52 protein-coding genes and 1 tRNA gene (2 of these 53 running past the window's edge) are annotated in these 56,197 nt (G+C 65.2%); 33 read left to right on the forward strand and 20 right to left on the reverse strand.

The features are described 5' to 3' along the window. The 13 genes from nuoG to VCJ71_RS02005 form a co-directional block, all read left to right on the forward strand. Positions 1 to 839: the 3' portion of an NADH-quinone oxidoreductase subunit NuoG gene (nuoG, locus tag VCJ71_RS01945; protein WP_324638660.1), read on the forward strand. Its footprint begins 1,174 nt before the window's first position; only the last 839 of its 2,013 coding nucleotides appear in the window; its start codon lies off the left edge, out of view; it ends in the stop codon at positions 837 to 839. Continuing rightward, positions 836 to 1,105 carry a hypothetical protein gene (locus tag VCJ71_RS01950; protein ID WP_324638662.1) on the forward strand — a complete coding sequence of 90 codons (270 nt, stop codon included), beginning with the start codon at positions 836 to 838 and terminating at the stop codon, positions 1,103 to 1,105. The genes nuoG and VCJ71_RS01950 overlap by 4 nt, the downstream gene beginning before the upstream one ends. Beyond that, the gene (gene nuoH / locus VCJ71_RS01955) at positions 1,102 to 2,154 is read left to right on the forward strand and encodes an NADH-quinone oxidoreductase subunit NuoH (protein ID WP_324638664.1); all 1,053 of its coding nucleotides are present in this window, start codon (positions 1,102 to 1,104) and stop codon (positions 2,152 to 2,154) included. The genes VCJ71_RS01950 and nuoH overlap by 4 nt, the downstream gene beginning before the upstream one ends. After that, entirely contained in the window at positions 2,151 to 2,636 is a 486-nt protein-coding gene (gene nuoI / locus VCJ71_RS01960; RefSeq protein ID WP_290134984.1) for an NADH-quinone oxidoreductase subunit NuoI, read from the forward strand. Before nuoH ends, nuoI begins: the two co-directional genes overlap by 4 nt. A 27-nt stretch (positions 2,637 to 2,663) precedes the next feature. Next, positions 2,664 to 3,287 (forward strand): NADH-quinone oxidoreductase subunit J, encoded by a 624-nt coding sequence (locus VCJ71_RS01965; protein WP_324638666.1) that lies wholly within the window; start codon positions 2,664 to 2,666, stop codon positions 3,285 to 3,287. 91 nt (positions 3,288 to 3,378) lie between these two features. Next, entirely contained in the window at positions 3,379 to 3,684 is a 306-nt protein-coding gene (gene nuoK / locus VCJ71_RS01970; RefSeq protein ID WP_290134986.1) for an NADH-quinone oxidoreductase subunit NuoK, read from the forward strand. A gap of 6 nt (positions 3,685 to 3,690) precedes the next feature. Beyond that, positions 3,691 to 5,751, forward strand: coding sequence for an NADH-quinone oxidoreductase subunit L (gene nuoL / locus VCJ71_RS01975; RefSeq protein WP_324638668.1), 2,061 nt, complete (start codon positions 3,691 to 3,693; stop codon positions 5,749 to 5,751). Further along, positions 5,751 to 7,310, forward strand: coding sequence for an NADH-quinone oxidoreductase subunit M (locus VCJ71_RS01980; RefSeq protein WP_324638670.1), 1,560 nt, complete (start codon positions 5,751 to 5,753; stop codon positions 7,308 to 7,310). The genes nuoL and VCJ71_RS01980 overlap by 1 nt, the downstream gene beginning before the upstream one ends. Beyond that, positions 7,310 to 8,776 carry an NADH-quinone oxidoreductase subunit NuoN gene (nuoN, locus tag VCJ71_RS01985; protein ID WP_324638671.1) on the forward strand — a complete coding sequence of 489 codons (1,467 nt, stop codon included), beginning with the start codon at positions 7,310 to 7,312 and terminating at the stop codon, positions 8,774 to 8,776. The genes VCJ71_RS01980 and nuoN overlap by 1 nt, the downstream gene beginning before the upstream one ends. A 1-nt stretch (position 8,777) precedes the next feature. After that, positions 8,778 to 9,503 carry a biotin--[acetyl-CoA-carboxylase] ligase gene (locus VCJ71_RS01990; RefSeq protein ID WP_324638672.1) on the forward strand — a complete coding sequence of 242 codons (726 nt, stop codon included), beginning with the start codon at positions 8,778 to 8,780 and terminating at the stop codon, positions 9,501 to 9,503. Between the two features lie 2 nt (positions 9,504 to 9,505). Next, positions 9,506 to 10,282 carry a type III pantothenate kinase gene (locus tag VCJ71_RS01995; RefSeq protein ID WP_324638673.1) on the forward strand — a complete coding sequence of 259 codons (777 nt, stop codon included), beginning with the start codon at positions 9,506 to 9,508 and terminating at the stop codon, positions 10,280 to 10,282. After that, entirely contained in the window at positions 10,279 to 11,925 is a 1,647-nt protein-coding gene (locus VCJ71_RS02000) for a ribonuclease J (RefSeq protein ID WP_324638674.1), read from the forward strand. Before VCJ71_RS01995 ends, VCJ71_RS02000 begins: the two co-directional genes overlap by 4 nt. Positions 11,926 to 11,944: 19 nt before the next feature. Continuing rightward, positions 11,945 to 12,238 carry a DUF1467 family protein gene (locus VCJ71_RS02005; RefSeq protein ID WP_324640853.1) on the forward strand — a complete coding sequence of 98 codons (294 nt, stop codon included), beginning with the start codon at positions 11,945 to 11,947 and terminating at the stop codon, positions 12,236 to 12,238. A 6-nt stretch (positions 12,239 to 12,244) separates the two neighbouring features. Here VCJ71_RS02005 and VCJ71_RS02010 read toward each other — a convergent pair whose 3' ends face one another. After that, positions 12,245 to 14,797 (reverse strand): coiled-coil domain-containing protein, encoded by a 2,553-nt coding sequence (locus VCJ71_RS02010; RefSeq protein ID WP_324638676.1) that lies wholly within the window; start codon positions 14,795 to 14,797, stop codon positions 12,245 to 12,247. Between the two features lie 71 nt (positions 14,798 to 14,868). Between VCJ71_RS02010 and VCJ71_RS02015 the strand changes: the two genes are divergently transcribed. From VCJ71_RS02015 to VCJ71_RS02030, 4 genes are all read left to right on the forward strand, one after another. Continuing rightward, positions 14,869 to 15,171, forward strand: coding sequence for an Hpt domain-containing protein (locus VCJ71_RS02015; protein WP_290134994.1), 303 nt, complete (start codon positions 14,869 to 14,871; stop codon positions 15,169 to 15,171). A gap of 81 nt (positions 15,172 to 15,252) precedes the next feature. Further along, positions 15,253 to 16,395 carry a hypothetical protein gene (locus VCJ71_RS02020; protein WP_324638678.1) on the forward strand — a complete coding sequence of 381 codons (1,143 nt, stop codon included), beginning with the start codon at positions 15,253 to 15,255 and terminating at the stop codon, positions 16,393 to 16,395. Positions 16,396 to 16,430: 35 nt separating this feature from the next. Next, on the forward strand, positions 16,431 to 17,378 hold the full coding sequence (locus VCJ71_RS02025) for a hypothetical protein (RefSeq protein WP_324638680.1): 948 nt from the start codon (positions 16,431 to 16,433) through the stop codon (positions 17,376 to 17,378). Then, positions 17,378 to 18,760 (forward strand): sensor histidine kinase, encoded by a 1,383-nt coding sequence (locus VCJ71_RS02030; protein WP_324638682.1) that lies wholly within the window; start codon positions 17,378 to 17,380, stop codon positions 18,758 to 18,760. Before VCJ71_RS02025 ends, VCJ71_RS02030 begins: the two co-directional genes overlap by 1 nt. A gap of 6 nt (positions 18,761 to 18,766) precedes the next feature. Here the strand turns inward: VCJ71_RS02030 and VCJ71_RS02035 are convergent, their stop codons facing one another. Continuing rightward, positions 18,767 to 20,050 carry a citrate synthase gene (locus tag VCJ71_RS02035; protein ID WP_324638684.1) on the reverse strand — a complete coding sequence of 428 codons (1,284 nt, stop codon included), beginning with the start codon at positions 20,048 to 20,050 and terminating at the stop codon, positions 18,767 to 18,769. Positions 20,051 to 20,075: 25 nt separating this feature from the next. Continuing rightward, positions 20,076 to 21,509: a glutamate--tRNA ligase gene (gene gltX, locus VCJ71_RS02040; protein ID WP_324638685.1), complete on the reverse strand. Its 1,434-nt coding sequence runs from the start codon at positions 21,507 to 21,509 to the stop codon at positions 20,076 to 20,078. A 118-nt stretch (positions 21,510 to 21,627) separates the two neighbouring features. Between gltX and VCJ71_RS02045 the strand changes: the two genes are divergently transcribed. Continuing rightward, positions 21,628 to 23,730, forward strand: coding sequence for a ComEC/Rec2 family competence protein (locus VCJ71_RS02045; RefSeq protein ID WP_324638687.1), 2,103 nt, complete (start codon positions 21,628 to 21,630; stop codon positions 23,728 to 23,730). A gap of 70 nt (positions 23,731 to 23,800) precedes the next feature. Here VCJ71_RS02045 and lexA read toward each other — a convergent pair whose 3' ends face one another. The 8 genes from lexA to VCJ71_RS02085 form a co-directional block, all read right to left on the reverse strand. Beyond that, positions 23,801 to 24,490: a transcriptional repressor LexA gene (gene lexA, locus VCJ71_RS02050; RefSeq protein ID WP_290135001.1), complete on the reverse strand. Its 690-nt coding sequence runs from the start codon at positions 24,488 to 24,490 to the stop codon at positions 23,801 to 23,803. Positions 24,491 to 24,638: 148 nt separating this feature from the next. Beyond that, positions 24,639 to 25,424, reverse strand: a complete 786-nt coding sequence (gene trpC, locus VCJ71_RS02055; RefSeq protein ID WP_324638689.1) for an indole-3-glycerol phosphate synthase TrpC — start codon at positions 25,422 to 25,424, stop codon at positions 24,639 to 24,641. After that, complete coding sequence (gene trpD, locus VCJ71_RS02060) at positions 25,421 to 26,413, reverse strand: anthranilate phosphoribosyltransferase (protein WP_324638691.1); 993 nt, start codon at positions 26,411 to 26,413, stop codon at positions 25,421 to 25,423. Before trpD ends, trpC begins: the two co-directional genes overlap by 4 nt. Further along, the gene (locus VCJ71_RS02065) at positions 26,410 to 27,009 is read right to left on the reverse strand and encodes an anthranilate synthase component II (protein WP_324638693.1); all 600 of its coding nucleotides are present in this window, start codon (positions 27,007 to 27,009) and stop codon (positions 26,410 to 26,412) included. The genes trpD and VCJ71_RS02065 overlap by 4 nt, the downstream gene beginning before the upstream one ends. 49 nt (positions 27,010 to 27,058) lie before the next feature. Next, positions 27,059 to 28,018, reverse strand: a complete 960-nt coding sequence (gene pip, locus VCJ71_RS02070) for a prolyl aminopeptidase (RefSeq protein WP_324638695.1) — start codon at positions 28,016 to 28,018, stop codon at positions 27,059 to 27,061. Next, entirely contained in the window at positions 28,015 to 28,812 is a 798-nt protein-coding gene (locus VCJ71_RS02075) for a phosphodiester glycosidase family protein (RefSeq protein ID WP_324638698.1), read from the reverse strand. The genes pip and VCJ71_RS02075 overlap by 4 nt, the downstream gene beginning before the upstream one ends. Next, complete coding sequence (locus VCJ71_RS02080; protein WP_416379153.1) at positions 28,809 to 30,197, reverse strand: anthranilate synthase component I family protein; 1,389 nt, start codon at positions 30,195 to 30,197, stop codon at positions 28,809 to 28,811. The genes VCJ71_RS02075 and VCJ71_RS02080 overlap by 4 nt, the downstream gene beginning before the upstream one ends. A 122-nt stretch (positions 30,198 to 30,319) precedes the next feature. Then, positions 30,320 to 32,263 carry a peptidylprolyl isomerase gene (locus VCJ71_RS02085; protein ID WP_324638702.1) on the reverse strand — a complete coding sequence of 648 codons (1,944 nt, stop codon included), beginning with the start codon at positions 32,261 to 32,263 and terminating at the stop codon, positions 30,320 to 30,322. A gap of 225 nt (positions 32,264 to 32,488) precedes the next feature. Between VCJ71_RS02085 and tpiA the strand changes: the two genes are divergently transcribed. The 3 genes from tpiA (at position 32,489) to VCJ71_RS02100 (ending at position 35,488) form a co-directional block, all read left to right on the forward strand. Beyond that, on the forward strand, positions 32,489 to 33,250 hold the full coding sequence (tpiA, locus tag VCJ71_RS02090; protein WP_324638704.1) for a triose-phosphate isomerase: 762 nt from the start codon (positions 32,489 to 32,491) through the stop codon (positions 33,248 to 33,250). A gap of 122 nt (positions 33,251 to 33,372) precedes the next feature. After that, a complete protein-coding gene (gene secG / locus VCJ71_RS02095) occupies positions 33,373 to 33,750 on the forward strand; it encodes a preprotein translocase subunit SecG (protein WP_324638705.1) in 378 nt (125 codons plus the stop codon). A gap of 103 nt (positions 33,751 to 33,853) precedes the next feature. Next, a complete protein-coding gene (locus tag VCJ71_RS02100; protein WP_324638706.1) occupies positions 33,854 to 35,488 on the forward strand; it encodes a CTP synthase in 1,635 nt (544 codons plus the stop codon). 362 nt (positions 35,489 to 35,850) lie between these two features. Here VCJ71_RS02100 and VCJ71_RS02105 read toward each other — a convergent pair whose 3' ends face one another. Continuing rightward, positions 35,851 to 36,336: an Hsp20 family protein gene (locus VCJ71_RS02105; RefSeq protein ID WP_324638708.1), complete on the reverse strand. Its 486-nt coding sequence runs from the start codon at positions 36,334 to 36,336 to the stop codon at positions 35,851 to 35,853. Positions 36,337 to 36,519: 183 nt separating this feature from the next. On the opposite strand from VCJ71_RS02105, the gene grxC reads away from it, so the two are divergent. The 4 genes from grxC to VCJ71_RS02125 all read left to right on the forward strand — a co-directional run bounded on the left by grxC (position 36,520) and on the right by VCJ71_RS02125 (position 38,241). Then, entirely contained in the window at positions 36,520 to 36,786 is a 267-nt protein-coding gene (grxC, locus tag VCJ71_RS02110) for a glutaredoxin 3 (protein WP_324638710.1), read from the forward strand. 23 nt (positions 36,787 to 36,809) lie between these two features. Then, positions 36,810 to 37,640 carry a carbon-nitrogen hydrolase family protein gene (locus VCJ71_RS02115; protein ID WP_324638712.1) on the forward strand — a complete coding sequence of 277 codons (831 nt, stop codon included), beginning with the start codon at positions 36,810 to 36,812 and terminating at the stop codon, positions 37,638 to 37,640. After that, positions 37,637 to 38,104: a DUF1178 family protein gene (locus VCJ71_RS02120; RefSeq protein WP_324638713.1), complete on the forward strand. Its 468-nt coding sequence runs from the start codon at positions 37,637 to 37,639 to the stop codon at positions 38,102 to 38,104. Before VCJ71_RS02115 ends, VCJ71_RS02120 begins: the two co-directional genes overlap by 4 nt. A 60-nt stretch (positions 38,105 to 38,164) precedes the next feature. After that, a tRNA-Arg gene (locus VCJ71_RS02125) sits at positions 38,165 to 38,241 on the forward strand. 127 nt (positions 38,242 to 38,368) lie between these two features. Here VCJ71_RS02125 and VCJ71_RS02130 read toward each other — a convergent pair. The 3 genes from VCJ71_RS02130 to hppD form a co-directional block, all read right to left on the reverse strand. Then, entirely contained in the window at positions 38,369 to 39,571 is a 1,203-nt protein-coding gene (locus VCJ71_RS02130; protein WP_324638715.1) for an MFS transporter, read from the reverse strand. A gap of 10 nt (positions 39,572 to 39,581) precedes the next feature. After that, entirely contained in the window at positions 39,582 to 40,460 is an 879-nt protein-coding gene (locus VCJ71_RS02135; RefSeq protein ID WP_324638717.1) for a mechanosensitive ion channel family protein, read from the reverse strand. A 107-nt stretch (positions 40,461 to 40,567) separates the two neighbouring features. Continuing rightward, positions 40,568 to 41,689: a 4-hydroxyphenylpyruvate dioxygenase gene (gene hppD, locus VCJ71_RS02140; protein WP_324638718.1), complete on the reverse strand. Its 1,122-nt coding sequence runs from the start codon at positions 41,687 to 41,689 to the stop codon at positions 40,568 to 40,570. 165 nt (positions 41,690 to 41,854) lie between these two features. Here hppD and VCJ71_RS02145 point away from each other — a divergent pair, with 165 nt between their 5' ends. The 3 genes from VCJ71_RS02145 (at position 41,855) to VCJ71_RS02155 (ending at position 44,791) form a co-directional block, all read left to right on the forward strand. Next, entirely contained in the window at positions 41,855 to 42,169 is a 315-nt protein-coding gene (locus VCJ71_RS02145) for an FtsB family cell division protein (protein WP_324638719.1), read from the forward strand. A 135-nt stretch (positions 42,170 to 42,304) separates the two neighbouring features. Beyond that, the gene (gene pdhA / locus VCJ71_RS02150; protein ID WP_324638721.1) at positions 42,305 to 43,399 is read left to right on the forward strand and encodes a pyruvate dehydrogenase (acetyl-transferring) E1 component subunit alpha; all 1,095 of its coding nucleotides are present in this window, start codon (positions 42,305 to 42,307) and stop codon (positions 43,397 to 43,399) included. 3 nt (positions 43,400 to 43,402) lie between these two features. Further along, on the forward strand, positions 43,403 to 44,791 hold the full coding sequence (locus VCJ71_RS02155; protein ID WP_324638722.1) for a pyruvate dehydrogenase complex E1 component subunit beta: 1,389 nt from the start codon (positions 43,403 to 43,405) through the stop codon (positions 44,789 to 44,791). Positions 44,792 to 44,805: 14 nt separating this feature from the next. Here the strand turns inward: VCJ71_RS02155 and VCJ71_RS02160 are convergent, their stop codons facing one another. From VCJ71_RS02160 to VCJ71_RS02170, 3 genes are read right to left on the reverse strand one after another with little or no spacing between them, the layout of a single operon-like run. Then, the gene (locus VCJ71_RS02160) at positions 44,806 to 45,486 is read right to left on the reverse strand and encodes a TadE/TadG family type IV pilus assembly protein (RefSeq protein WP_324638724.1); all 681 of its coding nucleotides are present in this window, start codon (positions 45,484 to 45,486) and stop codon (positions 44,806 to 44,808) included. After that, on the reverse strand, positions 45,483 to 46,070 hold the full coding sequence (locus tag VCJ71_RS02165) for a TadE/TadG family type IV pilus assembly protein (protein ID WP_324638727.1): 588 nt from the start codon (positions 46,068 to 46,070) through the stop codon (positions 45,483 to 45,485). The genes VCJ71_RS02160 and VCJ71_RS02165 overlap by 4 nt, the downstream gene beginning before the upstream one ends. Further along, a complete protein-coding gene (locus VCJ71_RS02170) occupies positions 46,070 to 47,965 on the reverse strand; it encodes a TadE/TadG family type IV pilus assembly protein (protein WP_324638728.1) in 1,896 nt (631 codons plus the stop codon). The genes VCJ71_RS02165 and VCJ71_RS02170 overlap by 1 nt, the downstream gene beginning before the upstream one ends. 133 nt (positions 47,966 to 48,098) lie before the next feature. Between VCJ71_RS02170 and VCJ71_RS02175 the strand changes: the two genes are divergently transcribed. Both VCJ71_RS02175 and VCJ71_RS02180 read left to right on the forward strand, forming a co-directional pair. Continuing rightward, the gene (locus tag VCJ71_RS02175; protein WP_324638730.1) at positions 48,099 to 48,743 is read left to right on the forward strand and encodes a hypothetical protein; all 645 of its coding nucleotides are present in this window, start codon (positions 48,099 to 48,101) and stop codon (positions 48,741 to 48,743) included. 32 nt (positions 48,744 to 48,775) lie between these two features. Beyond that, the gene (locus VCJ71_RS02180) at positions 48,776 to 49,234 is read left to right on the forward strand and encodes an EF-hand domain-containing protein (RefSeq protein WP_324638731.1); all 459 of its coding nucleotides are present in this window, start codon (positions 48,776 to 48,778) and stop codon (positions 49,232 to 49,234) included. 3 nt (positions 49,235 to 49,237) lie between these two features. Here VCJ71_RS02180 and trmFO read toward each other — a convergent pair whose 3' ends face one another. Beyond that, positions 49,238 to 50,605, reverse strand: coding sequence for a methylenetetrahydrofolate--tRNA-(uracil(54)-C(5))-methyltransferase (FADH(2)-oxidizing) TrmFO (trmFO, locus tag VCJ71_RS02185; RefSeq protein ID WP_324638733.1), 1,368 nt, complete (start codon positions 50,603 to 50,605; stop codon positions 49,238 to 49,240). A gap of 59 nt (positions 50,606 to 50,664) precedes the next feature. On the opposite strand from trmFO, the gene VCJ71_RS02190 reads away from it, so the two are divergent. Next, positions 50,665 to 51,480, forward strand: coding sequence for an NAD(P)H-hydrate dehydratase (locus tag VCJ71_RS02190; protein WP_324638734.1), 816 nt, complete (start codon positions 50,665 to 50,667; stop codon positions 51,478 to 51,480). A gap of 48 nt (positions 51,481 to 51,528) precedes the next feature. Further along, entirely contained in the window at positions 51,529 to 52,182 is a 654-nt protein-coding gene (locus VCJ71_RS02195) for a lysoplasmalogenase family protein (RefSeq protein ID WP_324638736.1), read from the forward strand. Between the two features lie 27 nt (positions 52,183 to 52,209). Here VCJ71_RS02195 and gyrA read toward each other — a convergent pair whose 3' ends face one another. Then, positions 52,210 to 55,047 carry a DNA gyrase subunit A gene (gyrA, locus tag VCJ71_RS02200; protein WP_324638738.1) on the reverse strand — a complete coding sequence of 946 codons (2,838 nt, stop codon included), beginning with the start codon at positions 55,045 to 55,047 and terminating at the stop codon, positions 52,210 to 52,212. Between the two features lie 301 nt (positions 55,048 to 55,348). Between gyrA and VCJ71_RS02205 the strand changes: the two genes are divergently transcribed. Next, a protein-coding gene (locus tag VCJ71_RS02205; RefSeq protein ID WP_324638740.1) for a hypothetical protein crosses the window boundary here: on the forward strand, positions 55,349 to 56,197 show its 5' portion. Its footprint extends 450 nt past the window's final position; 849 of the gene's 1,299 nt are visible here — the first part of the coding sequence; its start codon is at positions 55,349 to 55,351; its stop codon lies off the right edge, out of view.

The following is a 56,197-nucleotide window of genomic DNA, read 5'->3' on the forward strand; positions in this document are numbered from 1 at the left end:
GCGGGGCGAAGGTCTTCGTGGTCGGGCCGGAGTGGGAAACGACCTACCCGGCGGAATTCCTCGGCGACGATGCGGGCGTGCTGCACGACCTGCCGGGCCACGTTGCCGATGCGATGAAGGCGGCCGAGCGGCCGGCGATCATCGTCGGCGGGGCAGGGCTCGCCAAGGGCGCGCTCGCCCCCGCGCTGGCCTTGGCCGAGACCTTTGGCGTTGTGACCGATGGCTGGAACGGCTTCAACGTGCTGCACATGGCCGCCAGCCGCATGGGCGGGCTGATGCTCGGCTATGCGCAGAAAGGCGGCATTGCCGATATCGCCAAGGCGGCGCCGACAGTGCTGCTCGCGCTGGGCGCGGACGAGGTCGACTTCGCACCGTTTGCTGACAGCCTGAAGGTCTATATCGGCCATCACGGCGACAAGGGTGCGCATGCGGCGGACATCATCCTGCCGGCGGCCTCCTACGCCGAAAAGGACGGGACCTACGTCAACACCGAAGGCCGCGTGCAATACGCGGAAAAAGCGGTGTTTGCGCCGGGCGATGCGCGCGAGGACTGGACGATCCTGCGCGCGCTGGCCGACGCGCTGGGCGTCGATGTCGGCTTCGACACGTTCGGGCAGTTGCAGTCCGCGATGATCAGGGCCGTGCCGGCGCTGGGGCAGGAAGGCCTGGCCGATTACGGCGCGCTCCCCAAGGCGGACGGCAAGGCGAAGGCTTCGGGCCAGATCGCCCACCCGATCGCCGACCACTACCTCACCAACCCGATCGCGCGGGCCAGTGCGGTGATGCAGCAGTGCAGCGCCGAGCTGCGCGGCGCCGACCTGGCGGAGGCGGCGGAATGAACTTCTATCGCGCCGTCGCGGGCAAGGCCGGAATGTTTCTGGTGTGGATCGCGCTCATCCTGTTCGTGGCCACCTTCGTCCTCGGCGTCCTCACCATGCGCGATACGGCGGCCATGAGCACGCAGTTCGGCGGGGAAAGCGGGCTGACGCCGCAATCCCTGATCGTCACGCTGGTGCAGGCGCTCAACTCCGCAGTCTGGCCGCTGGTCGGCGTGGGCATCATCTTCGCCCTCGAAGCGCGCAGCGGCGGGAGCACGTTCGAATGACCGAGACTTTCATCTCCTGGGGCATGGACCCGAACTGGGCGTGGTTCGTCGCGACCATTGCGGGCATCCTGCTGATCGCCTTGCCGCTGATGCTGAGCGTGGCGATGATCATCTATGTCGACCGCAAGGTCTGGGCAGCGATCAACCTGCGCCGCGGGCCCAATGTGGTCGGTCCCTTCGGCCTGCTGCAGAGTTTTGCGGACGGACTGAAGGTGTTCCTGCAGGAAACCATCATCCCGGCGGCGGCCAACAAGGGCCTGTTCCTGCTTGCGCCGATCATCACCTTTACCGTGGCCTTGCTCGCCTGGGCGGTGATCCCGTTCAATTCGGGCGCGGTGCTTGCCGATATCAACGTCGGGCTGCTCTATATCTTCGCGGTCAGTTCCCTAGGTGTTTACGGAGTCGTGATTTCCGGCTGGGCGTCGAATTCGAAATACCCGTTCTTCAGCTCGATGCGGGCAGCCGCGCAGATGATTTCCTATGAGGTCTCGATCGGTTTCATCCTGATCTGCGTCGTCCTTTACGCCGGCACGTTCAACATGAACGAGATCATCGAAAGCCAGCGCGGCCACGGCCTCGGCATCGTCAACGGCTACTGGTTCAATTTGCTGCTGTTCCCGATCTGGGTGATGTTCTTCATTTCCAGCCTCGCCGAAACCGCGCGCGTGCCGTTCGACCTGACCGAGGCGGAAAGCGAGCTCGTCGCGGGGTACCAGACCGAATATTCCTCCATGAGCTTCGCGCTGTTCTGGCTCGGCGAGTATGCCAACATCCTCCTGATGTGCTCGCTCAACACGATCCTGTTCTTCGGCGGCTGGCTGCCCCCGATTGACTGGGCGCCGCTGTACGAAGTGCCGGGCTTCATCTGGTTCCTGCTGAAGACGTTCTTCTTCTTCTTCATGTTCAGCTGGGTGATGGCGACCGTGCCGCGCTACCGCTATGACCAGCTGATGCGGCTCGGCTGGAAGGTTTTCCTGCCGATGAGCCTGATCTTCGTCGCCGTGATTTCCGGCTGGCTGATGCTTACCCGATATGGAGGTGCGGCATGACCGTCGCCCAGCTCGTCAAGTCGTTCACCCTTTGGGAGTTCGTGAAGGCGCACGCCCTCACGCTGAAGTATTTCTTCAAGCCCAAGGTTACGATCAACTACCCGTTCGAGAAGAACAAGCTGAGCCCGCGTTTCCGCGGCGAGCATGCGCTGCGCCGCTACCCGAACGGCGAGGAACGCTGCATCGCGTGCAAGCTGTGCGAAGCCGTGTGCCCCGCGCAGGCCATCACCATCGACGCCGAACCGCGCGAGGACGGCAGCCGCCGCACCACGCGCTACGACATCGACATGACCAAGTGCATCTACTGCGGTTTCTGCCAGGAAGCCTGCCCGGTCGATGCCGTGGTCGAAGGGCCCAATTTCGAATACGCGACCGAAACGCGCGAGGAACTGCTCTACGACAAGGCGAAATTGCTGGCGAACGGGGACAAGTGGGAGCGGGCGATCGCCGCGAACCTTGAAGCCGACGCGCCCTATCGCTAGGCGGCGCGCGAGACCACACGGGGCATCATGATCCAGACCTTAGCCTTCTACCTGTTCGCCTTCATGGTGATCGCGTCGGCGACGCTCGTCATCATGGCGCGCAACCCGGTGCATTCGGTCATGTGGCTGATCCTCGCCTTCTTCAACGCCGCGGGCCTGATGGTCATCGCCGGCGCGGAATTCATCGCGATGCTGCTGGTGATCGTCTACGTGGGCGCGGTCGCGGTGCTGTTCCTGTTCGTGGTGATGATGCTCGACATCGATTTCGCGGAGCTTCGCGCAGGCTTCATCCGCAACTTCCCGCTGGGCATCGCGATTGCCGCCGTGCTGCTGGCGGAACTGGTGCTGGGCATCGGTGCCTATCGCGCCGGTGCGCTTGAACTCGGCACCCCGAGCGGTGCTGCGGCCCCGCTGGCCGGGCAGAGTAATATCGAGAATGTCGGCGTGCTGCTCTACACCCGCTATCTCTTCCTGTTTGAACTGGCCGGCATCGTCCTGCTGGTGGCGATGATCGGCGCGATCGTGCTGACCCACCGGAAGCCTGCCGCCGGACGCCGCGGCCACCAGAACATCGCGAAGCAGAATGCGCGCAATCCGAACGAGGCGACCGTGATGAAGCAGCCGCAAGTGGGCGAGGGGGTCGAACTGTGATCGGCATTTTCCCAACCCCGCTCGTCCTGAGCCTGTCGAAGGACGGTTGCGCAGGATGCTTCGACAGGCTCAGCATGAGTGGAGAGAACGCATGATCGGCATCGAACATTATCTCGTCGTCAGCTCGATCCTGTTCGTGCTCGGCGTGCTCGGCATCTTCCTCAACCGGAAGAACGTTATCGTCATCCTGATGGCGATTGAGCTCATCCTGCTGAGCGTGAACATCAACCTCGTCGCCTTCAGCGCCTTCCTCGGCGACCTGACGGGCCAGGTCTTCGCCATGTTCGTACTGACCGTCGCTGCGGCCGAAGCCGCCATCGGCCTTGCCATCCTGGTCATCTATTTCCGCCGCCGCGGCACGATCGCGGTCGACGATGTCAGCCAGATGAAGGGCTAACGCGCCGTGCAATCGATCCTGATCATCGTCTTCCTGCCCCTGTTCGCGGCCATCGTCGCCGGGCTGGGCAACCGGATGCTCGGCAACACCGTCGCCAAGTCGATCACGACCGGCGCGCTGCTGGTCGCCTGCGGCCTGAGCTGGCCGATCTTCCTCGGCTTCCTTAGCGGGAGCGCGGAGGCGACTGTCGTTCCCGTGCTCCAGTGGGTGCAATCGGGCGACCTGACCTTCGACTGGGCGCTGCGCGTCGATACGCTGACCGCCGTGATGCTGGTGGTGATCACCACCGTCTCCGCATTGGTGCACGTCTACAGCTGGGGTTATATGGAGGAGGACCCGGACCAGCCGCGTTTCTTCGCCTATCTCAGCCTCTTCACCTTCGCCATGCTGATGCTGGTGACCGCCGACAACCTCGTCCAGATGTTCTTCGGCTGGGAAGGGGTGGGCCTGGCATCGTACCTCCTCATCGGATTCTGGTTCCGCAAGCCGAGCGCCAATGCCGCCGCGATCAAGGCCTTCGTGGTCAACCGCGTCGGCGACCTCGGTTTCATGCTGGGTATCTTCGGCGTGTTCTTGGTGTTCCAGACCACTTCCATAGCCGAGATCAATGCGAACGCCGCAGGCATGGCGGGCAGCACGATCGGTTTCCTCGGCTACCGCGTCGACACGCTGACGGTGCTGTGCATCCTCCTGTTCATCGGGGCGATGGGCAAATCGGCGCAGCTCGGCCTGCACACCTGGCTTCCCGACGCGATGGAGGGGCCGACGCCCGTTTCCGCGCTGATCCACGCCGCCACCATGGTTACCGCCGGCGTCTTCATGGTCTGCCGCCTGTCGCCGTTGTTCGAAACCTCGCCCATCGCGCTCGGCTTCGTGACCACCATCGGCGCGGCCACCTGCCTGTTCGCCGCCACGGTCGGGACCACGCAGTGGGACATCAAGCGGGTCATCGCCTATTCCACCTGCTCGCAGCTCGGCTACATGTTCTTTGCCGCCGGCGTTGGTGCTTACGGCGCGGCGATGTTCCACCTCTTCACCCACGCCTTCTTCAAGGCGCTGTTGTTCCTCGGCGCCGGCAGTGTGATCCACGCGATGCACCACGAACAGGACATGCGGTACTACGGCGGCCTGCGTAAGGAAATCCCGCTTACCTTCTGGGCGATGATGGCCGGTACGCTGGCGATCACCGGGGTCGGCATTTACGACCTGCACGTCGGTTTCGCAGGGTTCTGGTCCAAGGACGCGATCCTCGAGGTCGCTTACGCCCGTGGCGGCAACTTCGGCACCGGCGCGTTCTGGGTCGGCGCCTTTGCCGCCCTGCTGACCAGCTTCTACAGCTGGCGCCTGATGTTCCTTACCTTCTGGGGCAAGCCGCGCTGGGCGCAGAGCGAGCACATCCGGCACGCAGTCCATCACGGGCACGACCAGCCGGACGAGCACAATCCGCCCGTCCAGGAAGACGCCGGCCAGCTTCACGACCATCACGTGCCCGCTGCCGACCAGAAGGAAGGCACCGGCGGCTATCACCCGCACGAAAGCCCGTGGGTCATGCTCGTGCCGCTTGCCGTTCTGGCACTGGGCGCGGTGTTTGCGGGACAGGTATTTGCCGGCAACTTCCTCGACGAGGCAGGCTTCTGGAACGGCGCGATCGCCTACAACGCAGAACTGATGCACGCGATGCACGAGGTGCCGAAGTGGGTGAAATACACCGCCCTCGTCGTCATGCTGCTCGGCTTGCTGGGTGCCTGGTACGCCTACATCCGCAACACGGACGTGCCTGAGGAAACCACGCGCCAGCTCGGCCCGATCTACAACTTCGTGCACAACAAGTGGTATTTCGACGAGCTGTACGCCCTGCTGTTCGTGAAGCCGGCCTTCTGGCTCGGCCGCAAGCTGTGGATCATCGGCGACAAGGGCATCATCGACCGCTTCGGGCCCGATGGCGCGGCATGGGCCGTGTCGAAGGGTAGCGGGGTCGCCTCGCGCGTCCAGTCCGGCTCGCTCAACGCCTATGCGCTGGTGATGCTCCTCGGCCTTGTCGCCGCCGTGACTTGGGTGCTTTTCTGATGGGGGGCTTTCCGATCCTTTCCGTAATGCTCCTCGTGCCGCTCGCGGCTGCGATCGCATGCCTGTTCCTCGATGCGAAAACCGCGCGGATGACGGCGCTGGCCGCCACGCTCATCGACCTTGCGCTCGGCATTGCGCTGTGGGCCAATTACGACATCGGCGGGGCGCAGTGGCAGTTCGTGGAAAGCGCGCCGCTCTTCGCAGGCTTCTCCTACGCGCTCGGCATCGACGGGATCGCGCTGCTGCTGATCGTCCTCAGCGTGTTCCTGATGCCGATCTGCATCCTCGCCAGCTGGGACGCGATCGACAAGCGCGTCGGCGAATACATGGCCGCCTTCCTCATCATGGAAGTGCTGATGATCGGCGTTTTCGCCGCGCAGGACATCTTCCTGTTCTACATCTTCTTCGAAGCCGGCCTGATCCCGATGTACCTGATCATCGGTGTGTGGGGCGGGGTCGACAGGATCTACGCCAGCTACAAGTTCTTCCTCTACACGCTGCTCGGCTCCGTGCTGATGCTGGTGGCGATGCTGTGGATGGTGAACACGGCGGGCACCACCGACATTCCCACGCTGATGCAGTTCGATTTTGCGCCCGAAGCGCAGACGTGGCTGTGGCTCGCCTTCTTCGCCAGCTTCGCCGTGAAGATGCCGATGTGGCCGGTCCACACTTGGCTGCCCGACGCGCACGTGCAGGCGCCCACGGCGGGCTCGGTCATCCTGGCAGGCGTGCTGCTGAAGATGGGCGGCTACGGCTTCATCCGCTTCAGCCTGCCGATGTTCCCGGAAGCATCCGCGCAGTTCACGCCGCTGATCCTCGGCCTGTCGATGGTCGCGGTGGTCTACGCCAGCCTCGTCGCGCTGGTGCAGAGCGACATGAAGAAGCTTATCGCCTATTCCTCGGTCGCCCACATGGCGATCGTGACGGCGGGCCTCTTCGCCTTCAACGTCCAGGGCCTCGAAGGCGCGATGATCATGATGCTCAGCCATGGCCTCGTCTCGGGTGCGCTGTTCCTGTGCGTCGGCGTGATCTACGACCGGCTGCACACGCGCGAGATCGACCGCTACGGCGGGCTCGCGATCAACATGCCCTATTACGCGCTGTTCTTCCTGCTGTTCACCATGGCCAGCATCGGCCTGCCCGGCACCAGCGGCTTCGTCGCCGAATTCCTAAGCCTCGCGGGTGTCTACGAGGTCAGCAGCACGGCGACTTTCGTGCTGACGACCGGCATCATCCTGGGCGCCGGCTACATGCTCTACCTCTATCGCCGCGTCGCATTCGGCGGGCAGGTGAACGAGGATGCGGCCGCCATGCGCGACATGAATGCGCGCGAATGGATCATCATGGCCCCCATCGCGGCCGCCGTGCTGTGGATGGGCGTCTATCCGGAAAGCTTCCTTGCACCGATGCGCAGCGACATCGCCGCGCTGGAAGCCCGCGTCGCGCGCGCCGCGCCGCAAGGCGACGCGAAACTGACCGCGCCGGACCCGGAAGCGGTCGCGGCATTGCAGGCAAAGGCCGAAGCGGCCGCAGAGCACGGTTCTGAGGGGGACCACTGATGGAACTCAAGACCTCCCTCCTGCTGATGCTGCCCGAGCTGGTATTCAGCGTCTCGGGCCTCGTCCTGCTGCTGATGTGCGCCTGGATGGGCGACAAGGCCGCGCGCCTCATCTCGATCCTGACCGCCACCGTGCTCGGCGCCGGTTTCGTCATGGTCCTGCCGCTCGCGATCGGCGGGGCGTCGGGTCCCGACACGATCGCCTTCTTCGGCCAACTTCGCGCCGATGCCTTCGCCAGCTTCGCCAAGCTGCTGATCTACCTGTCGGGCATTGCCGCGCTGATGATCGCGCCGAAGTTCTTCGGCCGCATCGGCGCGATGCGCGGCGAATATGCGGTGCTGATCCTTTTTGCCACGCTGGGCATGAGCGTGATGGTGTCGGCGACCGACCTCGTTTCCCTCTACATCGGCCTCGAACTCAGCAGCCTTGCGGCTTACGTGATGGCGGCGTTCCTGCGCGAGGATGACCGTTCCGCCGAAGCCGGCCTGAAGTATTTTGTCCTCGGCTCGCTCGCCAGCGGCATCCTGCTGTTCGGCATGAGCCTGACGTACGGCTTCACCGGCACGACGAACTTCGCCGGCATCAGCGCGGCGATGGGGGCGGACCTGTCCACCGGCGCGCTGTTCGGCCTGATCTTCGTGCTGGCTGGCCTCGCATTCAAGATCAGCGCGGTGCCGTTCCACATGTGGACGCCCGACGTGTACGAAGGCGCGCCCACGCCGGTGACGACCTTCTTCGCGACCGCTCCCAAGGTCGCTGCCATCGCGTTGCTGACCCGCGTGTCGATCTCCGCCTTCGGCAGCGTTGCGAGCGCGTGGCAACAGGTCGTGATCTTCGCGGCGCTCGCCTCGATCGTCTGGGGCGCGCTCGGTGCGATCGGCCAGTCGAACCTCAAGCGACTGCTCGCCTATTCCTCGATCAACAACGTCGGCTTCATCCTGATCGGCCTCGCCGCGGCGACTGTTGCCGGGGTGAGCGGCGTCCTCGTCTATCTCGTCATCTATGTCGCGATGTCGATCGGCAGCTTCGTTGCCGTGCTGATGCTGCGCGATGCAGAGGGTGCGCCGCTGGAGCGTGTGTCCGACATCGCCGGTCTCAGCCGCACGCGGCCGATCCTCGCCCTATGCATTGCCGCGCTGATGTTCAGCCTGGCCGGCATCCCGCCGCTGTTCGGGTTCTGGGGCAAGTTCGTGGTGTTCCAGGCCGCGGTGGAGGCCGACATGCTCGCGCTCGCCGCCATCGGTATCGCCGCCAGCGTGATCGGGGCGTTCTATTACATCAAGATCGTGAAGGTCATGTATTTTGACGATCCCGCGGGGACCGCAACCGGCGAGGCGGAGACCTCGCAATGGGTCCTGCTCGGCCTCAGCGCGCTGTTCATCTCGCCGCTCGGCTATCTGCTGACGCCGTGGCTGGGCCAGATGGCAGACAAGGCGGCAGCCGTGCTGTTCGCAACCATCGGCTGATTTGAACCCACGTATCGAAATATTGGCGGAAACCGGCTCTACCAACGCCGACCTTGCCGCGCGCCTCGCTTCCGGCGAGCATGTCGCCGAAGGCGCGTGGCTGGTGGCCGATCGCCAGACCGCAGGGAAGGGCAGGCAGGGCCGCGCCTGGTCCGATGGCAGCGGCAATTTCATGGGTTCGACGATCGTGAGGCGCGGACCGAACGATCCTGCCGCGCCCACGCTCGCCCTGCTGGCGGGTCTCGCCCTCTACGAAACGGTCTCGCCGCTGGTCGCAGGTGCCGCCCCGCTGGCGCTGAAATGGCCCAACGACCTGATGCTCGGCGGCGCCAAGCTCGCCGGCATCCTTCTGGAAGGCGTCGGCGATGCGGTCATCGTGGGCATCGGCGTCAACCTGGCGCAGGCTCCCGACCTGCCCGACCGCAGGACCGCCGCACTGGCCGACCTCGGCCCCGCTCCCGACCGGGACCTGTTCGCCCGCGAGCTTGCGAGCATCTGGATCGTCGAGCTCGATCGCTGGCGCCAGTTCGGTCTCGACCCCGTCCTGCGCCGCTGGACAGCGCTGGCCCACGCCGCCGGCAGCAACCTCACAGTGCACGAACCCGACGGCACGACCGTATCCGGCGCATTTGCAGGGCTGGCGCAGGACGGGGCGTTGCAGCTAAGGCTGGCGGACGGAAACACCCGCATCGTCCACGCCGGCGATGTGCACTGGGAAGGACGCTGACCATGCTGCTCGCCGCCGATGTCGGAAACACCAACGTCGTCTTCGCCCTGTTCGACGGCGAAACGCTGCGCGGCCGCTGGCGGATTGCGACCGATCCGCGCCGCACGGGGGACGAATACGCCGTGTGGTTGCTCCAGCTGCTGGAAATCGAGGGCGTGGGCCGCGACGCGATCACGCAGATCGTCTTCGCATCCGTGGTCCCGCGCGCCGATCACAACCTGACCGTGCTGTCGGAAAAATATTTCGGCATCACGCCCATCTTCGCAGGGCAGGGCGATGCGGCCTGGCGGTTCCAGATCGATGTCGACCAGCCCAGCTCGCTCGGCGCGGACCGCGCGCTCAACATCCTTGCCGCGCACCAGAAATACGGCGGCGACCTGATCGTGATCGACTTCGGCACCGCGACGAAATTCGAGGCGATCGATTTCACCGGCGCCTACAAGGGCGGCAGCATCGCTCCCGGGATCAACCTCTCGCTCGATGCATTGGTGGGCAAGACGGCCAAGCTTCCCCGCATCGCCATCCGTGCCCCCGAAAGCGATTCCGTGATCGGAAAGAACACCGAAGAACAGATGCTTATCGGGGTATTTTGGGGCTACGTGGCAATGATGGAAGGCATCGTTGCGCGAATGAAGGCGGAAATCGGCCGGCCTGCGAAAGTGGTCGCCACGGGCGGCCTCGCCATCCTGTTCGACGAGGCGACCGATATTTTCGACCACGTCGACGCCGACCTCACCATCGAAGGGCTGCGCATCGTGGCCCGGCAAGCGAGTTCATGAAAACAGATTACACGCCCGAAAACGAACTCCTCTTCCTCGCGCTGGGCGGGTCGGGCGAGATCGGCATGAACGTCAACCTGTACGGCTGCGACGGCAAGTGGCTGATGGTCGACTGCGGGATGACTTTCAGCGGAGGCGAATATCCCGGCGTCGATCTCGTGTTCGCCGAAATGGACTTCATCGAGGACCGGCGCGACGACCTGCTCGGCATCGTCCTTACCCACGCGCACGAGGACCATATCGGGGCGCTCCCGTACTTTGCGGACGAGCTCGGCGTGCCTCTCTATGCCACCCCCTTCACCGCCGACCTGATCGAACGCAAGCTGCAGGAAGCCGGCATCGCGGGCGATATCGAGCTCAACATCATCCCCGACGATCACGGCGATTTCGACCTGGGCCCGTTCAGCATCACCTATATCCCGCTTGCCCACTCGATCGCGGAAGGCAACGCGCTGCTGATCGATACGCCTTACGGCCGCATCTTCCACACGGGCGACTGGAAGCTGGACGAGGAGCCGGTGATCGGCGAGCCGGCGACGGAAGAGGAACTGCAGGACATCGGCGACGAAGGCGTGCTGGCGCTGGTGTGCGATTCCACCAACGTCTTCAACCCGAACCCTTCGGGCAGCGAAGGCGCGGTCTATCGCGGCCTGCTGGACGAGGTGCGCAAGCATTCCGGCAAGCGCGTGCTCGTCACGACCTTTGCTTCCAACGTGGCGCGGTTGCAGACGCTCGGCGCGGTGGCGGAGGAAACGGGGCGTAAGCTTGTCGTCGCCGGGCGCTCGCTCGACCGGATGATCGATGCGGCGCAGAACAACGGCTATCTCGAAGACCTGCCCGACATCGTCGATTTCGACACCGCGATGTCCCTGCCGCGCGGCGAGGTCATGATCATCGCGACCGGCGGACAGGGCGAACCGCGCGCCGCCCTGTCGCGGATTGCTGAGGAGAACCACCCGCTCGAGCTGACGCGCGGCGACGTGGTGCTGTTTTCCAGCCGCCAGATCCCGGGGAACGAGATTTCCATCGGCAAGGTGCAGAACCGGCTTGCCGAGCGCGGGATCGTGATGATCACCGACCGGCAGAGCATGATCCACGTGTCCGGCCATCCCGGCCGGCCCGAGCTGGAAGCGCTCTATTCCTGGCTTGGGCCCGACATCCTGGTGCCCGTCCATGGCGAGCGGCGGCACATGGAGGAACAGGCGCGGCTGGGCGCTGCATCGGGCATCGAGCACAATGTCGTGCAATCCAACGGCGATATCGTACGCCTCGCACCGGGCCGGCCGGGCCGGATCGGGCAGATCGAGACCGGGCGCCTCGTGCTGGATGGCGACATGATCGTGCCGGCCAACGGCGAAGCGATCACCATGCGCCGCCGGATGGCAGGCGATGGCGTGCTGCTGGTTGCCTTGTTCAACCACGGCCCGCAGATTGAGGGCATCGGCCTCCCGCTAGACGAGGATTACGATGCTTTCATCGACGAGGCGAAGGCGGACGTGACCAAGGCGCTCGCCAAGCTGAAAGGCGCAGCCCGCCGGGACCGTGACCAGATCAGCGAAACGGCACGCCTCGCCGCCCGCCGCTGCGCCCAGCGGTGGACCGGCAAGAAGCCCCAGACGCGCGTGATGCTGCCGGAGGGGTAGGGCGATGGGATGGATTTCGATGCAGTGGACTTCGGTCCTCGCGATCTACGTCCTCTTCTGGGCGCTGACCGCTTTCGTCCTGCTGCCCTTCGGCATTCGCGCGGCCTCCGACCAAGGGGTCGATCCCGAAGACCGCATTCCCGGCCAGGCGGACAGCGCACCGGTCAACTTCCGCCCGGGCAGGCTTGTCCTTCGCGCGACCATCATCGCGGCGATCCTGTGCGCGCTCTATATCGCGAATTACGAGGCGGGCTGGATCACCGCCAGCGATCTCGACATGACGCAATACCTCCTGCCGGAAGGCAAGCGCTAGGCCGCATCAATCGCGCAGGCGGTCGATGGCCTGGGCCAGCGCGACGTAGAGCTTGCCCATGTCGGACGAGAGCATCGTGACCGACAGCGCGTTGCCGTCCCGCGTCGACAGAAGGATGCGCAGCATCGCTTCGAAGTCGTGGATGTAGCGGCTCACATGCTCGCGGAAATCCCCGTCTTCCTCGTAGATGTCGGCGATCGCGCGGGTTTCCTGGCTGTCCAGCAGGCGCACCGCGCGCCGGGTGAAGATACCGCGGTCGCCCTTGAGATAGGCGGCCCAGGCCGTGTCGCTGACTTCGTTCGAAAGCGCTTTCGACAGGTCAATAGCGTTCGAATTGAGGCTCTCGGTGATAAGCGCAACGCGGCGCGAAAAATCGTGGTCGACCTGCTCTTCCGCCCGGTCGCGCGCGTCAGCCACGCGGCGTTCGAGGTTGCCGGTCAGCTCGTTCACCATCGCAAGCTGGTCGCGTAGCTGGGCTGCCGCCTCGCGCCCGCGTTCGGCCGCTGCGGCGGCTGCCGCATCGAGCGAGGCGATGGCCGCGCCGCTGCTGTCCTGCATCGCGCGTTCGATCGCCTCTGCGCTGCGTTCGCCAATCTTGCCAGCGTATGAGGCGACGGCATCTTCGCCGCCTTCGCGCAGGTGGGCGATGCTGTTCCTGACCGCCTCGTCGAGTTCTTCGAGAGCCGTGGCAATCCGCTCGCGCGCCGCTTCGCCCTCGGCCACGCTTTCGCCCAGCCGCTCGCGCAGGAGCAATAGCTGCTCGCCGGTCTTCTCCGTCTCCCCGCGCGCGTTGATGACATAGTCGCTGATGCTGGACCCGGTCCGTTCGACTTCGGCCATCTCGCCTTTCAAGGCTTCGCTTTCGCCGCGCAGGGCCTGAAGGCGCTCTTCTGCCACGGAGATCGCCTTGGGCAGGATCACCTGCGAATGCTCCGACCCCGCCTGGATCAGCTCGAGCAGGCGCACGCTGGCATCGGTGAGCTGCTCCACCGAAATGCCGGTGCTTTCAAGCATTTCGCGACTGCTGGTGAGCCGCGCGACCAGCGCATCGCTGGAAGAAGACAGCTTGGCCGCTACCGCATCGTCCTCGCTGCGAAGCGCGGTGAGGCGCCTGTCCAGTTCCTCGATCCGGTCGGTCAACAATTCGCCCTGGGCGGTGAGCGATTCGATCCGGCCGAGATGCGCCGCCTGCCGCGTTTCCAGCGCACCGTCGAGCGCGGCCAACTTCTCCGCAAGCGTATCGCTCGCTTCGTCGGCCGAAGTGGCCATGCGCTGGCGCCGCGTGGCAAGGTCTTCTTCGAAGGCCCGGTTGCGCTCGACGATGGCGGCGTCGACCCGTTCGGCCTCGTCGCGCAGCTCTGCAAGGCGCAAGTTTGCGGCTTCCAGGGCTTGCTGGTCGATCCGGTCGACCTCCGCGATGGCATTGCGCAGCCGGTCCTGCAATGCGGCGATGGTGGCGCCGAGCTGGGCGGCCGCCGTTTGCTCGCTGTCGCGCACGCCTTGTGCAGTGGCGGCGGCGTTTTCCTGCAAGGCCGCAATCCGCCGTTCCAGCGCGGCGATGGCCTCGGCTTCGTCGGCGGCGAGTTGTTCGCGCGTTTCGCCGAGCCCAGCTTTCAGCACATCGGCACGGCGATGGATCGCGGCCAGCGCTTCCACTTCGTTGCTGTCGAGTTCGCCGCGGAAGGCTTCGCTCCGTTCGCGCAGCGTGACGAAACGCTCTTCGGACAGGGCCTCGATCTGGCCGGCGCGCAATTCGAGTTCGGCCAGCACCGCGCCCACCCGGTCGCGCAGGCCGTCGACCTGGCGCTCGCTGGCGGTGCCGAAATCGTTCAGACGGCGGAAACCTGCGACGAGCGTTTCCAGCTGCCCCTGCGCGCCTTCGCCTGCGGCACCGATCTGGTTGGCGACATCGCGGGCGGAATTGGCGACGACGGGCAAGTCGCCGCGCAGCCGTTCCATGTTGTCGAGCGCGGTCGTGCTGACTTCCGCGATGCGGTCGACATTGCGCTGGTTCTCGCCGATCAATTCCTCGATCCGCGCCGCGTTCTCGGACAGGCGCTGGGCGGCCACGCGGCCGAGATGTTCAAGGTCGCGGCTTTGCGCGGCGATGAATTCGCGCGCCAGGCTGAGCTCGCGGTTGGTGGCCGTGAGACGCGCTTCCAGCCGGGTCGATTCGTGGGAAAGCGCAGCCGCGGCCTCGCCATAGCGCCGCGCCTCGACCCGCGAATTTCGCAGGGCGAGGAACCATACGGCGAGGACGAGTACGACGGGCACGGACCAGCTGACGATCATGTCTGCCCATTCGGCAGGGGCAGCTCCGTTCAGTAAAGCGGCGCGGTTGACCCAGCCGAAAAAGCCGCTCCAACCGGCAATTGCGAGCAATGCCAAGGTCGGCGCGATCCAGCCGCGGCGCATCGCCGGCTTTTCGCTTTCTTCCTCGTCCCAATCCTCGTATTCCGCCTCCGTTTCGTCGGCCAGGCGGTCGGTATCGGCAAGCTCGAGCGTGCCGTCGGGCTCGTGTTCCGTGTCGACCGGAACGAGGTGGGAACCGTTGTTCATTCCCCGAACATAGCACCATCGGGGGCAGGATAAACCACGTCTTAACCACCGCTGCCCTAGAGCCCTGCGTCATGGCGTTTGAATCAGGCGATCTCGATGCGACACTGGCAGCGGCGGCGGGCGACGATCCGGCGCTGTTTGCCGAGCTGCGCACCGCGTTTTTCGAAAGCGTGGAGCGGCAGGTGGACTTGCTTTCCCGCGCCCGCTGCGACGGCAACTGGGCCGTTTCCGCCATGCGACTGAAAGGCCTTGCCGCCAGCTTCCAGGCCGATGACCTGATGCTGCTGGCCGAAGAAGCGCTCGACGCGGCACCGGGCGAACCGGGCGTCGTTCGCCGCCTGAAAGCCTATCTGACGGATTTTCCGCAGGCCTGACCGCTTCCGGCGCGACACTGCGCTTGGCTTGAAACCGCACCTCGCTTAAGTCCCGCAGCGGGATTTCGGGAGGTTCCGCACGTGCGCATCGCATTGCTGACATTGCCGGTGGAAGAGGCGGGGACGGTCCGTGTCCTAGGCCGCGCGTTGGCGGAATGGCAGTGCGAAATGGCGCTGGCGCTCGGTTGCGAGCGCATCCTGCTCGTCGCGCCGGCGCTGACCGGGCCCGCGCTCGACATCCAGCACCAGGCGGAAGCGGGGGAGGCGAAGTTCCAGATCGTGCCCCACGCGCACCGCTTGCTCGGCCAATTGAAGACGGACGACGAGCTGCTGATCCTCGACCCGGCGTTGCTGGTGCGGGGCGAGGCCGCGCGCGAGATGCTCGATACACCGCGCCGTATTTTCGTGATGCCGGAAACGGCGGGCGAGAGCGGGTTCGAGCGGCTCGATCGCGAAACACTCTGGGCCGGGGCAGCATGGCTTCCGGGAGCGATGTTGGAACGGCTCGCCGATCTCGACAGCGATGCCGAGCCCGCCAGCGCCCTCCTGCGCATCGCAGCCGGCCTTGGCGTGCGGCGGCAGCATCTGCGCGATGAAGCGCTCGGCAAGGCGGACTGGGCGGCGCTGCATTCGCAGCAGGATGGCTTGGAGGTGGGGCGCGAGATCACGACCGACCGTTTGGGCGCAGCGCCCGTCTCGCCCGGCGATTGGCTCGCGCATCGGCTCGTGCGCCAATGGCTTGTGAACGGGCAGGCGGCAGGCAGGGTGGGCCGGATTGCCGCAGGCATTGCAGCGGTCCTTTTTGCCGGAGCGATCGTGCTGCTGGCGCTGGGCTTTGCGCTCTACAGCGTGCCGCTTGCGGGGCTGGCTTGGTTTGCCGGCACGATCCTGGCCCATTCCGGCAAGGTTTCCGGGTGGAAGCGAGGCGCGATGCTCATCGTGCCGCTCGCATCGCTGGGGGCGCTCGCCGCCGCGCTGGCGGTGATACTGGCGCGCAGCTGGACGTGGACGATTGCAGGGTTCGTGACCGCGATGGTGGTCGCCTGGGCTATCGAGGCCGTGCGCGGCGAAGGATCGAGCGGGAGCTGGCTGCGCGACGGTGTGTTCCTCGCGGTGGTGATCGGAGTGACCGGAGCGCTCGATATTGCATTCCTCGGCGCGGCGGGGCTGATCGCGCTCGCCATCGGTGCCATCTGGGCCGCGCGCCTGCGTACGCGTTCCTAACGCGGAATTAACCAGAACCGCATATGGCCGGGCACATGACATCTTCGGGCGAGGAGAACGCGCGCGGCACCGCCGACGCGCAGGAGCTGGCCAGCCGGCTCGCGCGCGGTGACGCGATGCGCGCCAGCGTCACGCCGATCCTGCGCCACATGCTGCTGCATGACGACAACGCCCTGTTTTCCGACGAGATCATGGCCCGCGTCCACGGCTTCGTCTGGCATATCGCCGTCCAGCTTCTCACCGCCTACGCGCGGGCCGACGGTGTCATCGATGCGGAAGATTACGCCGCCGGCAATGCCGAGATGTTGACCGAGTATCTGTGCGCCGACGAGGGCCTGCTCGGCCATCTCCACGCGCTCGCACTGGAAGCACGGCTCTCCGAACGTCTGGGCGAGCGCGGAATCGTTGATCCCATCGTCCCGCCGCTGGTGCAGGGACTGGTCGCCGCCAAGGACGAGGCGGTCGCCGAAATGGCAATGGGCCTCATCGCCGCGCAGGCCCGTTTCCTGGAACAGGCGCGGCGTATGGAATTGCCGCTGGCCCAGTTGCCGGCAGACCATTTCCGCAAGGCGCTCGATATCCTCAAGCTGTGCGCAGGAGATGCTGCGGCCGGATCGGTCGCGAAGGCGTCGGACAAGCTGCGTGCGGATTACTCCGAAGCGCGTTCGCGCCTCGGCCTTGCCTCGCGGCTGGTGACCGGGCTCGGCCAGAATGCGCGCGCCGCCCTGACGATCGACCAGTCGGGCGCTGCGTTATTTACGACCGCGATAGCCATGGCATCCCGCCAGACCCGCGACGTGATCGTCATGTCCTGTAACGATCGCCGCGCTTCGCGCCTGGGGCTCGCCCTGAAAGCGGCCGGCCTCAAGCAGCGGGATGTAGAGGCGCAGTTCGCCTATCTCGAGATCGACCCGGCGCTGGCGGAGGATTTCGAGGCGGCAAGTGCTGCGATGGCGGCGCAAATGATCGGCGGCGCAGGCTGATGGCCAGCATCGGCCCCGAATTCATCGCCCGCGGCTTTACCGACGGTTCGGACACGCTAATCAGCGCCGACGAGCCGCTCGCCTCGCTGCAGCTTGCGTGCGGTGGCGAATTGCCGGGAAAGCTGGCGGTTCCGGCCCTGCTCGAACTGGTCCGCAAGGCGCGCAGCTACGACCTCAAGCTCGCCCGGGCGATCACCGCGCAGGACGAGGACGATACGATTACCGCATGGGCCGAAGTCACTCCGGAACGCGCGAGCGGCGGCTGTGCGATCGGGCTTGCCAACTGGCAGACCGTACCGCGCGCCGAGAACGACGGTGCGGATGCTGGCGCACGGCGCGAGATCATCGAGCGGCAGGCTGCCGAACTGACCGCGCGGCTCGACAAGGACCAGAACGTGCTGGCCGCTTCGGCAAACGGGCCGGCGCTGGCATCGCTGGCGCGGGCCATGCAGACCGGCGCCGGACGCGCGTGGACGCAGTTCGTCCGTGTCGCGGGCAGCGATCATGCCCAACCGCTCCACTGGCGCCTGCTCGACGGCGCGGAAATTGCTATCGATGGCGACCCGCGCAGTTGGCAGGCGACGCTGATTCCCGTGGGGAAGGGGCAACCCGGCAGCGAAGGGTTCGAACTGTTGCTCGGCAGCTTGCAGGCTCCGCCGCGTATCGACCCGGCCGCTGGCGCACATGCCGCGACGTCCGCCGACCGCCTCGAGGCGACCGTCGGGCGGGAAATTGCTCCCGTATTGCGCCAACCGATCGCCCGCATCATTGCGAATGCGGAGACTATCCGCACCAAGCTGGCCGGTCCGCTCGCCGACGAATATAGCGACTATGCCGCCGATATCGCCGCAGCGGGCCAGCATCTGATGGCACTGCTGGACGATCTCGCCGATCTCGAAGTGGTGGAAAACGAGAAGTTCACCACCGCGCCCGACCAGATCGACCTTGCCGACGTCGCGCGCCGCGCGGTCGGCATCCTCGGCGTACGCGCACGCGAGCGCGGCATCATGATCGAAGGGCCGCCGGAAGGCGAGACGGCGCCGGCAACCGCAGAATTCCGGCGGGTCCTGCAGATCCTCCTCAACCTGGTCGGCAATGCGATCCGCTATTCGCCCGAAGGCGCGACCATCCGCCTGTCGTTGCAGAGCGATGCGCGCATGGCCCGCATCACCGTGGCCGACGAGGGGCCGGGAATTTCGCCGGAGGACCAGGCGAAAGTGTTCAGCAAGTTCGAGCGCCTGGGCCGCAGCGGCGATGGCGGATCAGGCCTCGGCCTTTATATCTCGCGGAGGCTGGCCCGCGCGATGGACGGCGATATTGCCGTCGAAAGCGAAGCCGGGAAAGGCGCGCGCTTCACCCTGTCGGTGCCCGCGCGCGCCTGACGCAGATCAGCGCTTGTCGACCGGCACGTAGTCGCGCTGCACCGGACCGGTGTAGAGCTGGCGCGGGCGACCGATCTTCTGGCCGGGGTCGGAGATCATCTCGTTCCACTGCGCCACCCAGCCGACCGTGCGGGCCAGCGCGAACAGAGCGGTGAACATGGTTGTCGGGAAGCCGATGGCGGACAGGATGACGCCCGAATAGAAATCGACGTTGGGGAACAGCTTCTTTTCGCGGAAGTAGTCGTCGTTCAGCGCCATCTCTTCTAGCTGCAGCGCGGTCTCGAAGACCGGATCGGTCACCTTCAGCGCATCGAACACCTCGCGCACGGTCTTCTGCATCACCGTCGCGCGCGGGTCGTAGTTCTTATAGACGCGGTGGCCGAAGCCCATCAGGCGGAACGGATCGTTCTTGTCCTTCGCCCGCTCGATGTAGTGCGGGATCTTGTCCGGCGTGCCGATCTCGCGCAGCATGTTGAGCGCCGCTTCGTTCGCACCGCCATGCGCCGGGCCCCACAGGCAGGCGATGCCTGCCGCGATACAGGCGAACGGGTTCGCGCCCGAAGAGCCGGCCAGGCGCACCGTGCTGGTCGAGGCGTTCTGTTCGTGGTCCGCATGCAGGATGAAGATGCGGTCCATCGCCTTTTCGACCGCCGGGATCACCTCGTATTCCTCGGCCGGCACGCCGAAGGTCATGCGCAGGAAATTGCCGGTGTAGCTGAGCGAATTGTCCGGCTGCAGGAAGGGCTGGCCGATTGAATACTTGTACGCCCACGCCGCGATGGTCGGCATCTTGGCAATCAGGCGATGGCTCGAAATCTTCCGGTGCTCGGGGTCGGAGATGTCCGTGCTGTCATGGTAGAACGCGGACAGTGCGCCGACCACGCCGCACATGATCGCCATCGGGTGCGCGTCGCGGCGGAAGCCTTGGTAGAACTGGCGCAGCTGGTCGTGCAGCATCGTGTGGCGGGTGATGGTGTAGGTGAACTCGTCCAGCTCTTCCTGGCTCGGCAGCTCGCCGTTCAGAAGGAGATGGGAGACTTCCATGAAGCTGGAGTGCTCCGCCAGCTGGCCGATCGGATAGCCGCGGTGGAGGAGAACGCCTTCCTCGCCATCGATATAGGTGAGGCCGCTTTCACAGCTGGCGGTGGAGGTGAAGCCGGGATCGAACGTGAACGCGCCGGTCTGGCCGTAGAGCTTGCGGATATCGACCACGTCCGGGCCGCAGCTGCCCTGCAGCACGGGGTAATCGTATTCGCTTCCGGCGAGGTGGAGTTTCGCGTTGTCGGCCATTGTGGTTCTCCTCAAATTTGCCCGTTCAGTCCGCGGCGGGAACGGCCTGCGCGTCAATCCGCGCGAGGCTTTCTTCCCGGCCCAGCAAGACCAGAACGTCGAAAATTCCGGGCGATGTGGTGCTGCCCGTCAGCGCCGCCCGCATCGGCTGCGCCAGTTTGCCAAGGCCCAGTTCATGCGCCTCTGCAAGCGATTTCAGCGTGGCTTCCAGCGCCTCGCTTGTCCAGTCATTTTCCGCCGCCAGAGCGCGCGAAACCAGTGCCAGCCGGGCCCGGCCATCGTCGTCCAGCAGCTTGGCCGCCTTGTCCGTCATTTCGAGCGGTCGCTTGGCGAATAGGAAGGCAGCGCCTTCGGCCAGTTCGTGCGTTGTTTTCGCGCGCATCTTCAGGAACGGCATGGCACGTTCCAGCAGGTCCAGATCGACCTCGCCGCCGATTTCGCCTCCGATTTCACCGGCGACCAGCCGCGCGAGCCGCGCATCGTCCGCCTCGCGGATGTGGTGGCCGTTCAAGTGTTCAAGCTTTTTGAGGTCGAAGCGCGAGGCGCTCTTGCCGACGCCGTCGATGTCGAACAGCGCGATGGCCTGTTCCCTGGTGAATTCCTCTTGGTCGCCGTGTCCCCAGCCGAGGCGCAGGAGGTAGTTGAACAGCGCCTCGGGCAACACGCCGAGCTCGTCGCGATAGGCCTCGACGCCCACGGCGCCGTGGCGTTTCGACAGCTTGGCCCCGTCGGCGCCGTGGATAAGCGGGACGTGGGCATAGACCGGTTCGTCCCAGCCCATCGCCCTGATGACGGGGAGCTGGCGGAAGGCGTTGTTGAGGTGGTCGTCGCCGCGGATGATATGGGTGCAGCCCATGTCGTGATCGTCGACCACCACGGCGAGCATGTAGGTCGGCGTCCCGTCGGCGCGCAGGATGATGTAGTCGTCGATTTCGGCGTTCTTCACCGTGACGCGGCCCTGCACCGCGTCCTCGATCACCGTTTCGCCCTCGGTCGGGGTTTTCAGGCGGATCGTGAAGGGTGTGCCTTCCGGCGCCTCGGCAGGATCGCGGTCGCGCCAGCGCCCGTCGTAGCGCATCGGCTGCTTGTTGGCGCGCTGTTCGGCGCGCATCGCTTCCAGTTCCTCGGACGTGGCGAAGCATTTGTAGGCATTGCCGCTTTCGAGCAGCTGCAGTGCGACTTCGCGATGGCGGTCGGCGCGTTGCGACTGAAACACGGGATCGCCGTCGAAATCGAGGCCCAGCCAGTCGAGCCCTTCGATAATCTTGTCGATCGCATCCTGGGTCGAGCGCTTCTGGTCCGTATCCTCGATCCGGAGCAGCGCCTTGCCGCCGTGGTGCCGGGCGAACAGCCAGTTGAACAGGGCGGTACGCGCGCCGCCCAGGTGCAGGTAACCGGTGGGCGAGGGCGCAAACCTGGTTACAACCTGTCCGCCGTTCGCGCCGCTTCCGCTTGCCATTACGCCCGCTTTCCTTTCCATTGTGCCGATGGCCGGTAATGCCTCACGCCACGTGCCCATCGGGGAGGGAACCGGCAATGCTGCAATGCAGCGCTCGCCTTGGCGAATGCGGGCTGCCTTGTCCAGTATCCTCGACCGCAGCGAAGCGTTCCTCGACCAAGCCGGTTTCGACCGAGCCCCGTGGCTAACGGTGGCCTTGGCGGTGGGCATCGCCAGCTGGTTTGCGCTGCCGAGCGGCGAGTGGTGGATGGGCAGCATTGCCGCGGCAGTCATCGCCGCCATCGCGGCCCTTGCGATCTGGCGCGACAGGGACGAGCGCGCATTGCTACGACAGGGGATTGCGGGGCTCGCTCTTGCCTTCGCAGTCGGCGTGGCCCTGGCCTGGATGCGCTCTGCAATGGTGGGGCAGGAACCGTACGAGGCACCGCGCTATGGCCCCGTACAGGCGCGCGTCCTTGAGCGTATCGAGCAACCGGCGGACGAGCGGGTGCGGCTGGTGGTCGCGGCGCGCGATGCCGACACCGGGCGCGCGGTGAAGCTGCGCGTCAACGTGCCGCTGGAGGAAGACCGACCGGGCCTGGCCGAGGGCGCTCTCGTCCGCTTCAACGCGCGGCTGATGCCGCCGGCGCCGCCGATGCTTCCGGGCGCATATAATTTCGCGCGAACCGCGTGGTTCGAAGGCTATGCTGCGACCGGGTCGGCAGTCGGCCCGGTGGAGGTCGTGGAGCCGGCGGGGAATCCGCCGGTCCTCGCGCGCTGGCAAAGGGGGCTGAGCGCCCACGTGCGCGACCGGCTGGGCGGAGCGCCGGGCGCGATCGCGGCAACATTCGCCAGCGGCGACCGCGGGGCCATCGGCGAAGCGGACGAGGAGGCGATGCGCGATGCGGGGCTGACGCACCTCCTGTCCATCAGCGGCCTGCATGTGAGCGCGGTGATCGCCGCCGCTTACCTCCTCGCGATCAAGCTCCTGGCGCTGTGGCCATGGCTTGTCCTGCGGGTCCGCCTGCCGGTCATCGCGGCGGCCATCGCGGCGCTGGCGGGCATCGCCTACACCCTGTTGACCGGGGCGCAGGTGCCCACCGTGCGCAGTTGCGTGGGTGCCGTGCTGGTCCTCATCGCGCTGGCGCTGGGGCGTGAACCGCTGAGCCTGCGCATGGTCGCGGTGGCGGCCGCGTTCGTGCTGTTCCTGTGGCCGGAATCCCTCGTCGGGCCGAGCTTCCAGATGAGCTTTTCGGCGGTGATCGCCATCGTCGCGCTGCATAATGCGGCATGGGTTAAGCGCTTCCTTGCGCCGCGGGAGGAAAGCTGGCTGTCCCGGTTCGGGAGGCGCAGTGTCATGCTGCTGGTAACCGGCATGGTGATCGAGCTCGCGCTGATGCCGATCGTGCTGTTCCATTTCCACCGCGCAGGGCTGTACGGTGCCTTCGCCAATGTGCTGGCGATCCCGCTGGTCACTTTCGTATCGATGCCGTTGATCGCGATTGCGCTGGTGTGTGACATCGTCGGGCTGGGCGCGCCGGCCTGGTGGCTGGCCGGCAAGTCGCTGGAAGGTCTGCTGGCGCTGGCGCATTTCACATCGTCCCAGCCCGGTTCGGTAAAGCTGAGCCCGGCCATGGGGCTGGGGACATTCGCGCTGTTCGTGGCGGGGTTGCTCTGGCTGGCGCTATGGCAAGGGCGGGCGCGGCTGTGGGGTTTTGCACCTGTGGCCACGGCAAGCGCCTTGCTGCTCGCCACGCCGGTCCCCGATGTCATGATCACCGGCGACGGGCGGCACGTCGGCGTCACTCAGCCGGACGGAACCTTGCTGGTGCTGCGCGAAAGCCGATCGAGCTATACGAGCGACAACCTGCGCGAACTGGCGGCGACGCGCGCCGAACCTGTTGCCATTGCCAACCACCCCGATGCGGAATGCAGCCGCGATTTCTGTGTGATTTCGATTGCGCGCGGCGGCCGCGACTGGAGCATCATGATGGCGCGAAGCCGGGACCGGGTGGAAGAGCGGGCGCTGGCGGCCGCCTGCGAGCGGGCTGACATCGTGGTCGCCGACCGGTGGCTGCCGCGAAGCTGCCGGCCGCGCTGGCTGAAGGCGGACCGCAACCTTTTGGGCGAGACGGGCGGGATCTCCATCGACCTTGCGAGCGAGGATTTCGCGACGGTCGCGCAGCGACAGGGCGACCACGGCTGGTGGAAGCCGTTCGAAGACCGCTACGCGCGGCGTTGATCCGGTCTCGCGATATACAAACGCCGCCCGAACGGGGCGGCGCTTGCAGTAACCGTACCGGCAGCCGGCGTCAGTGGTAGCGACGAAGCAGTCCTGCGAGCTTGCCCTGCACCTGCACTTCGTTCGGCCGGTAGACCTGCGCTTCGTAGGAAGCATTGGCGGGATCGAGACGGACCATACCGCTTTCACGCCGCAGATATTTCAGCGTGGCTTCCTCGTTATTGACGAGCGCCACGACGATCTCCCCATCGCGCGCCGTGTCGGTGCGCTTCACCAGCGCATAGTCGCCATCGAAAATGCCTGCTTCGATCATCGAGTCGCCCGATACTTCCAGCGCATAATGCTCGCCTGCTCCGAGCAGGGCCGCCGGAACCGGCAGCGACTGGTCGCCTTCCAGCGCTTCGATCGGCGCACCGGCAGCGATGCGGCCGTGGAGGGGAACCTCGATGACGTCATTGGCGGCGGAAGGTGCCGCAGCCGGCGGCGTGACCGCACGCGACACGGCATCGTTGGCCGCAGCCGGCTTGCGCGTTGCGGTCTGCATGTCCTCGGGACTGCGCAGCACTTCCAGCGCGCGGGCGCGGTTGGGCAGGCGGCGGATGAAGCCGCGTTCCTCCAGCGCGGAAATCAGGCGGTGCACCCCCGATTTCGACTTCAGGTCCAGCGCATCCTTCATTTCCTCAAAACTCGGAGAAATGCCGGTTTCGTCGAGCCGGTCACGGATGAAAAGCAGCAATTCGTGTTGCTTGGCGGTCAGCATCGACACGCTCCCTAAAGCGCCCGCTAAGACATCCACCGCGTGGGCAGTTTGGTGAACGAATAAGGAACAATTAAGCAACCTTTGCGGCGCAGTCAAGCGACAGAACCAGAACGGTTCCTTTTCTTCGCCCGGGTCGTGACGCCGCTGGTCAGTTGCCGAGCAAGCTGCGCGTTGCAGCCTCGACGTCGTCCTGCCGCATCAGGCTTTCGCCGATGAGGAAGCAGCGCACGCCGGAAGCGGCGAGCCGCTCGCAGTCGGCATGGCTTTCGATGCCGCTTTCGCCGACGAGGACGCTGCCGGCAGGTGCCATCGCCGCCAGCCGTTCGGTGGTGGCAAGGTCGGTGGTAAAAGTCCTGAGATCGCGGTTGTTGACGCCGAGAAGGCGGGACCGGAGATTCAGGGCCCGGTCCATCTCGGCTTCGTCATGGACCTCGACCAGTACGTCCATCCCGCGCTCCAGCGCGGCGGCCTCGATCTCCGTCATCGCGACGTCGTCCAGCGCGGCGACGATGATGAGGATCGCATCCGCGCCCAGCGCACGGCTTTCGGCGACCTGCCACGGGTCGACCATAAAATCCTTGCGAAGGACAGGCAGGACGCAGCTCTTGCGCGCATCGACCAGGTAGTCCTCGTGCCCCTGGAAATAGGGCGCATCGGTGAGCACGGAGAGGCACGCCGCCCCGCCACGCTCGTAATCGATCGCGTGCTCGTGCGGGCGGAAATCGGCGCGAATCAATCCCTTGGAGGGCGAAGCCTTCTTGATTTCCGCAATCAGGCCGAAACCGGTTGCGGCTTTCGCCTCCAATGCCTTGCGAAAGCCGCGCGGCGGGGTGGCCTGCAAGGCGGCACGGTCGAGATCTTCGAGAGTGGCAACCGTCTTCCGCGCAGCCACTTCCTCGCGCTTGGTCGCGCAGATTTCTTCCAGCTTGTTCATCGGGCGAGGGCGATCCAGTCTTGCAGCAGCTTGCGCGCGCGTCCGCTGTCGATCGCTTCGGCGGCCATTTCCGCGCCGCTCTGCCAGTCCTCCGCAGCACCGGCGACGATCAGGGCGGCCGCGGCATTGAGGCACACGGCGTCGCGATAGGCGCTCGGCCAGCCGTCGAGCAAATCGCGCAAGGCCTGCGCATTGTGTGCGGGGTCGCCGCCGCGAATGGCTTCCAGCGGTGCGGAGGGAAGGTTTGCCATCGAGGCATCGACGCGGCGCATCGCGAATTCGTTGCCGGTGACGTCCGCCAGTTCGTTGCCGCCCGCAAGGCTCAGCTCGTCGAGGCTTTCGTCGCCGGAAACGATGAACGTCCGCACCGTGCCCAGCCGCGCCGTCGCATCGCCATAGATCGGCACGTAGGCGGGCCGGGCGATCCCGATTAGCTGGCGCTTCACGCCGACCGGATTCGACAGCGGGCCCATCAGGTTGAAGATCGTGCGCCGGCCCAGCTTCTTGCGGATGGGCTGGATGCGGCCCATCGCCGGGTGGTGGTTGGGCGCGAAGAGGAAACAAATGCCGATTTCCGCCAGCGTCTTCTCCGCCGTGCGCCCCGCGGCCGCCATGTCGAGCCCGAGCACTTCCAGCGTGTCGGCAACGCCGGCTTTGGACGAAATCGCGCGATTGCCATGGCGCGCGACGGGGATGCCGCAGGCGGCCACGACCAGCCCCACGGCGGTCGAGACGTTGAGCGTGTGATGCCCGTCGCCGCCGGTGCCGCAGACGTCGATCGCGTTGTCGGGCCCCGCGACGGGTACGAGCCGGGCGCGCAGGGCGCGGGCCGCACCGGCGATTTCCTCGGCCGTCTCGCTGCGCTCGGTCATGGCGAGCAGGAAGCGGGCGATTTCCTCGTCCGTCGCCTCGCCATCGAGGATCCAGCCGAAGACCTCCTCGGCCTCGACTTCGGTCATGTGCGGAACGGCGAGCGGCAGCGTCTTCATGCGGGCACCGTGGCGGACAGGCCGCAGAGAGCAAGGAAATTGGCGAGCAGGGCATGGCCATGCTCGGTCGCGATGCTTTCCGGGTGGAACTGCACGCCGTGGATCGGCAGCGACGCATGGCGGAAGCCCATCACGCTGGTGCCGTCGAGCCCCGGTGTCTCTGAGGTGGCGTTCACGACCAGCGCATCGGGAATATCCTCGACCACCAGCGAGTGATAGCGCGTAGCGGTGAAGGGCGAGGGCAGGCCGGCGAAGACGCCGCTGTCGTCATGCTCAACCGGGCTGGTCTTGCCGTGCATCAGCCCCCCGCGCACGACCTTGCCGCCGAAATGCTGCCCGATCGCCTGGTGGCCCAGGCAAACGCCGAGCAAGGGCCGCTGCGCATCGGCGCAAGCCGCGACGAGGTCGAGACTGATCCCTGCCTCGTTCGGGGTGCACGGTCCGGGTGAAATGAGGATGCCCTTCGCCCCGGTGGCCAGCGCCTCTGCAGCGCCCATCGCGTCGTTACGCTCCACCCGCACTTCTGCACCCAGTTCCATCAGGTAATGGACCAGGTTGAAAGTAAAGCTGTCGTAATTGTCGATGACGAGGATCATGGCTTCAGCGAGCTTTTGCGGGTTTGTGGCCGGCAATCAAGCGCGGCGGCTAACCGCGCCGATCCGCAAATGAGTCCGTCGCGCGGACCAGCCCGTCGATGATGCCCGGTTCGCCGGCGCTGTGGCCCGCATCGTGGACGATCCACAAATCGGCTTCGGGCCACGCTTTCTTGAGCTCCCACGCACTCGTCGGCGGGGTGCAGATGTCATGGCGCCCCTGCACGATGATGCCGGGAATGTGCTTGATGCGATCGACATTGGCCAGCAGCTGCGCTTCTTCCAGGAAGAAATCCTCCAGGAAGAAGCGCGCGCAGATGCGGGCGAAGGGGATAGCCTTGGCCGGGTCGGCAAAGCTGTCGAGCAACTTCTCGTCCGGCAGCAAGGTGGCGACGCTGCCCTCCCACAGCGACCATTCGCGCGCTGCGGAAAGACGGGTCTCCTCGTCCTCGCTGGTTAGCCGGGCGTAATAGGCGCGCACCAAGTCGTCGCGCTCGTTTTCGGGGATCAGGCCGCTGAAGTCGTCCCACTGCTCGGCCATGATTTCGCTCGCGCCGCAAGTATAGAGCCAGTCCTTCTCCTTCTGCCGGGCGAGGAATACGCCGCGCAGGACGATTTCGGTCGTGCGGTCCGGGTGCTCCTGCGCATAGGCGAGGGCGAGCGTCGCGCCCCAGCTACCGCCGAAAACCTGCCACGCGTCATGGCCGCACATTTCGCGCAGCTCTTCGATATCGCCGACGATGCGCCACGTGTCGTTGTGTTCGATTTCCGCGAAGGGCAGCGATTTGCCGCAACCGCGCTGGTCGAACAGCAACACGTCGTACTTGTCCGGATTCCACTGGCGGCGGTGGTCGGGGCTCATCCCGCCGCCGGGGCCGCCGTGGAGGAACACCGCCGGCTTCTCGCCCGGCGTGCCGACGCGCTCGTAATACAGCGAATGGCCCTCTCCGACATCGAGCATGCCGGTCTCATACGGCTCGATTTCGGGGTAGAGCGTGCGGCGGTCGGTCATGGCGTGTCCTTTCGTGGGATTTGCCGCTTTTCAACGACGACAAGAGGGCCGAGCAACGCACCCGTGTCCATCCGCTCGCGCGCCGGGTCCCACAGTGCGCTTACCGAACCGTCGAGATAGAGCGCGTTCGGCGTGGCGAGATCGTCGCGGAACAGGCGGGCAAGCTTGCCGAAGCTCACGGGTTGCTCGGAAATGACGAAATGGGCGCGGCCTTCGCCGTCGACGCCGACGCCGTTGCGGACGAAGCGGCTGGGTCCGTCCTCGTCGATCTGCGGGTGGAGTTCGCCCCCGATCACCAGCATCGGGCCGCTCTGTGTGCCGAAGGCCGGGCGATCCTTCACGCTCTCGTAGAAATCCTCGGCCGTGCGGATTTCCCACTTTCCGTCAGTGCCATAGAAGACGCCGTTGGGAAGCAGGTGGAAGTTACCGAGGCCCTTGGCACGATTCAATTCCTGCAATCGCTTGCCGCCTTCGACATAGTAGCCGATCGGCTTGCCTGCATTGTCGAACATGCCGGCGTTCATGGCAAAGGCGACAGGCGCGCTGTCGGACGGGCGGTCGAGCGCATAATCCACGAAACCGCGATAGGCCTGTCCGCGCGAACCGCCGAGCGCCATGGTGATCGCGTGCTGCTTCGGATCGGCGACGCAGTGGGTGAAGCGCGCGTCCTCGAACGTGACGCTGCGGCACGCGGAGGCCGGCTGGGCAGAAGCCTTCGCTCCCGGTTCAGGCTCCTCCGCAGCTGTCCCGCATGCGGCCAACGCGAAGACGGCGAGAAGGGCGCCGCGCCTCACTGGCCGAAGCCCGGTTCCAGCGCCAGGCGCACGGCCTCGCGCGCGGCAGCGAACAGGGCGCCGGCCTTGGCTTCGCATTCGCGCTGTTCGTAATCGGGGTCACTGTCGGCGACGATGCCGGCACCGGCCTGCACATGCATCGTGCCATCCTTCACCACCGCGGTGCGCAGCACGATGCAGCTGTCGACCGAACCGTCGGGCGCGAAATAGCCGACCCCGCCGGCATAGGCGCCGCGGGCTTCGGGTTCGAGTTCGGCGATGATTTCGCAGGCGCGGATCTTGGGCGCGCCGCTTACCGTTCCGGCGGGGAAGCCGGCGAATACGGCGTCGAGTGCGTCGCGCCTTCCGTCCAGCTGGCCGACCACGTTGCTGACGATGTGCATGACGTGGCTGTAGCGTTCGACCGTGAAGCTGTCGGTGACCTCGACCGTGCCCTTCGCCGCCACGCGTCCGACATCGTTGCGCCCCAAGTCCAGTAGCATCAGGTGCTCGGCCCGCTCCTTGGGATCGGCCAGTAGGCTCGCCTCATTGGCGCGGTCTTCGGCTTGGTTCGCGCCGCGAGGCCGCGTGCCGGCGATCGGCCGGATCGTGACCTCCCCGTCGCGCACGCGGACCAGGATTTCCGGGCTCGATCCCACGACGGCAAAACCCGGCAGGTCGAGGAAATAGAGGAAGGGGGACGGGTTGATGCGCCGTAACGCGCGATAAAGCTGCAACGGCGGCAGCGCGAAAGGCGTCGTGAACCGTTGGGCCAGCACGACCTGGAAGATGTCGCCCGCGACGATATAGTCCTTCGCCCGCGCCACCATCGCGCGGTAATCTTCGGCGGAGAGCTGCGGCTCGGCCGCGATCTCGGAATGCGCCTGCAATGCCTCGGCGTTTGCCGGAACGGAGCCCAATGCGCGGATGGTCTCGTCGATGCGCTCCGCAGCCCGCTCCAGCGCCTGTTCGGGAGCATCGCCACCCGCCCAGACGGGGGCAATGACGAACAGCTTGTCCTCCAGCCCGTCGAACACCAGCAACACGGTCGGGCGCACGAACAGCATGTCGGGCAGGCCGATGCCCTTTCCGGCAGCGCGCGGCAGGCTTTCGACCAAGGCTATGGTCTCGTAGCCGAAATAGCCGACAAGGCAGGCGAGAGCGGGCGGCAGGCCATCGGGCACATCGATGCGGCATTGGGCGGCAAGCGTGCGCAATTCCGCCAGGCCGTCAGCGGCCAGCGGTACGAAGTTCTCCCGATCCGATTGCCAGTCGCGATTGATCTCCGCTGCCGCACCGGAGGCGCGGAAGACGAGGTCCGGATCGAGGCCGATCAGGCTGTAGCGCCCCCGGATCGCCCCGCCTTCGACCGATTCCAGCAGGAAATCGCCGCGCTTTTCGACCATCAGCTTCGCCGCTAGTCCGACCGGCGTTTCTGTATCGGCGACGATTTCGCGCCACACCAGCGCCGGACGCGACGCAGCGAGCGCCGCCAGCGCCTCGGGCGCGCCGTTCAGCGCGGCGGAGGTCAATTGCCGGCGTTCTGGCCGAGGAGCTGCGCGCGCAGGGCGCTGATCGCATCCTCGTTGCGCTCGACGCCGACATCTTCGCGTGCGGCCGTGCGGAACTGCGCAGCCAGCTCGTCGCCCAGCACGGTGGCGAGCTGCTGGCGGAAGGCGGCCTCGCGTTCCGGCGACAGGTCTTCGCCCGGCGTCACGTCGGTGAGGTTGATGACCAGCCAGCCTTCGCCGCCGCGCTCCTCGAGCTTCTTGGCGGTGCCGCGCGCCATGGAGAACATGAGCGCGAGTTCGGGCCCGACCTGCTGTTCGCGGGCCATCTGGGTCAGCTGCTCGCGCGTCATGGAGATGCGGCGCGGTGCGGGCAGGGTGGCGTTCTGGGCGCGCACGGCATTGGCCAGGGACGCGCCGCCGTCGATCCGCTTGAGGATGGCATTGGCGACTTCGCGTGCCTTTGCCTGGCCCTGGTCCAGCTTCCAGCGCGCGATAACCTCCTCACGCACTTCGGCAAGCGGCGGAGCGCTCGATTCGGTCACATCGGCGACATCGAACAGCAGGAAGGTCGTTCCCGCCTCGATCTCGCCGATCTGCGGTTCGTTGGTGTCCATGTCGAAAGCGGTGCGAATTGCGGGAGCGATGACTTCGGGCGCGGTCTGGTCGGTGCCGTAGACGCGGCCCTCGATCGTGATCGGGCGAGTGGTGGAAATCTCGATCCCCAGCGTTTCGGCGATCTCGCGGATGTTGCTGCCGTTGTCGATCTCGTCCTCGATCGAGGAGGCCAGCTGGATCAACGCCTCGCGCCGCTGTTCGGCGGCCAGCTGCTCACTGATCTCGCCGCGCGCTTCGGCGATGCTGCGGGCGGGGATGTCGCGGATGTTGTCCACCCGCACGACATAGTAGCCCAGCGGACCGCGGGCGACGGCAGCAACCTGCCCGGAACCGGCCGCAAAAACCGCTTCGGCGACGGCTTCGGAGGTCTGCTCGGCATAAGCCTCTTCATCGACCGGGCCGACTTCGGCGGTGGCGAGTCCCTTGCCGGAAGCCGACTGTGCCAGCGAGGTGCCGCCGTTGACTTCGCGCACGATGGCGTCGGCCGCAGCGCGGGTCGGAACCACGAGCTGCGTCACGGTGCGCTGCTCGGAAGCGGCATACTGCGCGGCATCGCGGCGGTAGCGCGCGGCGATCTGCTGGTTGGTCGGGGCGGGAAGCTCGCCCAAGGTGGCATCGCCGAAAGTGGCATAGCGCACCACGCGGCGTTCGGGGCGGACCCACTCGCTGCGGTTGTCGGCGTAATACTTGCTGAGCGTCTCGGCGCTCGGCCCTGCGGCGGGCGCATAGCTGGCGGCAGGCACGCTCAGCACCTGTGCGGTGCGCGTCTCGCTGAAGATCGCGGCATAGCGATCCGAAATCCCCTTGGGCATCTGCGCACCGAAGGCCACGGGGTTGAGGACCTGGCGCAGCAGCAGCGTGTCGGCGATGTCGGAGCGGACCTGGCCATCGCTAAGACCTTGCTGTTGTAAAACGGCAGAATAGGCCTCAGCGCTGAAATTGCCGTCGGCACCCTTGAAGGCGTCAATCCCGCCGATTTCGCTGTCCACCAGCCGGCGGCCGGCTTCGAACCCGTATTTTTCCGCGAACTGCGAGATCGCGAAGCGGTCGAACTGCGATTCCAGCAGCGCCTCGAACTCGCCGCTGCTGATGAATTCTTCCATTGTCAGCTCAGGGTTCTGGCGCCGCAGCGCATTGACCCGGTTGCGCACGATCGCATCCATCTCGCCGGTGCCGATCTTGCGGTCGCCGACCACTGCCACGCGGTTGCCGCCGGCCACCCCGCCGAACGTCGCCGAACCGGAGACGTCCGCACTGGCGAAGGCGAGGGCGATAAGTCCCAGGAAGCCCAGCGTGATCGCAAGCCCGATCTTGGAACTGAAGAATTTGCGGAAACCTTGCATCATGACCGTGAAAAATCCCGTCTGCGGCGCATTCCGCGGGCATCATCGCCAGTCGGAGCGCCGGTAATCTGGCGCGCTATTATCTGCCTTGCGGCAGTCCCGCAACAGGTCCGCGCCAGTTTGCCGGAATGTGGATAAAGCGGCTTTGACAAACGCTGAATGGTCGCCATAGCAGGGCGCAAACTCAGCCCCGCCTTCGGGGCCGCTCAAATATACCCAAGGAAAACGATGTCCGAACGCCCTTATATCGTCGGCAACTGGAAGATGCATGGCACCCGCGCCATGCTGGCCGAAGCCCGCGCGATCGACCGTGCGGCAGAGCGCCTGATGCGCACCGAAGTCGCGATCGCACCGCCGTTCACGCTGATCCATGCCGTGCGCAAGGAAGCGAACCTGATCGCCGTGGGCGGCCAGGATTGCCACCCGGAAGAAAGCGGCGCCCACACGGGTGACGTATCGGCTTCGATGGTCAAGGACGCCGGCGCCAGCTTCGTCATCCTTGGCCATAGCGAACGGCGCCAGAACCACGGCGAGGACAATGCGCTGGTGAAGCGCAAGATGGCCGCCGCCTTCGACGTCGGGCTCAACGTCATCCTGTGCGTGGGCGAAACCGCCGAGGAACGCGACGCCGGCAAGGCGGAGGCTGCGGTCTTCCGTCAGCTGGAAGAATCGCTGGTCGAGGTGGATACGATCCCGGAACGCCTCACGGTCGCTTACGAACCGGTCTGGGCCATCGGCACCGGCCGAAGCGCTTCGGTCGAGGAAATCGGCGCCATGCACTCCGCCCTGCGCGGCCGCATGGGCGAGCTCCTCGGCATGGACGGCGAAGGCGTGCGGATCATCTACGGTGGATCGGTCAATGCCGACAATATTACCGAGATATTGGGCGTGGACGATGTCGACGGCGCGCTCGTCGGCGGGGCCAGCCTCACGGCGGAGAGCTTTCTCGGCATCATCATCGCGGCCGCATCGCCCGACGCCGACAGCTGAGGCTACTTCGCCGGCAGGCCTTGCTTGAAAGCGCAGGCGTGCCCAGCTAAGGGCGCAGCCACGCGGGCCGGCCTGCAGGCAGCAGGCGCCCAGACAGACATTCGACCACCGGAAACCGCACAATGTTCACCTTCCTGACCGTCCTCCAGGCCATCGTGGCCGCATCGCTCGTCGTGGTGATCTTGATGCAGCGTTCGGAAGGCGGCGGCCTCGGCATGGGCGGCAATCCGTCGGGCCTGATGTCGGCCCGCGGTGCAGCGGACTTCCTGACCCGTGCGACTAAGTGGCTGGCGATAGTCTTTGTCGGCTTGACGATCGTGCTGGCAGCCATCGCGGTGGAAACCACGGGCGGCAACGCACCTGAAATCGACACGTCGCTCGATCGTTCGGTCGACCGGCAGGCCGATCCGGTCCCGGGCGATCCGGGCCTCGACGGTGAAGAGCCGGTCGATTCGACCCCTGCGCCGAACGACGATCCGCTGGGCGATCTGCTGAACTGATCCGTCTGGCGGGCAGGGCAATCGCCCGCCCGGCAATTTTTGTGCGGACAAGCGCTTTGAGCGCTTGCGCCGAATCCCACCCCATGCGTAAGGCTCGGCTCCCATGGCGCGGTATATTTTCATCACCGGCGGCGTGGTCTCCTCGCTCGGCAAAGGTCTCATGGCGGCAAGCCTCGGTGCGCTGCTGCAGGCGCGCGGCTTCAAGGTCCGCATTCGCAAGTTCGACCCGTATTTGAATGTCGATCCAGGGACGATGAGCCCCTACCAGCACGGCGAGGTCTACGTGACGGACGACGGGGCGGAGACCGACCTCGACCTCGGCCACTACGAGCGCTTCACCGGCGTATCCGCGCGGCAGGCGGACAACATCACGTCCGGGCGCGTCTACCAGCAGATCATCGCCAAGGAACGCCGCGGCGACTATCTCGGCGCGACGGTCCAGGTCATCCCGCACGTGACCGACGAGATCAAGAATTTCGCCCTGCACGACGATGACGACCACGATTTCATCCTGTGCGAAATCGGCGGCACGGTCGGCGATATCGAAAGCCTGCCGTTCATCGAGGCGATCCGCCAGCTGCGCAACGAGTTGGGTCCGGACAAGACCGCGCTGATCCACGTGACGCTGGTGCCGTACATCTCGGCCGCAGGCGAGCTGAAGACCAAGCCTACGCAGCATTCGGTGCGGGAACTCACCAGCCTGGGCGTGCAGCCCGATGTGCTGCTGTGCCGCTGCGAGCACGAACTGCCGGAGAACGAGCGGCGCAAGATCGCGCAGTTCTGCAACGTGCGCCCCTCCGCCGTCATCCAGGCGCTCGATGCGCCGAGCATCTACGCGGTGCCGCTGCAATATCACCGCGAAGGGCTCGACGACGAAGTCCTCAAGCATTTCGGCATCGACGCGCCTCAACCTGACCTCACCGTCTGGAACGATGTGGTCGACCGCTTCGCCAATCCCGAAGGCGAGGTCACGATCGGTGTGGTCGGCAAGTATGTCGGCCTGCCGGATGCCTACAAGTCGCTCAACGAGGCGCTGATTCACGGCGGGATGAAGCACCGCGTCAAGGTTCACATCAAGTGGATCGATGCGGAGATGTTCGAAGGCGAAGACGCCGATCTCGCCGCGAAACTGGAGCCGCTGCACGCCATCCTTGTGCCGGGCGGTTTCGGGGAGCGCGGCTCCGAAGGCAAGATTGCCAGCGTCCGCTTCGCGCGGGAGCGCAAGGTGCCGTTCCTCGGCATCTGCCTCGGCATGCAGATGGCCTGTATCGAAGGGGCCCGTAACACGGCCGGCGTGGCTGCCGCCTCTTCCACCGAATTCGGTCACACGCCGGAACCGGTGGTGGGCATCATCACCGAATGGATGAGCGAGGAAGGCCTTCAGCAGCGCGACGCCGACACCGATCTGGGCGGCACGATGCGGCTGGGCGCTTACGACGCGAAGCTTTCCGCCAACAGCCACGTGTCGCAAATCTACGGCGCAGAAACCACGATCAGCGAGCGGCACCGCCACCGTTACGAGGTGAACGCGGCCTATATCGAGCAACTCGAACGCGGGGGGCTGGTTTTCTCAGGCATGTCGCCGGACGGCCTGCTCCCGGAAATCGTCGAGCGCCCCGACCATCCGTGGTTCATCGGCGTCCAGTATCATCCGGAATTGAAGAGCAAGCCCTTCGACCCGCATCCGCTGTTCGCCGGCTTCATCGGCGCCGCGGTGGAGCAGTCGCGGCTCGTGTGACCCGCTTCCCTGCGGTCTTTTTTTGATATTTTACGACAAAAATGCGCCTGATGTCGCATTCATACAAACGCTCCCTTGCCAAAATGGGAACGTTCGCTAACGCTTGTGGTGAAAACGGGGGTTAGCAATTGTTAAAGCGTGGGCCCGCTTTGACGATTGTCGGGTGCAGAACACCGTCTCCGGAAAGCTTGTCGAGCAACCGGTCGTCTTCTGCGACCCGGACGGCCAATTTCTCGACGAGCCGGCGTTCGCGCCGGAGGGGGTGGATCTTCGGATCCGCCCCCTGATCTTTTGTGCGCACCGAAATGCTAAAAGGGCGACGCATCGCTGCGCCGCCCCCGTGTTCACTATTCGCAAGAAGATCAGGCCGCGTCGGCGGTGTCCTCGCCTTCGTCGCCAGCCTTGTTCTCCACGACCTTCAGCTCGCTCTGGCCCGGCAGCTTGATGGTCTTCGGCTTCATCGCTTCGGGCACTTCGCGCACCAGGTCAATGGTGAGGAGGCCATTGGCGAGATCGGCATCGGCCACCCGCACGTAATCGGCCAGTTCGAAGCGGCGCTCGAACCCGCGATTGGCGATGCCGACATGCAGCAATTCGCCCTTGGGGGCATCGTCGCGCTTGCGGCCCGTCACGGTCAGCAGGTTCTGCTGCGCGGTGATGTCGAGATCGTCCGGCTGCATGCCGGCAACCGCCAAGGTGATGCGATAGGCATCTTCGCCCTGCTTCTCGATATTGAAGGGGGGATAGTTATCGCCCGAGTTCTGCCGCGCCGAGCTTTCGAGAAGCTCGAAAAGGCGGTCGAAACCGACGGTGGAACGGCGATAGGGGGTGAAATCAAAACGGTTCATCGGAACAAATCCTCCAAGTTGAGCAATTTGACGACACGGACCCGGTATTTCGGCATCCGTGCCTTTGTGGAGTGCGGCCCTTGCGGCACCGCCTATCCACGCCCAATTTAGGTTCACCGCAAATGCGCTTCAAGAGGTGCTGCCGCGCCCGCAAGACCAACTTCGCGAGACAAGGAAACAACAGTGCCAGATAGCAAAGACGTCGTCATTTATACCAAGTTCGGCTGCCCGTATTGCGTGCGTGCGAAGCGCCTTCTCGACGAAAAGGGCGTCGATTACGTTGAGCACGACATCACGATGGGCGGCGACAAGGCCGATGAAATGCGCGCCCGCAAGCCCGATGCGCGGACCGTGCCGCAGATTTTCGTCGGCGACCGCGCGATTGGCGGGTCGGACGAGCTGGCGACGCTGGAGCGCGAGGGCAAGCTCGACGAAATCCTCGGCCTCTAGCACCCGGCCATGAGCACCCGGCCATGAGCACCCGCATCGCGATCGCCCAGATGACCACCGGGATCGAACCGGCGGCCAATGCGGCTGCGCTCGTGGATGCTGCGCGCACCGCGAGCGAGGGCGGGGCGGCCATGCTCTTCACACCGGAAATGTCGGGACTGCTCGACCGCGACCGCAAGCGTGCGGCATCGCATATCGTTGCGGAAAGCGAGGACCGGACCCTTGCCGCCATGCGCGACGAGGCCGCCCGGCTGGGCCTGTGGATCGCGCTCGGTTCGCTTGCCGTGCGTCGGCCGGACGGGCGTTATGCCAACCGATCCTTCCTGATCGACGGCAGCGGCGAAATCGCCGCGCGCTACGACAAGCTGCACATGTTCGATGTCGAGCTTGGCGGCGATGACGACTGGCGCGAGAGCAACGCCTATGCGCCGGGCGATGCGGTGGTGACCGCCGATACGCCCATCGGCCGTCTCGGCCTCGCGGTGTGTTACGACATCCGCTTTCCGGCGCTGTTCGAAGCGCTCGGCCGGGCGGGGTGCGACGCCATCGCCATACCGGCGGCGTTTACCGTGCCGACTGGCAAGGCGCACTGGCACCTGCTGCAACGTGCTCGGGCGGTGGAGGCAAGCGCTTTCGTGATCGCCGCCGCGCAGGTCGGCCGGCACGCGGACGGACGTGCGACCTATGGCCATTCGCTGGTGATCGATCCGTGGGGCGAAACGCTGCTCGACATGGGCGGCGAGCAGGAGGGTGTGGCATTTGCCGGCATCGATCCGGCGCGCATCGCGGAGATACGGGCAAAATTGCCGAGCCTTGCCAACCGACGTCCGATGCCCGATTTCCCCGCGCCATGATCGTCTTTGACCTTTCCTGCGCCCACGGCCACCGTTTCGAAGGGTGGTTCGGATCGTCCGGCGAATATGCCGACCAGGTGGCCGAGGGGCTGATCGCGTGTCCGCAATGCGGATCTGTCGACATCGGCAAGGCCCCGATGGCACCTGCTGTGGGCAGGAAAGGCAACCAGCAAGCGGCGGCGCCTCGCTCGCACGATGGCGACGCGGTGTCCGGCGGCGCGATGCCTGCCGAGGTGGCCAAGGCGCTTGATGCGCTGGCGAAGGTCCAGGCCAAGGCGCTGGAAACGAGCGAATATGTCGGCGACAGGTTCGCCGAGGAATCCCGCGCGATCCATTACGGCGAGCGGGAAGCGGCGACGATCCACGGCAAGGCGACCGAGAAGGAGCGCCGCGAACTGGTGGAGGAAGGGATCACCGTTGCCCCGTTGCTTGCGCCCTTCGTCCCGCCCGACGAGGTCAACTGACGACAGCCGCGCGCCGCGTGTTGCGCGGCCTCGCCCTTTCAATTAGCGAAATCCACCGATGCGCCCGTAGCTCAGCCGGATAGAGCACCAGATTCCTAATCTGGGGGCCACAGGTTCGAATCCTGTCGGGCGCACCAGATGGCGGGGTCCTGCAAGGGCTTCGCCATCTGGTCCGGGATTTCAGGAGCGAACCTGGTTCGGAGTCGTAGCGAAGCGAAGACGGGTAATCGCCAGGCGATTGCCCAATCCTGTCGCACGGGTGCGTCAATCTCCCCAACGCCGCCGCGCGTAGTAAGACAATCCGGCCAAAAGCACGCACGACGCCAGGATATAGGCGCTCGTTCCCGCCCAGCCGGCCGCATCGTAGATCGCTGTGCCGGCTAGGCTGCCGACCGCCCCGCCGATGAACATCATCACGATGTAGATCGTCGTCAGGCGCGTGCGCAGGTCCGGCTCCAGAGCGAGGAACGTCATGCGGCTGGCCACGTCGATGGCCGGGCCGACGAGATTGGTTAGGATGATGGGGATGAGAAGCAGCCAGAGATTGCCACCCAGCGGCCAGAGCAGGGCGATGCCGGCAGTCTGGATACAGGCGAAATAGAAACGGGCGCGGCGCGCCCCAATCCGGTCGGCGATCCGCCCGAGGCGCGGGGTGGAAAACACGCTGACCGCAGCAACGCCCGCGAGATAGCCGACCACATCGGTTCCGTAGCCCATTTCCGGTTCGGTCAAGTAGAGAGCAAGCGCCAGCCAAAGGGCAATGAACTGGCCGAAACCGAGCGCCTGTATGGTGCCCGACACCACGATTTCGCGGTGGCTGCGCAGCAGGGAGAAGACCGAACGGATCAGATCGGCATAGCTGGCGTTGCCGGACCGGATGGACCGTTCCGCCTTTTCCATGATCCGGGGCAGGGCGAGGGTGACCGCCACCATCAGCGCGCTCGCGATGTAATAGACCGTCCGCCAACCGAAATATTCGGCCACCACACCGGCCCCGACCCGGGCAACGAGGATGCCGAAAATCACGCCGGCGGTCAGGATCGCCGTGACGTGGCCCAGCCGCTCCGGCGCGACGCGGCGCGAGGCGTAGGCGGGCAGCAGGTACGGGGCGATGGTGAAGAAGCCGAGCACTGTCGAGCCTGCGGTGAACAACAGCAGGCCCGGCGCAAAGGTCATGACCGCGAGGCCTGCGCACTGGCCGACGGTGAAGGCGATGGTCAGCTTGCGGTTCGAATAACGATCGCCGAGCGGGAGCAGCAGGAATATCCCGATCGCCAGCGCCAGCTGGTTGAGCGCAGGGACGATGCCGATGGCCGCGTGGCTGACGCCGAAACCGTCCGCCACATCGCCGATGATCGGGTGGATGTAATAGGCATTGGCCGTGACGACCGCGGCGGCGACCGCCAGCGCGAATTCCTGCGCGTTGCTCAGGTAGCGGGGGGAAGGGGTGCCGGCGGCCTCGGCCACCGGTTCACGCTCAGCCACCTGTGCTGGGTTCGCCGGGCTCGGTGCCCATGGGCACCTTCTCCTTGAACGTGTGCGTGATGTAGGGGAACGGGATTTCGATGCCCGCCTCGTCCAGCGCCCGCTTGATCGCGCGAACGACCTTGTCGGTCGATTCCCACATGTCGCGCGGTTTCGAGCCCGAGTGCCAGCGCACCAGGAAGTCGACCGAGCTGGAATTGAATGTCGTCGCGAACACGTCGATGCCCTTGCCCGTGTCGACATTTTCGACGCTTTCGACCGCCTTGCGGATGACGTCGGCCGCATGGTCGAGATCGGTGTCGTATGACACACCGGCCACAACCTCGTGACGGCGCATCGTCTCGTCGGTCAGGATTTCGACGGCATTCTTGAAGATCATCGAGTTGGGCACGATGGTCAGTTCGCCGGAAAGTTTCCGCACGTGGGTTTCGCGCAAGGTGATGTGCTCGACCTTCCCCTTGATCCCTTCGCATTCGATGATGTCCCCGATGCGCATCTTCTCGCGCAGCATGATCAGCACGCCGGCGAGGAAGTTTTCGAAGATATCCTGGAAGGCAAAGCCGATCGCGACCGCGCCGATGCCGAGCCCGGCGATCAGGCTGGCCGGCGTGAGCCCGGGCAGGACGACCATCAGCGCGATCATCAGGCCCACCAGCCAGATGGCCAGCTTGACCATCGTATCGACCAGGTTCTTCAGGCTGGGGCGCAGCTTCGTCTTGCCGGTCAGCAGGTCGGCGATGCGCACCGCGAACTTCGCCGCGATCCAGGTAATGACCAGGATGACGATCGCGATGGCCAGCGAGGGCAATGCCTCCAGAAAGCCGCGGAACATGTCCTGCGCCTGGTCCGTGATCGTGCCGATGTAATTCATTGTGCCCCCGCGCTGTTATCGTTGGGGAGGCGGCTTGCAGATGCAAACGGCCCCTCGCACGGTGTTACGCACGAGGGGCCGTTTTTATCCCGCAGCGCGGAAAACCGTCATTCTGCCGGTTCGGCCTGCACCGTCTTTGCCTCTTCGACGGACAGGACGCCGCGCTTGATCTGGTCGCGCTCCATGCTTTCGAACAGCGCCTTGAAGTTGCCTTCGCCGAAACCGTCGTCACCCTTGCGCTGGATGAATTCGAAGAACACCGGCCCGACCTGTGCTTCGGCAAAGATCTGCAGCAACAGGCGCGGATGGCCGCCTTCGGTGGTCCCGTCCAGCAGGATACCGCGCGCCTTGAGGTCGCCGACCGGCTCGCCGTGGCCCGGCAGGCGCTCGTCCAGCATCTCGTAATAGGTTTCCGGCGGCGCGGTCATGAACGGCACGCCGAAGTCCTTCAGCCGGTCCCATGCGGTGACGAGGTCGTCGCAGATGAGGGCGATGTGCTGGATGCCCTCGCCGTTAAATTCGCGCAGGAATTCCTCGATCTGGCCCTTGCCGCCTTCGCCTTCCTCGTTGAGCGGGATGCGGATCTTGCCATCCGGTGCGGTCAGCGCCTTGGACGTGAGGCCGGTGTATTCGCCCTTGATGTCGAAGAAGCGGATTTCGCGGAAGTTGAAGAGCGTCTCGTAATAGTCCGCCCAGTATTTCATCCGGCCACCGTAGACATTGTGCGTCAGGTGATCGATGACCTTGAAGCCCGCGCCTTCGGGATGCCTGTCGACGCCGGGGAGATACTCAAAATCAATGTCGTAGATGGACAAGCCCTGGCCGTTTTCGTCCGGATATCGGTCGACGAGGTACAGGATGGCCCCCCCGATCCCGCGGATGGCGGGCAAGCGCAGTTCCATCGGCCCGGTCTCGACCGTCACCGGCTCCGCCCCCTGTTCGATCAGGTGGTCGTAGGCTTTCTTCGCATCGCGGACGCGGAAGGCCATGCCACAAGCGCTCGGCCCGTGTTCGCGGGCAAAGTACCAGGCTGCGCTCTTGGGCTCGTAATTGGCGATCAGGTTGATGCCGCCCTGGCGCCACAAGTCGACGTCCTTGGATCGATGGCTGGCGACGTGGGTGAAGCCCATTGCCTTGAACACGGGTTCGAGCATGCCCTTTTCCGGAGCGCAAAATTCCACGAACTCGAATCCGTCGAGTCCGGCGGGATTTTCGAAAAGGTCGGCCATGGGGATTCTCCGTGTCGTGGTTCGATGAATTGGTTGCAGATGTAACCAATTAGGCGGAAAAATGCAATGGTGCGCTGCACAAAGGCGCGTTGCGACGTTTTTATGACTCACAACATTGCAATAACGCTTGATCCCGCGAATCAGCTATGATTCAAGGGCGTTGCAGTGAACATCAAACGCGCATCGAAACCCCGGCGGGACAAGCGGATCGGCAGCGGCCTTGCGCTGGCCTATCTGCTCGGGCTGGGTGGGCTTGCGCTGGCGGGGCCTTCGGGCCTGCTCGCCTGGAACGAGAACGGTGCTCTGTTTGAAAAGCGGCAGGCGGAAATCGAGGAGTTGACCGCCACGCGTGACGAGCTGGCCAACCGTGTCGCCCTGCTCGACCCGCGCAAGGCGGATCCCGATCTCACCAGCGAATTGCTGCGCCGCAATCTCAACGTGGTCCATCCCGACGAGATCGTGGTCGAACTCGACCAGTAACCCACTGCAGCATATGCATTCGAATGTGCGGCCAGACCGGCGTTGCCCTTGTGGCGATGATCGGCCATAGCGCCCATCCGTATTCATGCCGTGCGACGTTACGGCATCGCAGCAATTGGCAGAAAGGATCGCGGCTTGGCAAAGGCTCCGGCGAAATCGAGCAAGCAGGCGAAGGGCAAGGACGCTCCCGCCGCACAATCCGGTGACGACAATTTCTCGCTGAGCGACCTGCAGGACGCATTCGAGAAGGCCAAGCGCTACGACGCGAGCGAGGAGGAGCTCCTCAAGTTCTACGAACAGATGCTGCTGATCCGCCGGTTCGAGGAACGCGCCGGCCAGCTTTACGGTCTCGGCCTGATCGGCGGTTTCTGCCATCTCTACATCGGCCAGGAAGCGGTCGCCATCGGCCTGCAGTCCGCGCTCGACGGTGACAGGGACAGCGTCATCACCGGCTACCGCGATCACGGCCACATGCTGGCTTACGGCATCGATCCCAACGTCATCATGGCGGAGCTGACCGGGCGCCAGGCCGGCATTTCAAAGGGCAAGGGCGGGTCGATGCACATGTTCTCGACCGAGCATAAGTTTTACGGCGGCCACGGCATCGTCGGGGCGCAAGTCTCGCTCGGCGGGGGCCTCGCCTTCGCGCACAAGTACAACGAGGATGGCGGCCTGTGCCTCGCCTATTTCGGCGACGGTGCGGCGAACCAGGGCCAGGTGTACGAGACGTTCAACATGGCCGCGCTGTGGAACCTGCCGATCGTGTTCGTGATCGAGAACAACCAGTACGCGATGGGCACGGCGGTCAGCCGCTCTAGCGCGGAAACCGAATTCTATCGTCGCGGCGCCGCCTTCCGCATCCCCGGCATGGACGTGAACGGGATGGACGTGCTCGAAGTGCGCGCCGCTGCCGAGGTGGCTTTCAAGTACGTGCGCGAAGGCAATGGGCCGGTGCTGATGGAGCTCAACACCTACCGCTATCGTGGCCACTCCATGTCCGACCCGGCGAAGTACCGCACGCGCGAGGAAGTGCAGGACCAGCGCGACCACCACGATCCGATCGAAGGGCTGAAGAAAGTGCTGCTGGAGAAAGGCAAGTCGGAAGACGAGCTGAAGGAAATCGACAAGGCGATCCGCGCCCGCGTGTCCGAGGCGGCCGATTTCGCCGAAAGCTCGCCCGAACCCGAAGCGGCCGAACTCTACACCGATGTGCTGGTGGAGGAGTATTGAGACATGGCTGTCGAACTGAAAATGCCCGCACTGTCGCCGACGATGGAAGAAGGCACGCTCGCCAAGTGGCTGGTCAAGGAAGGCGACACGATCGCCCCGGGCGACATCATCGCGGAGATCGAAACCGACAAGGCGACGATGGAATTCGAAGCCATCGATGACGGGGTGATCGAGAAACTGCTGGTGGACGAGGGCACCGAAGGCGTGGCCGTCGGCACAGTGATCGCCCAGCTGGCGGGCGAGGGCGAGGAGGCTTCCTCACCCTCGCCGGCACCCGCAGCTTCCGACGAAGTCGTCGACGTGCCAGGCGAAGGCAAGGACGTCGGCCGCGACGAGAGCGAGGCAGAGCTGACCAGGCCTGCCGCGAAGGAGCGTCCGTCCGATCCCGACATCCCCGCCGGCACCAACATGGCCCGCGTCACCGTGCGCGAAGCGCTGCGCGATGCGATGGCCGAGGAAATGCGCCGCGACGAGCGTGTCTTCGTGATGGGCGAGGAAGTCGCTCAGTACCAGGGCGCCTACAAGGTCACGCAGGGCCTGCTCGACGAATTCGGGCCGAAGCGGGTGATCGATACGCCGATCACCGAATACGGCTTTGCCGGCATCGGCACCGGCGCGGCGATGGGCGGCCTGCGCCCGATCGTGGAGTTCATGACCTTCAACTTCGCCATGCAGGCGATCGACCACATCATCAACTCGGCCGCCAAGACCAATTACATGTCCGGTGGCCAGATGCGCTGCCCGGTCGTGTTCCGCGGACCCAACGGCGCGGCGAGCCGGGTCGGCGCGCAGCACAGCCAGAACTATGGCCCCTGGTACGCCAGCGTGCCCGGACTGATCGTGATCGCGCCCTACGATTCATCGGACGCCAAGGGCCTGCTCAAGGCCGCGATCCGGTGCGAGGATCCGGTCGTCTTCCTCGAAAACGAACTGGTCTATGGACGCACGTTCGAACTGCCGGAGCTCGACGATCATGTCCTGCCGATCGGCAAGGCCCGCATCGTGCGCGAGGGCGGCGATGTCACGATCGTCAGCTATTCCATCGGCGTGGGCTTGGCGCTGGAAGCGGCGGAGAAGCTGGCGGAAGAGGGTATCGATGCCGAAGTGATCGACCTGCGCACGCTGCGCCCGCTCGACACCCAGACGATCCTCGAAAGCCTGGCCAAGACCAACCGGCTCGTCGTCGCCGAAGAAGGTTGGCCGACCTGCTCGATTGCGTCGGAAGTGCAGGCCGTGTGCATGGAGCAAGGCTTCGACCACCTCGATGCGCCCGTGCTGCGGGTCACGAACGAGGACGTGCCGCTGCCCTACGCTGCCAATCTCGAAGCGATGGCGCTGATCGACAGCGACCGGATCGTGAGGGCTGCCAAGAAGGTTTGCTACGCCGACTAGGCCGGCCGGCAGGCTCAGGTCGCCGCGAAGGCGTCGTACTTGCTGCAGACCTGGATCGCGTCCGGGCTGGACGGATCCTGCTGGTAGATCTGCGTCAGGTCGCGGTCCGCCCGAACGGTGAAGGCCGAATAGGCCGAAATCTGCGCGTTCTGCACGAACATGTCGGAAAACAGCGGCTGATATTCGTAAACCACCTCGACGAACATGACGGCGTCGTCCGGCTGGGCGACGACCTGGTTTCCCTTGGGTCCCATGCCCTGGAACGATCCCCCGGTAGCGCCTTCGTTGCCATAGCTCGAGGCATGGACCTTCTTGCCCTTGCACCGCTGCCAATGGAGCCATTGCTTACCGGTGTCGGGCTTCGTCTCGAGGCTGGAGAGGATGACGCGGCCGTGTTCGTACAAATCGACGTCGGCACCGGCCTGCAATTGCGCACCGAGAAGCAGGTCGTTGATGTCGGCTTCGTAAATCTTGCGGTCTTCCAGCGTCGACACGTCGCCGATGCGCGACGCGTTGTCGGCGATGTGGATGGCCACCTGGTTGATCCGCATGTGCATGATCGTGAGGAAGGTGGATTCGATCGCGAACAGCGAAAAGCCCAGCAGGAACGGCGTGACGAGCGCCATTTCGGTGAGCGCGATGCCGCTCCTATCGTCGCGCAAGGCGCGCAGCATCTGCCTAAGGGACACGGTCACGGGCAATTCCCGACCGGCGGCGCGCCGGCGAGCGTGTTGTCATAAGGCTGGTTGCGCAACACGGTGGCGGAGCTGAGCTCGTAGGTGTCGCTGACCCCGGCAAAGCCTGCCAGCGGGAACATCCGCTTGTAGCTCATCGTGGCGGTGTAGAGCACCGCATCGCGCGCACCGCCCTGGCCATCGATGCCGCGGTCCGTATCGTAGACGCCGTTGGTGTTTGCGTCCTCGAACGGTTCGCCGTTGTTGCACGTGCCGTCGCCGTTGACGTCGGTGTAATCCTCCGCCCGCTTGACGTCGGTGAAGCTGGAATAGGCGCGGCGGGTAAACGTTACGGTTGCGCCCGGCACGATGTCCTGCACAGCATCGCGGACCTGCTTGTCGATCGAGCCGGTGGTCGCCGCCTCGATCGTGCTGTCGCGTCCGGCTTCGTTCATCACCCCGCGCAGCACGGCGCCAGCATACATGTTGAAGCCGACGTCGAAGATGCCGATCAGCACCAGCGCAAGCACGGGCAGCACCAGCGCGAATTCGACAATGGTCGCACCCGTTTCATCGCGGGCGATGGCGGTAAGGATACGGCGCATCAGCTGCTGACCCTGAGGTCGCCCATGGAACGCGAGATCGCCTTGAACGCATCGTCCAATTCCTTGGCATCCTGCGCTTCGAAATAGTAACCCGAGCCAGCGCATTCGACCATGGCATCGTTTACGGTGGTGCCGAAGGCGATGATCCAGACGGTCGTATTGTTCTTCTTGATTTCCTGGCAGGCGAATTTGAACCGTTCCTCGATCGTCTCCGCCAGTGTCAGAGGCGAGGAAGGCGTCCACCGGCGCTGATCGATAGGCTCGATGCCATAGGAACTGTACGCGACATCATACGGCTCGGTCTGCCCATCGGTCAGGAAGATGAGATGGCGCGAAGTCGGCTTGTTTCCGGAGATATCCTTGTTCTCGGTCGCGAAAAGGCCGTTCTGTGAAAGCAGCCTGCCACCCCAGATCATGCCGATGTCGTGATAGGTCGCGCCATAGGGCGAAAGGCTCGATAGGTAGGCATCCAGCGCCGTATCATTCATTTCCGCAAGCTTCTGTGCCTTGGCCGGGCACGCGGACATCCACCACTCCCCGGTCCGCGCATACTCGTCCGGAGTGCCGTAAACATCGGCGGAAGTGAGCGACCCTGTGGCGTCGTTCTTGATAGCGCGGGAATAGACCTTGGTTATGTATCGCGGCCTCCACTGTGTGGACGGCAGATTCTTCTGGGGAACGCGATTTATGTCGAGATCGATGGCTTGCGACAGGTCGACCGTGCTGAAATCCGCGATTGGAACCGTATCGCGTTCCTCGATGCATCCGGCTGTTTCGGAACGCCATGCATCGACGTCGAACCTGAGCTGGCGATAATTGTATCCGTCCGATGGCACCGACGTGACGCTCTCGTAAGTCTGCAGATAGTCGGTGTCCGTGCTGAACTGCACATTGCACGTGGTGCCACTCAGCTGGTGGCGATAGCGCGTTCCGTTATGCAGCCTTTCGCGCTCTTCGATCGTTTCGACCGAAGGGGGGACAAGTTGCGTCTCCACGCGTGTCCCGGTGGTCGTATCTTCGTAGGCCCACGTTTCCGCCGGCAAGGTGCGATCGCAAGTGTACGAGCCGAAAAGATCGCCCAGGCTCGGCCAGTTGTACTTGGCGGGATAGGACGATTCCGTGGTCCATGGTGAGCGATCGCCCGAAACATACTGCCAGTTTTGATGGTATGTTTTTGCGACGGAAGTCGAAAGAAGACCCTGTTCGCGAGACTGATAGTCCCATTCGTCAACAACCCAATCGTCTTTCAGAAGATGGCCGACGTTCACGTTGGTCGAATAAGGTACGAAGCCATAACGTACCCGGGTCTCGGGGGTTTTGGACAGCTCCAGGTTAGAATGGAAGTTCTTGATCACCTCGCGCATGGAATCGATGCGGCTGAGCGTGTCGCCGGCGTTGGTGTGGCGCATCGATCCCGTTACATCGAGCACCATCATTATGTCGAGGTTCGTGAAGTTCATCCGCGATGCGCAATCGACTGCGATGTCGATGTTGTTGTATCCGAAAACGCCCATGACCGCCGTCGGCAGCTTGACGGAGGCCGATCCGCTGATCGCGTAGTCGCTTTCCAGCGTCATGTTGAACATGCGCTGCTTGGTGCCGTAGCGACCGGCCTCGAAGTTGAGATCGAAGAATTCGTTGCCGACCACCCGCACTTCGCCGATCACGGCCTGCGTCGGCGGCAGGTTGGAGCCGAGCTTCTTGCGCGCAGCCAGCACGCCCGCGTCGCAGGCCTGCTGCAGGCGGCTCTTGGTCACATAGGCGCGGCCCATGTCGATTCCGCTGCCGACCATGCCGATCAACGGGAGGATCGCTGCAGCCACGATCGGCAGCACATTGCCTCGCACATCGCGCGCGATGCGCGGCAGCAGGGAAAAAGGGCGTTGGGCTTGCATAAACGGCTCCATGGCAAGCCTGCGTTACTGGCGAGGAGTAAGGAGACGGTTACCGCGCAGGGTTAATTTGTTCACGATTGGCCGCGATCGTCGGGGGCTTGACCGGAATGCCGCGGCGGGCGAGGGGCGCCCAGTGAATTCACCCGATGATCTCCTGCCCCACCAGACGCTGGCACTCGCCTATGCGAAGGCGGATTTGCGCGCGCAGTTCGAGACGGCCCTGTTGCTGGAAAACCGGCTTGGCGCGGTACTGCGCGGGGCGAGCGAGCCGATGATCGCGCAATTGAAACTGGCCTGGTGGCGCGACCGGTTCGCGCAATCGCCAGACGAATGGCCGAAGGGGGAACCCCTGCTCGCGCGCCTATCCGGCTGGGAGGGCACGGTGCGGCTGGTAGCACTCGTGGACGGTTATGAGGCGCTGCTGGGCGATGCGCTGGGTCCGGCTTCGGCGCGCAGTTTTGCGAGCGGGCGTGGCCGGTTGTGGGCCGTGACAGCGCAGGCAGCGGGGCTGGAGCAGGCAGCCGGAGAGGCGGCGCGTGCAGGCGCGCTGGTCGCTTACGCCGACCTTGCTGCGAACGTGGCGAGCGCAGAGGAGCGCGCGGTGGTCGTCGCCACGGCCACAGAGGTCCGGCCGCCGCGCAGCCTGCCACGCGGGTTGCGCCCCCTGCAGGTGCTGGCGGGCCTCGCCGATCGCGCGCTCGCCCGCGGCGGCGTCGATCCGGCGAGCGGCGCAGGAGCGTACCTGCGCGCGATCAGGGTTGGCTTGCTCGGCCGCTAGTCTATCATCGTGGCAACATAGGGGAGCGCGCGATGAACAGGTTGCTTTTGGGCGGGATCTTGAGCCTGCTGATGGTCGGGGTCGGCCTCGTGTGGTGGCAGGGCAGGGCGCAGGTCGAGCAGGAAGCGCCGCCGCCGCCCGAGCCTGTCGAGACGCCCGAACCCGATGTCCTGCCCAGCGCCGATGTCACCGACATGCGGGGTCCGACGCCGCCCGAAGCTACAGAACTTTCGCGCGAGCAGCGCCGTTTCTTCCGCTACGACCGCAACCGGGACTTGCGGATCACCCGCAACGAGATGCTGTCCACCCGCACCAGTGCGTTCCGCAAGCTCGACAAGGACGGCAACAATTTGCTGACGTTCGAGGAGTGGGCGGTCAGCACGGCGGACAAGTTCGACGGGGCCGACGCCAATCGCGATGGCGAACTGACGCAGGGCGAGTTCGCGACCACTGCGCCCAAGCGGCGCGCGCGGCCCGCCTGCCGTTGCTAGCGATCAGGCCGGCAATTTCGACGTTTCCGCCAGCCACGCGCCGAAATCGGCCTTGGCGCGGTCCGTGTAGGCTTCCTTGCGCTGTTTCTTCTTCACGTCGTGCAGGGGCGGGAACAGGCCGAAGTTGACGTTCATCGGCTGGTAGGTGTCGGCCTCCGCGTCACCGGTGATGTGCGAAAGCAGCGCCCCCATCGCGCTGGTGCGGGGCGGGCCCTGCCATTCCTCGCCTGCCAGTTCGGCAGCGGCCATCATCCCGGCGAGCAGTCCGACCGCGCTCGATTCCACATAGCCTTCGCAGCCCGTCACCTGTCCGGCGAAGCGAATGTGCGGCGCGCTTTTCAGGCGCAGCTGGCGGTCGAGCAGCTCGGGCGAATTGAGGAAGGTGTTGCGGTGCAGCCCGCCCAGCCGCGCGAACTCGGCGTTCTCCAGGCCGGGGATCGTGCGGAACAGCTCCACCTGCGCGCCGTATCTCAGCTTGGTCTGGAAGCCGACCATGTTCCACAGCGTGCCGAGCTTGTTGTCCTGCCGCAGCTGCACCACGGCATAGGGCCAGCGACCTTGCGGATGCTCCTCCGTAGTGTCGTACGGATTGTCGAGACCGACGCCCTTCATCGGCCCGTAGCGCAGCGTTTCGACGCCTCTTGCGGCCATCACCTCGATCGGCATGCACCCTTCGAAATAGGGCGTGTCCTTTTCCCATTCGCGGAATTCAGTCTTCTCCCCATCGACCAGCCCTTGCACGAAAGCCTCGTACTGCTCCTTCGTCATCGGGCAGTTGATGTAGTCGCCGTCTTCGTTGCTGGCTTCGGTACGCTTGTTCCAGCGGCTCTGGATCCAGCACTTCGACATGTCGATGCTGTCGCGGTGGACGATGGGGGCGATGGCATCGAAAAAGGCGAGGCGGTCGCTGCCGGTCGCGCCGACGATGCTTTGCGCCAGTGCCTGCGCGGTGAGCGGCCCGGTGGCGACGATGGTGGGGCCGCTGTCGGGCAACGCGTCCACCCGTTCGCGTACCACGGTGACGTTGGGGTGCTGCGACAGGCGTTTCTCGACTTCGGCGGAGAAGACGTCGCGGTCTACTGCCATGGCGCTGCCGGCAGGGACGCGGGCGATCTCGCCGGCCGCCATGACGATGGAATCGCAGCGCCGCATCTCGTGGTGGAGCAGGCCGACCGCGTTCTTCGCATCGTCGTCGCTGCGGAAGCTGTTGGAGCAGACGAGTTCGGCCAGGCCGTCACCCTGGTGCGCGGCGGTGGTATCGCCGCCTCCGCGCATTTCGGACAGGCGCACCTTGAAGCCGCGCTGTGCCAGCTGCCATGCCGCTTCGCTGCCGGCCAGGCCGCCGCCGATGATGTGGATGTCGTGGGTCATGGCGCGGGCCCTTAGCAAAACGGTTGCCCGATGGCACCCGAAAGCGCGATAGGGCGGGAATGCTGCAGCGGATCGACATCGACGGGAAAGGCGTGATCGGCGCGCCGGTGCTGCGTGCGCCGGGCGCGGATGGCCACAAGCACGACCGCGGACATGTGGCGGTGTTGAGCGGCCCGGTACTTGCGACCGGCGCCGCGCGGCTGTCGGCCATGGCGGCGCTGACTACCGGGGCGGGGCTGGTGACGGTCTACGGTCCGCGCGAGGCGCTGCACGAGCACGCGGCCCACCTCACCTCGGTAATGCTGGCGGAAGAGGCAACGCTGCTGGCGGGCGAGGGGCGCCGGGTCGATGCGGTCGTTATCGGGCCCGGCCACGGCGGCGGGGAGCATACGCGCGAGCTTGTCCTCGCCCTGCTGCGCCGCGCGTGCCCCATCGTGCTCGACGCCGATGCGCTCACCGCCTTCGAGCACCAGCCGGACATGTTGTTCGACCATTGCCATGACCGCGCCGTGCTGACCCCGCACGCGGGCGAATTCGCGCGGTTGTTCGGCGAAGAGGTCGATGCGGCCATGGCGGCGGACCGTTGCAGGGGCACCGTGCTGCTCAAGGGGCCCGTCACGCACATCGCGGCGCCGGATGGCCGCAGCGCACGCAACACCCACGCCTCCCCGTGGCTGGCGACTGCCGGATCGGGCGATGTGCTTGCGGGCATGATCGCCGCGTTTCTCGCTCAGGGCGCCGATCCGTTCGAGGCCGCCTGCGCAGCGGCGTGGCTGCATGGCGACGTGGGCCGGCGCGGCGCGGCCGGTCTGACGGCCGAGCGGATGATCGGTATCATCCCTGCGGCGCTTGTCGCGTGCATGGCTGACGACTGACCGGGCAACGGGCTTGCGGTTCGCGGTCGCGCGGTGCAACCCGCTTTCATGCCCAAACGCGCCCTCATCCAAGCCCGTCCGTACCTGCTCTTCAGCCTCGTGGCGGCGATCCTCTACTGGATCTACGCCGACGAGAATGTGGGCGGCCTTTACCTGACCCTGCTCAAGGGCGTGCCGCTGGCGCTGCTGGCGGTTTATGCGTTGGTTCGCCACCCTTCGACCGATGCGAAGATGCTGGCGGGAGTGATGGCGCTGGGCTCGCTCGGCGACATGGGGGTGGAAATCGACTGGTTCTGGGGCGGGGCTGCCTTTTTCCTCGGCCACGCCATCGCCATCGGCCTGTACCTGCGGCACCGGCGGCCGGCGCTTGCCAGCAGCCAGAAAGTGCTCGTTGTCGCGCTGCTGCTGGTGACGCCTGTCGTCTCGTGGCTGCTCAGCGGCAGTCTCGACGTTGGCTTCTACGGCCTGGCGCTGGGCGGCATGGCTGCCGCCGCGTGGGCGAGCTCGTTTACCCGATACCGCGTCGGCATCGGCGCGGTGCTGTTCGTGATTTCCGATCTGCTGATCTTTGCCCGCATGGGCGAGCGGATCGATCCGTGGCTGCCTAACCTGCTGATCTGGCCGACCTACTACCTCGGCCAGTTCCTCATCTGCACCGGTGTGATCCAGACGCTGCGGCGAGGGGGCGGGGAAGCCCGCTAACGCCCCCTCGGGTCACAGCGATTTGCGTCAGTCGCTGTCGGGCTCGCCCGCGATATCGTCGTCGGAATGGGGCGTCGTGTAAGGCTGCGTGACCTTTTCCTTCTGCTCCTCGATTTCCGCCGCGACCGCTTCCTCCGCCTCGTTCTCGGGCTCGGCGGTTTCGTCGATCAGCGCTGCGCCCACGATCTGTTCGCCCTTCGAGACGTCGAAGACGCGGACGCCAGAGGAACCGCGCCCATAGACGCTGAAGCCCTTGTGGTCCTCGAATCCGCCGGGGATCAGGTGCCGGAAATCGATCGGCAGGCGAATCAGCTTGGCCTGGTCGGTCACCAGCATCAGCTGTGACCCGTGCTTCACCGGGAAGCTCGCCACCACCGGCCCGTTGCGGCTTTCGTCGCCCGGCGTGCCGATGTTGGTGAGGCCTTGCCCGCCGCGCCCGATGGTGCGGTATTCGTAAGCCGAACTGATCTTGCCATAGCCGTTGGCGGTCAGCGTCAGGATGAACTCTTCCGCCTCGGCCATGTCGGCCACGCGTTCGGCATCGAGATCGTTTTCTGCGCCGTTGTTCTTCCACGCAGCGGCGCGCAGGTAGCGGTCGCGGATCTCGGTATCGGGCTCGCCGGAATCCAGCACCGCCATGGAGACGACCTTGGCATCGCCTTTGAGCGCCATGCCGCGCACGCCGATGCCGGTGCGGCTCTTGGTCTCGCGCGCATCGGTGGCGGCAAAGCGGATCGCCTTGCCGGCATCGCTGGCGAGGAAGATTTCCTGGTCTTCGCTCAGCAGCTCGACGCCAATCAGCCTGTCGCCCGATCCATCGACGAAGCCCATCGCATACTTGCCCGCTGTGGGGACGTTGGTGAAAGCGTCCATCGAGTTGCGGCGGACCATGCCCTGCTCGGTTGCGAAAACGATGTTGAGCTTTTCCCACTCGCTCTCGTCTTCGGGCAGAGCGAGCACGTTGGTCACGCGTTCGTCCTCGCCCAGCGGCAACAGGTTTACCATCGGCCGGCCCTTGGTCTGCGGCCCGCCTTCGGGCAGCTTGTAGACCTTCATGCGGTAGACACGGCCGGTGTTGGTGAAAAACAGCACCGGATTGTGCGTGCTGGTGACGAAGAGCTCGACAACTGCATCCTCGTCCTTCGTCGCCATGCCGGCGCGGCCCTTGCCGCCGCGGGCCTGGGCGCGGAACGTGGAGAGCGCGGTGCGCTTGATATAGCCGCCGTGCGTGACGGTCACGACCATCTCCTCGCGCTCGATCAGGTCCTCGTCGTCCAGCCCGTCCCATGCAGGCGCGATTTCGGAAATGCGCGGCGTGGCGTACTGGTCGCGGATCTCGCGCAGTTCGTCCTCCATCACGCCGTAGAGCTTCTGCCGGTCGGCGAGGATGCCGAGGTAGTATTCGATCTGGTGCGCAAGTTCCTTCAGCTCGTCGCCGATCTCGTCGCGGCCGAGTGCGGTTAGGCGATGCAGGCGCAGGTCAAGGATCGCCTTAACCTGCCGCTCCGACAGCTTGTAGACGCCGGTGGAATCGAAATCGCTCGCCTCGATCGCTTCGACCAGCTGGAGGTATTGCGCGATCTCGCCGATCGGCCATTCGCGCGCCAGCAGCTTGGCGCGGGCATCCGCCGGATTGGAAGCTCCGCGAATGATCGCGACCACCTCGTCGAGGTTGGACACGGCGACCACGAGGCCGAGCAGGATATGCGCCCGGTCACGCGCCTTGTTCAGTTCGAATTTGGTGCGCCGGGTGATGACCTGCTCGCGGAAGGCGATGAAGGCTTGGATGATGTCGCGCAGGTCCAGCACTTCGGGCCGCCCGCCGCGAATGGCGAGCATGTTGGCAGGGAAGCTGGATTGTGCTGGCGTGTGGCGCCAGATCTGGTTGAGCACGACTTCCGGCGTGGCATCGCGCTTCAGGTCCACGACCACGCGCACGCCTTCGCGGCTGGATTCGTCGCGGATGTCGGAAACGCCCTCGATCCGCTTTTCCTTGGCCGCTTCGGCGATCTTCTCGACCAGGTTGGACTTGCCCACCTGGAACGGCATGGAGGTCAGCACGATGCTCTGGCGGTCGCCGCGCTTGGTCTCGATCTCGTGCCGGCAGCGCATCAGGATGCTGCCGCGCCCGGTGGTATAGGCGGCCTTCGCGCCCGACTGGCCGAGGATCAGCGGCGCAGTGGGGAAGTCGGGTCCCGGAATGATCCGGAACAGGTCTTCCGCCGTCATGCCCGGATCTTCGATGAAGGCGAGGCAGCCGTCGATCACTTCGCCGAGGTTGTGCGGCGGGATGTTCGTCGCCATCCCGACCGCAATGCCGCCCGCGCCGTTGACCAGCAGGTTGGGGAAGCGGGCCGGAAGCACGGTCGGTTCCTCGCGCGAACCGTCGTAGTTCTCCGCGAAATCGACCGTATCCTTGTCGAGATCGTCGAGCAGCGAATTGGCGACCTTGGCGAGCCGCGCTTCGGTGTAGCGCATCGATGCCGGCGGATCGGGGTCCATGCTGCCGAAATTGCCCTGGCCATCGACCAGCGGCACCCGAAGCGACCAGTCCTGCGTCATGCGGGCCAGCGCGTCATAGATCGCGCTGTCACCGTGCGGGTGGTAGTTACCCATCACGTCGCCGACGATCTTGGCGCTCTTGCGATAGGGGCGCCCGGCGACGAACCCTCCTTCCTGGCTGGCGAAGAGGATGCGCCGGTGAACCGGCTTCAGCCCGTCCCGCACGTCGGGCAGCGCGCGGCTGACGATCACACTCATCGCGTAATCGAGGTAGCTCGTCTTCATTTCCTCGACGATGTCGATCCGGCCGAAATCGCCTTCGGGGCTGGCGGGCAGTTGGGGTGTTTCCGTGGTGTCGCTCACGCGCGCTCACATCCTTGATTTTTGCTGTGGCAGGGGTTGTAGGGGAGGGGGGTGCGCCATGCCAGCTAAGGGGCGCGGCGAATGGCCAATATCGGCGTGTTTTCCACACCTGCAAGCCCGATTTGCGGCGCGAATGCAGGATTTGTTGCAGTGCACCATTCAAACCCCGTTCAGCGGAACTTTGCTAGACCTGCAAACGTTGATCGAACGAACGATTCAGGCCACTACAGCGCCTGCAAAGGCAAAGATGCCCGGCACGGATGCGCCGTCATTTGCGTCCGAGGATTTTGAGGAGAAAAACATGATGACCCGCTTGTTCAAACGCCGTTCGCGCATGGTTTCGCATGGTGCATTGGGCCTCGCCCTTGCCATGGGCGGCGCTGGCATCGCCGTGTCCGCCCCGGCCTCCGCTGCCATGGTGCAGGAACAGATGTCGAATGATTTCCAAAAGGAAATCGTGGCCGTGCAGGAAGCTTACAAGGCCGCGCAGGAAAACCCCGGCTATGCGAATGCCGACGAAGCAGGCAAGGCGCAGATGCTGCGTACCGCCACCTCCGCGCTGCAGACCGCCAAGGGCAAGGTCAAGAACGCGCAGGACCGCCTGTATTACGGCCAGTTCGCTTATAACATCGGCAAGGACAGCGGCAACGCCGCGCTTGAAAACGAAGGCCTGACCTCGATGCTCGAAAGCGGCCAGCTGGAACAGTCGACCGCAGCGGAAATCGCTGGCGTGCTGGGCCAGAACGCGATGGACGCGGATGACTACGCTACTGCGCGCAGGTACTTCCAGCAATCGGTGGAGCTCGGCTCGACCGAAGAAAGCATTCCGGTGATGATTGCCGAAACCTATTTCTCGGCCGGCGATAGCGCAGGTGGCTTCAGCGCGCTCGACGCGCAGATCGCAGCCGCCCGTGCAGCGGGCACGCTGCCTGCCGACTTGCTCTACAAGCGCGGTATGACCGTCGCCTACGAGGAAGAGAATGCTGCCAAGGCTCTTGCCTACTCCAGCGCGCTCGCCCGCGATTACCCGAACGACACGAACTACGGCGATGCGATCGTCATCGTGCGCGAATTCGCGGACCTCGATACCGACGGCATGCTCGACATCCTGCGCTTGATGTATCGCACCAACACCTACAAGCAGAGCTTC

The organism is Pseudoblastomonas aquimaris (assembly GCF_035481675.1).
Lineage (GTDB): Bacteria > Pseudomonadota > Alphaproteobacteria > Sphingomonadales > Sphingomonadaceae > Alteriqipengyuania_B.

What these genes read in the sequence shown, in the direction of transcription:
- VCJ71_RS01950 (WP_324638662.1), top strand. Translation starts at nt 836, where the DNA reads ATGAACTTCTATCGCGCCGTCGCGGGCAAGGCCGGAATGTTTCTGGTG.
- nuoH (WP_324638664.1), top strand. Translation starts at nt 1,102, where the DNA reads ATGACCGAGACTTTCATCTCCTGGGGCATGGACCCGAACTGGGCGTGG.
- nuoI (WP_290134984.1), top strand. Translation starts at nt 2,151, where the DNA reads ATGACCGTCGCCCAGCTCGTCAAGTCGTTCACCCTTTGGGAGTTCGTG.
- VCJ71_RS01965 (WP_324638666.1), top strand. Translation starts at nt 2,664, where the DNA reads ATGATCCAGACCTTAGCCTTCTACCTGTTCGCCTTCATGGTGATCGCG.
- nuoK (WP_290134986.1), top strand. Translation starts at nt 3,379, where the DNA reads ATGATCGGCATCGAACATTATCTCGTCGTCAGCTCGATCCTGTTCGTG.
- VCJ71_RS01980 (WP_324638670.1), top strand. Translation starts at nt 5,751, where the DNA reads ATGGGGGGCTTTCCGATCCTTTCCGTAATGCTCCTCGTGCCGCTCGCG.
- nuoN (WP_324638671.1), top strand. Translation starts at nt 7,310, where the DNA reads ATGGAACTCAAGACCTCCCTCCTGCTGATGCTGCCCGAGCTGGTATTC.
- VCJ71_RS01995 (WP_324638673.1), top strand. Translation starts at nt 9,506, where the DNA reads ATGCTGCTCGCCGCCGATGTCGGAAACACCAACGTCGTCTTCGCCCTG.
- VCJ71_RS02000 (WP_324638674.1), top strand. Translation starts at nt 10,279, where the DNA reads ATGAAAACAGATTACACGCCCGAAAACGAACTCCTCTTCCTCGCGCTG.
- VCJ71_RS02005 (WP_324640853.1), top strand. Translation starts at nt 11,945, where the DNA reads ATGCAGTGGACTTCGGTCCTCGCGATCTACGTCCTCTTCTGGGCGCTG.
- VCJ71_RS02010 (WP_324638676.1), bottom strand. Translation starts at nt 14,797, where the DNA reads ATGAACAACGGTTCCCACCTCGTTCCGGTCGACACGGAACACGAGCCC.
- VCJ71_RS02015 (WP_290134994.1), top strand. Translation starts at nt 14,869, where the DNA reads ATGGCGTTTGAATCAGGCGATCTCGATGCGACACTGGCAGCGGCGGCG.
- VCJ71_RS02025 (WP_324638680.1), top strand. Translation starts at nt 16,431, where the DNA reads ATGACATCTTCGGGCGAGGAGAACGCGCGCGGCACCGCCGACGCGCAG.
- VCJ71_RS02030 (WP_324638682.1), top strand. Translation starts at nt 17,378, where the DNA reads ATGGCCAGCATCGGCCCCGAATTCATCGCCCGCGGCTTTACCGACGGT.
- VCJ71_RS02035 (WP_324638684.1), bottom strand. Translation starts at nt 20,050, where the DNA reads ATGGCCGACAACGCGAAACTCCACCTCGCCGGAAGCGAATACGATTAC.
- gltX (WP_324638685.1), bottom strand. Translation starts at nt 21,509, where the DNA reads ATGGCAAGCGGAAGCGGCGCGAACGGCGGACAGGTTGTAACCAGGTTT.
- lexA (WP_290135001.1), bottom strand. Translation starts at nt 24,490, where the DNA reads ATGCTGACCGCCAAGCAACACGAATTGCTGCTTTTCATCCGTGACCGG.
- trpC (WP_324638689.1), bottom strand. Translation starts at nt 25,424, where the DNA reads ATGAACAAGCTGGAAGAAATCTGCGCGACCAAGCGCGAGGAAGTGGCT.
- trpD (WP_324638691.1), bottom strand. Translation starts at nt 26,413, where the DNA reads ATGAAGACGCTGCCGCTCGCCGTTCCGCACATGACCGAAGTCGAGGCC.
- VCJ71_RS02065 (WP_324638693.1), bottom strand. Translation starts at nt 27,009, where the DNA reads ATGATCCTCGTCATCGACAATTACGACAGCTTTACTTTCAACCTGGTC.
- pip (WP_324638695.1), bottom strand. Translation starts at nt 28,018, where the DNA reads ATGACCGACCGCCGCACGCTCTACCCCGAAATCGAGCCGTATGAGACC.
- VCJ71_RS02080 (WP_416379153.1), bottom strand. Translation starts at nt 30,197, where the DNA reads ATGGTCGAAAAGCGCGGCGATTTCCTGCTGGAATCGGTCGAAGGCGGG.
- VCJ71_RS02085 (WP_324638702.1), bottom strand. Translation starts at nt 32,263, where the DNA reads ATGATGCAAGGTTTCCGCAAATTCTTCAGTTCCAAGATCGGGCTTGCG.
- tpiA (WP_324638704.1), top strand. Translation starts at nt 32,489, where the DNA reads ATGTCCGAACGCCCTTATATCGTCGGCAACTGGAAGATGCATGGCACC.
- secG (WP_324638705.1), top strand. Translation starts at nt 33,373, where the DNA reads ATGTTCACCTTCCTGACCGTCCTCCAGGCCATCGTGGCCGCATCGCTC.
- VCJ71_RS02100 (WP_324638706.1), top strand. Translation starts at nt 33,854, where the DNA reads ATGGCGCGGTATATTTTCATCACCGGCGGCGTGGTCTCCTCGCTCGGC.
- VCJ71_RS02105 (WP_324638708.1), bottom strand. Translation starts at nt 36,336, where the DNA reads ATGAACCGTTTTGATTTCACCCCCTATCGCCGTTCCACCGTCGGTTTC.
- VCJ71_RS02115 (WP_324638712.1), top strand. Translation starts at nt 36,810, where the DNA reads ATGAGCACCCGCATCGCGATCGCCCAGATGACCACCGGGATCGAACCG.
- VCJ71_RS02120 (WP_324638713.1), top strand. Translation starts at nt 37,637, where the DNA reads ATGATCGTCTTTGACCTTTCCTGCGCCCACGGCCACCGTTTCGAAGGG.
- VCJ71_RS02135 (WP_324638717.1), bottom strand. Translation starts at nt 40,460, where the DNA reads ATGAATTACATCGGCACGATCACGGACCAGGCGCAGGACATGTTCCGC.
- hppD (WP_324638718.1), bottom strand. Translation starts at nt 41,689, where the DNA reads ATGGCCGACCTTTTCGAAAATCCCGCCGGACTCGACGGATTCGAGTTC.
- VCJ71_RS02155 (WP_324638722.1), top strand. Translation starts at nt 43,403, where the DNA reads ATGGCTGTCGAACTGAAAATGCCCGCACTGTCGCCGACGATGGAAGAA.
- VCJ71_RS02165 (WP_324638727.1), bottom strand. Translation starts at nt 46,070, where the DNA reads ATGCGCCGTATCCTTACCGCCATCGCCCGCGATGAAACGGGTGCGACC.
- VCJ71_RS02170 (WP_324638728.1), bottom strand. Translation starts at nt 47,965, where the DNA reads ATGCAAGCCCAACGCCCTTTTTCCCTGCTGCCGCGCATCGCGCGCGAT.
- VCJ71_RS02180 (WP_324638731.1), top strand. Translation starts at nt 48,776, where the DNA reads ATGAACAGGTTGCTTTTGGGCGGGATCTTGAGCCTGCTGATGGTCGGG.
- trmFO (WP_324638733.1), bottom strand. Translation starts at nt 50,605, where the DNA reads ATGACCCACGACATCCACATCATCGGCGGCGGCCTGGCCGGCAGCGAA.
- VCJ71_RS02190 (WP_324638734.1), top strand. Translation starts at nt 50,665, where the DNA reads ATGCTGCAGCGGATCGACATCGACGGGAAAGGCGTGATCGGCGCGCCG.
- VCJ71_RS02195 (WP_324638736.1), top strand. Translation starts at nt 51,529, where the DNA reads ATGCCCAAACGCGCCCTCATCCAAGCCCGTCCGTACCTGCTCTTCAGC.